This window comes from Pseudomonas sp. TH31 (genome assembly GCF_016650815.1).
Taxonomy (GTDB): domain Bacteria; phylum Pseudomonadota; class Gammaproteobacteria; order Pseudomonadales; family Pseudomonadaceae; genus Aquipseudomonas.
The window spans coordinates 115,343-173,013 of the sequence record NZ_JAEKEZ010000013.1 but is presented as its reverse complement, the minus strand read 5'-3'; the positions used below and the strand labels follow the sequence as shown (position 1 = coordinate 173,013).

At 57.8% G+C, this 57,671-nt stretch carries 43 protein-coding genes and 8 pseudogenes (2 of these 51 running past the window's edge); 20 read left to right on the top strand and 31 right to left on the bottom strand.

Annotated elements, in window-relative coordinates; genetic code table 11:
- The 4 genes in view from JFV26_RS10325 to JFV26_RS34430 are tightly spaced (at most 26 nt apart) and all read right to left on the bottom strand, a layout consistent with a single transcriptional unit that may run on beyond the window.
- Positions 1-908, bottom strand: the 5' portion of a protein-coding gene (locus JFV26_RS10325) for an integrase (RefSeq protein WP_201191986.1). The gene continues 694 nt to the left of window position 1, outside the view; the window shows 908 of its 1,602 coding nt (coding positions 1-908); it begins with the start codon at positions 906-908; its stop codon lies off the left edge, out of view.
- Positions 909-934: 26 nt separating this feature from the next.
- Entirely contained in the window at positions 935-1,399 is a 465-nt protein-coding gene (locus JFV26_RS10320; RefSeq protein ID WP_201191984.1) for a hypothetical protein, read from the bottom strand.
- The gene (locus tag JFV26_RS10315) at positions 1,389-2,930 is read right to left on the bottom strand and encodes a site-specific integrase (protein ID WP_201191982.1); all 1,542 of its coding nucleotides are present in this window, start codon (positions 2,928-2,930) and stop codon (positions 1,389-1,391) included. The genes JFV26_RS10320 and JFV26_RS10315 overlap by 11 nt, the downstream gene beginning before the upstream one ends.
- On the bottom strand, positions 2,923-4,092 hold the full coding sequence (locus tag JFV26_RS34430) for a tyrosine-type recombinase/integrase (RefSeq protein WP_201191980.1): 1,170 nt from the start codon (positions 4,090-4,092) through the stop codon (positions 2,923-2,925). Before JFV26_RS34430 ends, JFV26_RS10315 begins: the two co-directional genes overlap by 8 nt.
- A 218-nt stretch (positions 4,093-4,310) precedes the next feature.
- Between JFV26_RS34430 and JFV26_RS10305 the strand changes: the two are divergent.
- Both JFV26_RS10305 and JFV26_RS10300 read left to right on the top strand, forming a co-directional pair.
- A pseudogene (locus tag JFV26_RS10305) lies at positions 4,311-4,841 on the top strand (histone deacetylase family protein); the annotation flags it as partial.
- Between the two features lie 281 nt (positions 4,842-5,122).
- A pseudogene (locus tag JFV26_RS10300) lies at positions 5,123-6,363 on the top strand (TIGR03862 family flavoprotein).
- Between the two features lie 117 nt (positions 6,364-6,480).
- On the opposite strand, the gene JFV26_RS10295 reads toward JFV26_RS10300, so the two are convergent.
- Positions 6,481-7,815: a DEAD/DEAH box helicase gene (locus JFV26_RS10295; RefSeq protein WP_201191978.1), complete on the bottom strand. Its 1,335-nt coding sequence runs from the start codon at positions 7,813-7,815 to the stop codon at positions 6,481-6,483.
- A 65-nt stretch (positions 7,816-7,880) separates the two neighbouring features.
- Positions 7,881-8,807, bottom strand: coding sequence for a drug/metabolite exporter YedA (gene yedA / locus JFV26_RS10290; RefSeq protein ID WP_201191976.1), 927 nt, complete (start codon positions 8,805-8,807; stop codon positions 7,881-7,883).
- A gap of 165 nt (positions 8,808-8,972) precedes the next feature.
- Here yedA and JFV26_RS10285 point away from each other — a divergent pair, with 165 nt between their 5' ends.
- On the top strand, positions 8,973-9,425 hold the full coding sequence (locus tag JFV26_RS10285; RefSeq protein ID WP_201191974.1) for an Lrp/AsnC family transcriptional regulator: 453 nt from the start codon (positions 8,973-8,975) through the stop codon (positions 9,423-9,425).
- A 154-nt stretch (positions 9,426-9,579) separates the two neighbouring features.
- Here the strand turns inward: JFV26_RS10285 and JFV26_RS10280 are convergent, their stop codons facing one another.
- The 4 genes from JFV26_RS10280 to JFV26_RS10265 all read right to left on the bottom strand — a co-directional run bounded on the left by JFV26_RS10280 (position 9,580) and on the right by JFV26_RS10265 (position 12,739).
- Positions 9,580-10,128 (bottom strand): BRO-N domain-containing protein, encoded by a 549-nt coding sequence (locus JFV26_RS10280; protein ID WP_201191972.1) that lies wholly within the window; start codon positions 10,126-10,128, stop codon positions 9,580-9,582.
- Between the two features lie 577 nt (positions 10,129-10,705).
- A complete protein-coding gene (locus tag JFV26_RS10275; protein WP_017340916.1) occupies positions 10,706-11,317 on the bottom strand; it encodes a 3'-5' exonuclease in 612 nt (203 codons plus the stop codon).
- A 22-nt stretch (positions 11,318-11,339) separates the two neighbouring features.
- A complete protein-coding gene (locus JFV26_RS10270) occupies positions 11,340-11,819 on the bottom strand; it encodes a LabA-like NYN domain-containing protein (protein WP_054052625.1) in 480 nt (159 codons plus the stop codon).
- Positions 11,820-11,956: 137 nt separating this feature from the next.
- A complete protein-coding gene (locus JFV26_RS10265; protein ID WP_201191970.1) occupies positions 11,957-12,739 on the bottom strand; it encodes a DUF2076 domain-containing protein in 783 nt (260 codons plus the stop codon).
- Between the two features lie 177 nt (positions 12,740-12,916).
- On the opposite strand from JFV26_RS10265, the gene JFV26_RS10260 reads away from it, so the two are divergent.
- Together JFV26_RS10260 and JFV26_RS10255 are read left to right on the top strand one after the other, a co-directional pair.
- Positions 12,917-13,591: a YciC family protein gene (locus JFV26_RS10260; RefSeq protein ID WP_201191968.1), complete on the top strand. Its 675-nt coding sequence runs from the start codon at positions 12,917-12,919 to the stop codon at positions 13,589-13,591.
- 73 nt (positions 13,592-13,664) lie between these two features.
- Entirely contained in the window at positions 13,665-14,744 is a 1,080-nt protein-coding gene (locus tag JFV26_RS10255) for an endonuclease/exonuclease/phosphatase family protein (protein WP_201191966.1), read from the top strand.
- A gap of 74 nt (positions 14,745-14,818) precedes the next feature.
- On the opposite strand, the gene JFV26_RS10250 is transcribed toward JFV26_RS10255, so the two are convergent.
- The 5 genes and pseudogenes from JFV26_RS10250 to JFV26_RS10230 all read right to left on the bottom strand — a co-directional run bounded on the left by JFV26_RS10250 (position 14,819) and on the right by JFV26_RS10230 (position 20,691).
- A complete protein-coding gene (locus tag JFV26_RS10250; RefSeq protein WP_201191964.1) occupies positions 14,819-15,652 on the bottom strand; it encodes an ABC transporter ATP-binding protein in 834 nt (277 codons plus the stop codon).
- Positions 15,640-16,443, bottom strand: a complete 804-nt coding sequence (locus JFV26_RS10245) for an ABC transporter permease (RefSeq protein ID WP_201191962.1) — start codon at positions 16,441-16,443, stop codon at positions 15,640-15,642. Before JFV26_RS10245 ends, JFV26_RS10250 begins: the two co-directional genes overlap by 13 nt.
- A 9-nt stretch (positions 16,444-16,452) precedes the next feature.
- A pseudogene (locus JFV26_RS10240) lies at positions 16,453-17,438 on the bottom strand (ABC transporter substrate-binding protein).
- Between the two features lie 359 nt (positions 17,439-17,797).
- Positions 17,798-19,167: pseudogene (locus tag JFV26_RS10235) on the bottom strand (aspartate aminotransferase family protein).
- Between the two features lie 32 nt (positions 19,168-19,199).
- A pseudogene (locus JFV26_RS10230) lies at positions 19,200-20,691 on the bottom strand (aldehyde dehydrogenase).
- A 228-nt stretch (positions 20,692-20,919) separates the two neighbouring features.
- On the opposite strand from JFV26_RS10230, the gene JFV26_RS10225 reads away from it, so the two are divergent.
- Positions 20,920-21,849 carry a LysR substrate-binding domain-containing protein gene (locus tag JFV26_RS10225; RefSeq protein ID WP_201191960.1) on the top strand — a complete coding sequence of 310 codons (930 nt, stop codon included), beginning with the start codon at positions 20,920-20,922 and terminating at the stop codon, positions 21,847-21,849.
- Between the two features lie 503 nt (positions 21,850-22,352).
- Here the strand turns inward: JFV26_RS10225 and JFV26_RS10220 are convergent.
- The 8 genes from JFV26_RS10220 to hrpB all read right to left on the bottom strand — a co-directional run bounded on the left by JFV26_RS10220 (position 22,353) and on the right by hrpB (position 33,563).
- Entirely contained in the window at positions 22,353-23,153 is an 801-nt protein-coding gene (locus JFV26_RS10220; protein WP_124303683.1) for a hypothetical protein, read from the bottom strand.
- Entirely contained in the window at positions 23,150-23,737 is a 588-nt protein-coding gene (locus tag JFV26_RS10215; protein ID WP_124303685.1) for a hypothetical protein, read from the bottom strand. Before JFV26_RS10215 ends, JFV26_RS10220 begins: the two co-directional genes overlap by 4 nt.
- Positions 23,738-23,839: 102 nt before the next feature.
- A complete protein-coding gene (locus JFV26_RS10210; RefSeq protein WP_124303687.1) occupies positions 23,840-24,688 on the bottom strand; it encodes an exonuclease domain-containing protein in 849 nt (282 codons plus the stop codon).
- A gap of 429 nt (positions 24,689-25,117) precedes the next feature.
- Complete coding sequence (locus JFV26_RS33395; RefSeq protein WP_241190678.1) at positions 25,118-25,285, bottom strand: hypothetical protein; 168 nt, start codon at positions 25,283-25,285, stop codon at positions 25,118-25,120.
- A gap of 263 nt (positions 25,286-25,548) precedes the next feature.
- Complete coding sequence (locus JFV26_RS10205) at positions 25,549-27,600, bottom strand: integrase (protein WP_201191958.1); 2,052 nt, start codon at positions 27,598-27,600, stop codon at positions 25,549-25,551.
- Positions 27,597-29,438, bottom strand: a complete 1,842-nt coding sequence (locus JFV26_RS10200) for a hypothetical protein (RefSeq protein WP_242487789.1) — start codon at positions 29,436-29,438, stop codon at positions 27,597-27,599. Before JFV26_RS10200 ends, JFV26_RS10205 begins: the two co-directional genes overlap by 4 nt.
- An 82-nt stretch (positions 29,439-29,520) precedes the next feature.
- Positions 29,521-30,993, bottom strand: a complete 1,473-nt coding sequence (locus JFV26_RS10195) for a site-specific integrase (protein WP_201191956.1) — start codon at positions 30,991-30,993, stop codon at positions 29,521-29,523.
- Positions 30,994-31,061: 68 nt separating this feature from the next.
- A complete protein-coding gene (gene hrpB / locus JFV26_RS10190; protein WP_201191954.1) occupies positions 31,062-33,563 on the bottom strand; it encodes an ATP-dependent helicase HrpB in 2,502 nt (833 codons plus the stop codon).
- 359 nt (positions 33,564-33,922) lie between these two features.
- On the opposite strand from hrpB, the gene JFV26_RS10185 reads away from it, so the two are divergent.
- Together JFV26_RS10185 and JFV26_RS10180 are read left to right on the top strand one after the other, a co-directional pair.
- Positions 33,923-34,342: a polyribonucleotide nucleotidyltransferase gene (locus tag JFV26_RS10185; RefSeq protein ID WP_201191952.1), complete on the top strand. Its 420-nt coding sequence runs from the start codon at positions 33,923-33,925 to the stop codon at positions 34,340-34,342.
- A 29-nt stretch (positions 34,343-34,371) separates the two neighbouring features.
- Positions 34,372-35,265 carry a cation diffusion facilitator family transporter gene (locus JFV26_RS10180; protein ID WP_201191950.1) on the top strand — a complete coding sequence of 298 codons (894 nt, stop codon included), beginning with the start codon at positions 34,372-34,374 and terminating at the stop codon, positions 35,263-35,265.
- Here the strand turns inward: JFV26_RS10180 and JFV26_RS10175 are convergent.
- Positions 35,262-36,335: a DUF6515 family protein gene (locus JFV26_RS10175; RefSeq protein WP_201191948.1), complete on the bottom strand. Its 1,074-nt coding sequence runs from the start codon at positions 36,333-36,335 to the stop codon at positions 35,262-35,264. The genes JFV26_RS10180 and JFV26_RS10175 overlap by 4 nt on opposite strands.
- Before the next feature lie 415 nt (positions 36,336-36,750).
- Between JFV26_RS10175 and JFV26_RS10170 the strand changes: the two genes are divergently transcribed.
- Positions 36,751-37,230, top strand: a complete 480-nt coding sequence (locus JFV26_RS10170) for an Lrp/AsnC family transcriptional regulator (protein WP_007937367.1) — start codon at positions 36,751-36,753, stop codon at positions 37,228-37,230.
- 226 nt (positions 37,231-37,456) lie between these two features.
- Complete coding sequence (locus JFV26_RS10165) at positions 37,457-37,663, top strand: DUF2788 domain-containing protein (RefSeq protein WP_201191946.1); 207 nt, start codon at positions 37,457-37,459, stop codon at positions 37,661-37,663.
- Here JFV26_RS10165 and JFV26_RS10160 read toward each other — a convergent pair.
- From JFV26_RS10160 to JFV26_RS10145, 4 genes and pseudogenes are all read right to left on the bottom strand, one after another.
- Positions 37,658-38,299, bottom strand: coding sequence for a pseudouridine synthase (locus tag JFV26_RS10160; RefSeq protein WP_242487788.1), 642 nt, complete (start codon positions 38,297-38,299; stop codon positions 37,658-37,660). The genes JFV26_RS10165 and JFV26_RS10160 overlap by 6 nt on opposite strands.
- A 68-nt stretch (positions 38,300-38,367) precedes the next feature.
- Positions 38,368-39,867: an AMP nucleosidase gene (gene amn, locus JFV26_RS10155; RefSeq protein ID WP_201191944.1), complete on the bottom strand. Its 1,500-nt coding sequence runs from the start codon at positions 39,865-39,867 to the stop codon at positions 38,368-38,370.
- A gap of 117 nt (positions 39,868-39,984) precedes the next feature.
- Positions 39,985-41,633: pseudogene (locus JFV26_RS10150) on the bottom strand (acyl-CoA dehydrogenase family protein).
- 71 nt (positions 41,634-41,704) lie between these two features.
- Positions 41,705-44,088 (bottom strand): annotated as a pseudogene (locus tag JFV26_RS10145) (7TM diverse intracellular signaling domain-containing protein).
- A gap of 348 nt (positions 44,089-44,436) precedes the next feature.
- Between JFV26_RS10145 and JFV26_RS10140 the strand changes: the two are divergent.
- The 4 genes from JFV26_RS10140 to JFV26_RS10125 all read left to right on the top strand — a co-directional run bounded on the left by JFV26_RS10140 (position 44,437) and on the right by JFV26_RS10125 (position 47,970).
- Positions 44,437-45,234, top strand: a complete 798-nt coding sequence (locus JFV26_RS10140) for a hydroxymethylpyrimidine/phosphomethylpyrimidine kinase (RefSeq protein WP_201191942.1) — start codon at positions 44,437-44,439, stop codon at positions 45,232-45,234.
- 32 nt (positions 45,235-45,266) lie between these two features.
- Positions 45,267-45,890 (top strand): thiamine phosphate synthase, encoded by a 624-nt coding sequence (thiE, locus tag JFV26_RS10135; protein WP_201191940.1) that lies wholly within the window; start codon positions 45,267-45,269, stop codon positions 45,888-45,890.
- Positions 45,891-45,907: 17 nt separating this feature from the next.
- Positions 45,908-47,191, top strand: a complete 1,284-nt coding sequence (hemL, locus tag JFV26_RS10130; RefSeq protein ID WP_201191938.1) for a glutamate-1-semialdehyde 2,1-aminomutase — start codon at positions 45,908-45,910, stop codon at positions 47,189-47,191.
- Positions 47,192-47,415: 224 nt separating this feature from the next.
- Positions 47,416-47,970 carry a tetratricopeptide repeat protein gene (locus JFV26_RS10125; RefSeq protein WP_201191937.1) on the top strand — a complete coding sequence of 185 codons (555 nt, stop codon included), beginning with the start codon at positions 47,416-47,418 and terminating at the stop codon, positions 47,968-47,970.
- Between the two features lie 131 nt (positions 47,971-48,101).
- On the opposite strand, the gene JFV26_RS10120 is transcribed toward JFV26_RS10125, so the two are convergent.
- Positions 48,102-48,431: a DUF1820 family protein gene (locus JFV26_RS10120; RefSeq protein ID WP_007894425.1), complete on the bottom strand. Its 330-nt coding sequence runs from the start codon at positions 48,429-48,431 to the stop codon at positions 48,102-48,104.
- A 135-nt stretch (positions 48,432-48,566) separates the two neighbouring features.
- Between JFV26_RS10120 and miaB the strand changes: the two genes are divergently transcribed.
- The 5 genes from miaB to lnt all read left to right on the top strand — a co-directional run bounded on the left by miaB (position 48,567) and on the right by lnt (position 53,975).
- Complete coding sequence (gene miaB, locus JFV26_RS10115) at positions 48,567-49,895, top strand: tRNA (N6-isopentenyl adenosine(37)-C2)-methylthiotransferase MiaB (RefSeq protein WP_201191935.1); 1,329 nt, start codon at positions 48,567-48,569, stop codon at positions 49,893-49,895.
- A 205-nt stretch (positions 49,896-50,100) separates the two neighbouring features.
- The gene (locus tag JFV26_RS10110; protein WP_201191933.1) at positions 50,101-51,105 is read left to right on the top strand and encodes a PhoH family protein; all 1,005 of its coding nucleotides are present in this window, start codon (positions 50,101-50,103) and stop codon (positions 51,103-51,105) included.
- Positions 51,098-51,592, top strand: coding sequence for an rRNA maturation RNase YbeY (gene ybeY, locus JFV26_RS10105; protein WP_201191931.1), 495 nt, complete (start codon positions 51,098-51,100; stop codon positions 51,590-51,592). Before JFV26_RS10110 ends, ybeY begins: the two co-directional genes overlap by 8 nt.
- Positions 51,593-51,597: 5 nt before the next feature.
- Positions 51,598-52,437 carry an HlyC/CorC family transporter gene (locus JFV26_RS10100; protein WP_027924283.1) on the top strand — a complete coding sequence of 280 codons (840 nt, stop codon included), beginning with the start codon at positions 51,598-51,600 and terminating at the stop codon, positions 52,435-52,437.
- Positions 52,438-52,451: 14 nt separating this feature from the next.
- Complete coding sequence (lnt, locus tag JFV26_RS10095) at positions 52,452-53,975, top strand: apolipoprotein N-acyltransferase (RefSeq protein ID WP_201191929.1); 1,524 nt, start codon at positions 52,452-52,454, stop codon at positions 53,973-53,975.
- 96 nt (positions 53,976-54,071) lie between these two features.
- Here the strand turns inward: lnt and JFV26_RS10090 are convergent.
- Both JFV26_RS10090 and JFV26_RS10085 read right to left on the bottom strand, forming a co-directional pair.
- Positions 54,072-54,832: pseudogene (locus JFV26_RS10090) on the bottom strand (YdcF family protein).
- A gap of 106 nt (positions 54,833-54,938) precedes the next feature.
- Entirely contained in the window at positions 54,939-55,259 is a 321-nt protein-coding gene (locus JFV26_RS10085) for a hypothetical protein (RefSeq protein WP_123509878.1), read from the bottom strand.
- 281 nt (positions 55,260-55,540) lie between these two features.
- Here JFV26_RS10085 and leuS point away from each other — a divergent pair, with 281 nt between their 5' ends.
- On the top strand, positions 55,541-57,671 hold the 5' portion of the coding sequence (gene leuS / locus JFV26_RS10080; RefSeq protein WP_201191927.1) for a leucine--tRNA ligase. Its footprint extends 476 nt past the window's final position; only the first 2,131 of its 2,607 coding nucleotides appear in the window; it begins with the start codon at positions 55,541-55,543; its stop codon lies off the right edge, out of view.

The following is a 57,671-nucleotide window of genomic DNA, read 5'->3' as shown; positions in this document are numbered from 1 at the left end:
TGCATTGGACTGCCATCTAATTCACAATAACCGAAGCGATCAAAAATATTGAGGGCCCTTCGCGAACTGGACAATTGCTTCTGAATATAACCGGTGTCTGGCAAGACGATTACGCCACGGTACGTTCCCCACGACTCGGTTAACTCATTCAGGCGCGTCAAGCACAGCGCTTCACTGTACTTCAGGTTGTTCTTCTGGTCCGCCAATGGAAAGTTTTCTGGCAGCATAGAAATGATCACTCGTTCAATGTCCGCGAACAGAAATCTCGGGGCATGTTTCTGCTGAGGGTCATAAGGAATGTGTTCAACGACCCCCTGTTTCCTGCACCATTCGGTCCCACGCGCGGCTTGATTGCCGTTGGGTGGCGGGGTGAGAAAAACGATGGCGCTCACCTGTTCTGAACTAATTAATGATCGCCCCCGTAGCGCCTCCAGCTCCATTGGTAAATACATCGCATCAGGATGCCGTTCATACCACCGTGCCACCTCCCGCGCTGGTGTGGAAATGGACCTGAGCTTGCTCACGGCCTCGCGGGCGACACTGGCCATGGATTGCACCACCCATTTGACTTGGGCCTTTCCTCCCTTTGAAGGCAACCAGCGAATTCCGTACAGCTGTTGATTTGTTTTTGAATCGAACTCCTCCACTTCGCACTGTATCGAGATGGACAGTACCTCATTAATGCGACTGGGCGCCGACGCCAGCAATGCACACACACTGGAGGTGAAGACATCGCCTGATTTCTCGGCGGCTCCGAAAATTTCAGCAATCGCTTCTAACGAGGCCGACGAGGGCAGGCGGGCCTGGCGCGATGCATCAAACTCCGGGCCAACACGGCGCTCAAAGGTCGTTGGCGCCCGAAGCGGATTTTGCCATTGAAGAGGCACCGTACAGAGTTGATGCTCCACTAGAAACTGCGAAATGCGTCTGAGTTCTACCCCGGCAAAAAAGCGGCGGAGGCTTGGTAACGCTCATTAAGTATCGCGCACGCTCGATTAAAATGCCCCAGCCCTGCTTTGATAGGCGTGACACAACTCTCCGTTTCTTCCAGAGCTACAGCCAGGGAACGGAGCGCGGCCAATCGTGAGCTGACGGTTGTATACGCGCACAACGCATAATCATAACGGCAGTAGGCTTTGGCAAAGTCTTTGTAAGGCTGAGGAAAACAACAGGAGTCCTTCTGCCCTCGACCACTGGGGAATCCATGAAACCGGATGCTAGAACAAGAATTACGCCGCTTCAAACGAACAAAATTGGTGACATCCCAACTGTCCGCATCAAAGACCAACTCACTGCCAAAGGTAGTCAGCGCCTCTCTGGCGAGGGTAATGAAGTCCCGCAGATTGTCTTCAGCTGTTTGTTCCGCTCGGGGCTTGAACACGACAACCCTATCGTCCATGAGCCTGGTCCTTTCTGCTGCGACATAATTGGACCACTTCTGCCACCGCGAGCAGCGTTCGATCATTGATCGCCGCAATACGACCGTCCGGATAGCGTTTAGCAGCCTCTAGCAAGAAATCCAGGACCGCCTCATGCGGTCCGTCCAACCAAGGTTGAAAACATTGGCAGGTGTAACAGGCCACCGGGGCAATTAGTCCACAGAAACTAAAGCTTCCACATGACCCCATTGGCCGTGCGCTTTGATCGATACGCAGGTCGATAATTCGGCTGGAACGATCTGCGCCGCGAATCGCACTGCCCTCGTGATCAATCAACTGACCTTTAAAAGCTTGAGCCAGTGGCGCCATGTATAGGGCTGTTGCCTTTTCAATCCGCATCGCAAGCTCTGGTGTAGCGGCAACATAGACGCCCGCTGAGTCGGTTCGCGAATGATCAAGTAAGTCCGCAATGACCAACACCCCATGACCTTCACGCGCAATATTCGTCCCTAACGTGCGCCGAAAGCGCAGGGCACAGATGTTAATCACGGCCCCCGTGCGTTCGGAGCGGACGGACAACTTGTCCAACGCGGACACCAACAATCTCCGTAAGCTTTCGCTGGTGCGGTGGTACCTGCCCCATCCTTGCCCGGACACCAAATACCGTGACTGCGGGGGGAAAGGAAACAAGGGCGCCTGCTGGGTGTCTGGAAACTCTCCAATAAAGCGCTCACTGACTCGTTGAGCATAATGAAACAGCGGTCGGCCAATTTGATTCACGAGCGCTCGGGGCTTGAGTTCCTGACGGAGCAATGGGTTTTGTTGCTTGGCCCGTGGAACTAATAAGATATAAGACTCTGCTCCATCCGCAGCCACAGTGCGCACAACATCACACACTTTCAAGGCTGCCAATTGAACAGGGCGGGAACCCAACGCAATAAATAACCACGCCAGCAGGTAAATTTCTTCACTCAAACGCCCTGCACCGTAAGCTTCATTCAAGGCATCTTGAATACCCACTTGCTCAATTGGCGTGAAAGGGCCCAACTCGGGATCCCACGTCAACACGGCAATGCCAGTTTCTCGTTTCCGGAGTTTTTTCCTGTCCAGGACATACACCACGTCATCCTGAATACCCGGCAGCGCCAATGCATGCCATCGGCGCAAAAACGCGAAGAGATTGCGTGTTCGAAAGTCATTAGTATCGCTATGTATCAATACGTCATTTCCGCCGATAGACTCCAACGGTTCAACGCGAGCCTTTTGCAATCGCAAGGCAAATACTTTCAATCCACTAAAGTGCCCCATCAAGGTACTTGGCGCTCTATTTTCGGCAAACCAAATCAACGTAAGACGGACCGAAGCCATGAGCGTGGGGGTAAAATGCAGCCCAGAAAAATCCATGTAAACCGAATCCACACCGTCCCGGTACGACCAAGCAAGCCGGTTAGGGTCAAACGCAATCCCGCTTTTGCTCCGAACTATCGATGGAAGTGAAGGACAGATATCACTTCCAGCCATTACGAATTCTTTCTCTAGATTTTTACTCATCGGGATGAGCCTCCACACGCAATCGTTCTTGCATTTTCAAGGACACTGCGGTGGCTTTCCTCTTGATGTGGCGCTGGTTATACACATTCGCCATTCCGGATGTTTCGGACCACCCCATCAGCCGCGACCGCAGTTTTTGCTCCACGGTCGCCGACACGTTGTTTCTATCAACTGCTTCAGAAAAAAGATCGTTCCAGGTATGGCGCAGAAGATGAGGGCAGAGATTTTCCGGCAATTCCGGGCAGTGTTGCCGTAAAGTGACGAATATTTTATTCAGCCCCGCTAGACTCAGTGGCTTTCCGGACCCACCGGCCACCCAAAGGTATTCATGTTTACGCGCGCCTGTAATATTACGACGAATAGTCATTACATACGTTCGTGTGAGCTCTGCCAACTCTGCGTCGAGCGCTAATAGTCGACCGTTCGTTTTGGCATTGGGTTGTCTCAACCGCGGATCCGCAGGATCATCTGCTCTCCTAGCAATTAAAACTTCATTGTTCTGAAAGTTGATATCCGAGATCTTCACACCAAGCAATTCACCCCGTCGCACTCCCAACGACAATAACCATCGGATCATTAAATAGTTTCGCTGACGGGCATAGTCATGAGACCACGGGTTGTGCTCAAACTCTGGAGCAACCACCTGTTGCAGCACCGATAACATTTGTTCAGTGAGGCCCTCGCGAGGCGCAACACTGGAAAAGCGATGTACTGAAGGCATGCGAGCCTTGATGGTATTAGATACAAGCTCCCGGATTTTTTCCAGCCCAGTGAAATGTGGGTTTCCGACCCCTGTTTTTAGTAAATGATCGGTCGCAACCCAGTCAAGGTATCGGGCAATGTATAAAAGCCGTATGGCAATAGTGGCGGGATGAATTATTTGCGAATTAGAGCCACTGGTAGAAGATGACCATATGAATATTCCATCTCCAGATCGTTTTCTGTCGCCCGCTGCAATTGGCAGTTTACACGCCCCAACGATAGCCTCTATCTCTCCTACCGTTAAAAACTGGCCGCCACGCAAACGGGTGGACAAATCTATTTCTAGTTCATCAAGAACAATGAACAGCACCATAAGCGACCGAAGTGCTTGATGGAGTGTGTTCGTTGACAAATTAGCCGTTCGTAACTCTGTCAGCGCCCAAAGGGTCGCGCTGTGCACGGGCATACCGCCTTGCCGAGAACAAAGCACGGGAAAACGTTCACCACTATCGAACCGCACGAGCTTGATTTTATAAGGGTTCATTGTTTACACACTCATTAGGTAAACAATAATAAACCCTAGGCTACAATTCACCTTTACGCAAAAGCAATTATAAAGTATTGTTTTTATTAACTTATTTCTAAATAAATTTACATTTAAGAGAAAGTCATGCTGACTGCATCTTCAATGACCTGGCGGTGATCAGCCATTACCTGCTGGAAAGCGGTCGGGTGAATCGGGTGTTGATCTTCGATTGCGACGTACACCAGGGCGACGGGACTGCACGGATTCTGCACAACACCCCGGACGCGGTAACCGTTTCCCTGCACTGCGAAAAGAATTTTCCCGCACGCAAGGCTGAAAGTGATTGGGACATTCCACTGCCCAAGGGCATGGGCGACGCCGATTACCTGAAGGTGGTAGACGACGCGCTCAACTACTTGCTGCCGCTCTACCAACCGGACCTGGTGCTGTATGACGCAGGCGTCGATGTGCATAAGGATGACGCGCTGGGTTACCTGAAGCTGACGGACGAAGGCGTCGCCGCCCGCGATGAAAGCGTGATGCGCCACTGCCTGGGCCGGGACATCCCGGTGGTCGGGGTGATCGGCGGCGGCTACAGCAAGGACCGCCAGGCCCTGGCCCGGCGTCACGGCATCCTTCATCACAGCGCGCAACGGGTCTGGCAGTCATCAGGTTGTCACTGAGTTGTGGATGCTTTACCCACAATGCCTGTGGAACTGCCTGTGGATAACCTGAGTGAAAGCGCCTGCAGGCGTTGCTGCACATAGCCTACAAAAGACTGGTTGTTTTTTAACCACCTATTTATGAACACCACAGAACCAATGTGGGAGCGGGCTTGCTCGCGAAAGCGATGTATCAGGCAACATTGATGTCGACTGACACTTCCTCTTCGCGAGCAAGCCCGCTCCCCCTGATTTGTGCTGGTAGAATGCGCGGCTTATCCAGCCATACCGCAGCGCATTCCATGACCCAATCCTCCCCAGCCCTCCCCCGCACGTCGCCATCATCGGCGGCGGCCCCGCCGGCCTGATGGCCGCTGAGGTGTTGAGCCAGGCCGGGATCAAGGTCGATCTGTACGACGGCATGCCGTCCGTGGGGCGAAAATTCCTGCTGGCCGGCGTCGGCGGCATGAACATTACCCACTCCGAAGCCTACCCGGCGTTCCTCTCGCGCTACGCCGAACGAGCGCCGCAGATTGCACCGCTGCTGCGCTCCTTCGGCGCGGATGCCCTGTGCCAGTGGATTCATGATCTGGGCATCGAAACCTTTGTCGGCAGCTCCGGCCGGGTATTTCCTACGGACATGAAAGCCGCGCCCCTGCTCCGTGCGTGGCTTAAACGCCTGCGCGATGCTGGCGTAGTTATCCACACCCGCCATCGCTGGGTCGGTTGGAATGCCGATGGCAGCCTGAAAGTATCCAGTCCCGAAGGTGAAAAAACCTTAACGCCCGACGCAACCCTGCTTGCCCTCGGCGGCGGCAGTTGGTCGCGCCTCGGTTCGGACGGTGCCTGGATGCTGCCACTGGAACAGCACGGTGTAGGACTGGCGCCGCTGCAACCGAGCAATTGCGGCTTCGAGGTGCAGGCCTGGAGCGAATTGATGGTCAGTAAATTCGCTGGCACACCGCTGAAAAACATCGCCATCGGCCTCAATGACGACATCCCGCGCCTCGGCGAATGCGTGATGACTGCCACCGGCATTGAAGGCAGCTTGATCTACGCCCTGTCGGCGCCGATCCGCGAGGCCATCAACTTGCACGGTTCGGCGACCATTCATATCGACCTGTTGCCCGGCCGGCCTGTGGATAAAGTTGAGGCTGCACTGGGCAAACCGCGCGGTTCACGCTCGATGTCCAAACACTTGCACAGTCAGCTTGGCCTTGATGGCGTCAAAGCAGCGTTGTTGCGAGAGCTGACCGCCGCCGAGTGCTTTGCCGATCCGGTATTGCTGGCCAAGGCGATCAAGGCATTACCACTGACGCTGGTGAAAACCCGCCCACTGGACGAAGCCATCAGCAGTGCGGGTGGAGTGAAGTTCGAGTCGATGGATGAGCGCTTGATGCTCAAGCAACTGCCTGGCGTGTTCTGCGCGGGGGAAATGCTGGATTGGGAAGCGCCGACGGGCGGCTATTTGCTGACGGGGTGTTTTGCCAGTGGGCAGGCGGCTGGGCTGGGGATGGTGGCGTGGTTGAAGCGTAAGGCTTGAAGTCTGCGGCGCGCCCTTCGCGAGCAGACTCGCTCCCACACTGGATCGTCATACGACACAGATCAAATGTGGGAGCGAGCCTGCTCGCGATGGCGGCCTAACAGACGCCGCGTGTAATCAAGGCTTCTTCTTACGCGGCCCAGTGTTAAACACCGGCACTTTGCGCACAGGCTTGATCGAAGGTTCCACCGCCGAAGCGTCCCCGCTCTCGACCCATTTACCCAAATTGCGCTTGCCGCCACCGGAGGTCTTTGGCTTCTTCGGTTTTTTCGGCTTCTTCACCACCTGACCGCTGGAATCCGTATCCGGCACCCGATGCTCAGGTTCGAAATCCTGCTCCATCTGGCGCGTCAGGGTCTGGCGGGTCAGCATCTCAATGGCGGACAGCTGATTCACTTCATCCGCGCACACCAGGGAAATGGCCTCACCGGTGGCACCCGCGCGACCGGTACGACCGATGCGGTGGATGTAGTCCTCAGCCACGATCGGCAGGTCGAAGTTGACCACCATCGGCAGGTCTTCGATATCCAGACCTCGGGCCGCAACGTCGGTCGCGACCAAAATCTGAATTTCGCTGGCCTTGAAACGATCCAGCGCGCGCTGGCGGGTCGCCTGGGGTTTGTCGCCGTGGATGCCGTCGGCATTGATGCCCAGGCCCTGAAGTTTTTCCACCAGCGCGTCCACGCCATTGCGGGTCTTGGCGAACACCAGCACCTGCTTCCACTTGCCCTTGCGCAGCAAGTGAATGAACAGCTCCGGCTTGCGCTTCTTGTCCACCACCACAACCCATTGCTTGACGGTATTGGCCGCCACGTTGCGCGGGCTGACTTCGATGCTCAGCGGATCGTTGAGCATTTGCCCGGCCAGCAAACGGATCGCGTCGGAGAAGGTCGCGGAGAACAACAGCGTTTGACGTTGCTTGGGCAGTACGCGGTAAATGTTCCCCAGCTCTTCGGAAAAGCCCAGGTCGAGCATGCGATCGGCTTCGTCCAGGATCAGCGTTTGCAGCTGATTGAACTTGAGGGCCTTCTGGCGATACAGGTCGAGCAAACGACCCGGTGTCGCCACCAGCACGTCGACACCTTTGCGCAGCTTCATCATCTGCGGGTTGATGCTGACGCCGCCGTACACCGCGTACGTGCTCAACGGCAGGTTTTCGGCGTACTGGCGCACGGCTTCGTGAACCTGTTCGGCCAGCTCGCGGGTCGGCACCAGGATCAGTGCGCGCACCGAGTTGGAGGCCACTTTCGGCCCTTCCATGGCCAGCAACTGCAGCAGCGGCAACGCGAAACCGGCGGTCTTGCCGGTGCCGGTCTGGGCCGCAGCCATCAGGTCGCGACCGGCCAGCACCGCCGGAATGGCTTGCGCCTGGACCGGCGTAGGTGTCTGGTAGCCGAGCGTCTCGAGAGAGCGCAGCAAGGGTTCGATCAGGCCAAGGGAGGCGAAAGTCATGGGATTACCGTAGGAAAATTCAGCGCAGTTGTGCAAAACGAGTGTGCAATGGCGCGCAGTTTACCCTAATTCACACGGGATTCTGTCGGCGCCACCACCGCAGGTCGTTCCGGGCGCCGACGCCACTGCGGCAAGCCGATCAAGACCACGGCGCTGATGATCACCGCCATGGCGATCGCCTCCTCGATCCCGATGGTCTCGCCGACAAACACAATCCCCAGTAACACCGCCACCGCCGGGTTGACGTAGGCATAACTGGTGGCCGCCGCCGGACGTACATGCTTCAACAGATACATGTAGGCGTTGAAGGCGATGATCGAACCGAAGCCGATCAAATAAGCCAACGCCATCCAGCCTTCGACCGGCGGCACACTCTCCAGATCCTCGCCACTCAGCGCACTGGCGATCAACAACACCACGCCACCGACCAGCATTTCTGCCGCGCTGGCCATCGCGCCTTGAGGCAATGGCAAGTGTTTGCTCCACACCGAGCCGAAAGCCCAGGCTGCGGCGGCAAACACCAGCAACGCCGCGCCCAATGGGCTCGATTGCAAGTTGGAACCCAGGTTAAGCATGGCGATGCCGATCAGCCCGAGCACAATCCCGGCCCATTCGAGACGGGTATTTCGCGCGCCCCAGAAATAGCCGCAGAGCAGAGTAAACAAAGGCACCGTCGCCACCGCCAGCGCGGCAACACCGGAAGCCACCCCGCTATGCTCGGCCATGCTCACCGCACCGTTACCGAAACTGAGCAGCAAAATCCCGATCATGCCGGCCGCTTTCCATTGCGCCCAAGTCGGTGCCGGCGCCCCGCGCCAGCGCAGGAACGCATACATCAAGGATCCGGCAATCACAAAGCGAATACCGCCAAGCATCAATGGCGGCCAGTACTGCACACCAATGCGAATAACCAGATAGGTCGAGCCCCAAATCACGTACAACGCGAAAAAAGCAGCGATCAACGGTAAGGGGAAGCGACGTAAGCCAGGCATTGGGCAGCTCTCAGGCAAGACAAGGAGAGCAGATATTCTAGAAAGGCCAACGGCTAAAAATAAGCTACAAAACCTGTTTATCGCGCCGGTACACTTTTCAAAACACGGTGTTCACCGCTATAAACCGTGTATTCGAAAGTCATGTCATTTTCAGGAATTCCCACGATGGACAAGTACGACCGCATGCTCCTCAGCGCCCTGCTGGAAAACGCTCGGGCGTCCTACGCCGAACTGGCGCGCAAGGTGAATCTGTCGGCCCCGGCCGTAGCCGAGCGCGTGGCCAAACTCGAGGCCTGCGGCGTGATCACCGGTTACCAGGCGAAGGTCGACCTGTCGAAAATCGGCCTGCCGATCCAGTGCGTCATCGAATTGCGCCTGAACCAGCACGGCAACCAGAAAACCTACGACGAACTGATCAAAATCCCGCAACTGACCGAGTGCCACCGGGTGACGGGCGATCCGTGCGTGATCATGCAAGCGGCGGTGGGGTCGATGCCGGAGTTGGAGGCGTTGATCAATCGGGTGGCCAAGTTTGGCTTCAGCAAGACCTCGATTGTGTTGTCGAGCGCGATAGAGCGGCGGGTGCCGTTGGGGCAACTGGAAGGAAATGGCAAATAGCGATCCCGTAGGAGCCCGTAGGAGCCCGTAGGAGCCCGTAGGAGCTGTCGAGTGAAACGAGGCTGCGATCTTTTGATTTTGCTCTTCAAAAACAAGATCAAAAGATCGCAGCCTCGTTTCACTCGACAGCTCCTACAGAGGTTTAGCGGTGTTGTCAGAATCCGCGAACGCCGCTATCTCCAGCGCCCAACAAACACGGCATATCCTTTAAACGAACCCAAGGCTCTGTCCGCCAATGTAGCAGGCTTAACGTTCCTCCCGCCCACTCCATCAAGCGCAAACTTGGCGTTTGATTCGAAGCGGCCCCGGCACCATCGCGCAGCATCGGCACCACATGGTGGGTCAGCCAACGTCGCAAATGCCGGTTCTCCGGGCAGTAGTGATAGACCAGCATCGCGTACACGCCGGATTCACTCAGCATCAACATTTCCCGGGGCTCATCGCGTCTAGACAAACACATCATCTGGCGCTGGTCGGCATCAAGCTTGAGCGCGTAACGCCCGTTGATATCTACGCCCATTAACCGGCCGATATCTCGGGCGCAGAACCACGCCTCGGCATGCAGTAACAGTGCTTTTAGTTGGATGTGATGACGAATGAATTTTTGGGGTACGAAGTGAGCTTCTCTTGAAGCTGGTTGTGCTATTTCGGACTGATGTGTGTCAGCACCGTTATCAGGGATATTGCGGGTAGCTTTGACCATGGGCGAATCTCCGAACCAAATATGCCCCTAACAATTCGGGCTTGCAGTCCCGGTTACTGCATTGGCAGCGACAGTCAAAAGGTTATCGATGCCGCAGGTGAGGGGCAAGACAGACATGCCCTAAAATTCGGTAGGACCGATCATCAAGCCGGAGGCGTTGTTAAACACATCACGCGATGTACCAGTGCCTTCGAGAATCGGGATTGCGTAGGAGCTGTCGAGTGAAACGAGGCTGCGATCTTTTGATTTTGCTCTTCAAAAACAAGATCAAAAGATCGCAGCCTCGTTTCACTCGACAGCTCCTACAGAAATTCAGAAATTCAGAGATTCAGAGATTCAGAGATTCAGAGATTCAGAGATTCAGAGATTCAGAGATTCAGAGATTCAGAGATTCAGAGATTCAGAGATTCAGAGGTTCAGAGGTTCAGAGGTTCAGAGGTTCAGATCCTACGGATTCATGTTGTTCCCGACATTCGGGATCGCCTCGAACCTGTGGAGCGGAGCTTGCTCGCGAAGAGGCCCGCCCGGCCTAACGCAAAAGATCGGGCCGCGTTCGGACGATCTTTTGATCTTGCCCTTAAAACCCGCGATGGCGCTTGAGATGCTCATTGATCTTCGCCGCCGGCACTTTCTGCAAGCTGACCAGCAGATCATGGGACAACTCGCGCAACCCATGCTTTTGCCGTAACTCTTGCGCCAAATGCGCTGTCAGGTTCGCTGCCATCTCGGCATCCGCCATCGCCCGGTGAGCCTTGCCGGTGTTGGGCAGGCTGGCGAAGGTGGTGAGCGTCCCTAGTTTGTGATTCGGCGCCGCCGGCATCAAACGGCGGGCCAGCAGCAGCGAGCAGGCAAAATTCTGCAAGCGTGTGCGTTTGATCCGGCCCAACTCGAAATCCCAGAACTTCTGGTCGAACGCCGCGTTGTGCGCCAGCAGCGGCGTAATACCGACGAACTCGTTCACCTCGTTCATCACCTGCTCGGCCGACGGGGCGGTGCGCAGCATGGCGTTGCTGATGCCGGTGAGTTGTTCGATGAAGGCCGGTACGCGTACGCCGGCGTTCATCAGGCTCTGGTAACGCTCGACGATGCGCCCCTGTTCAAGGATCACCACGGCGATTTCCGTGGCCCGGCAGCTGCTGCTTGGGGAGATCCCGGTGGTTTCAAAGTCGATGACTGCTATGCGTTCCAAACCTGTTTCAACTCCGTAAAAATCAATTCTTGAGCAGCAACGCGCCTTCGATCGGCACATAGCGGCTGGCGGCGCGGATCAGCGAGTTCGCGGTCAGGCCCGGCACGCCGTAAGCCACGGCTTGTACGCCATGCTTGCTGATGATGCGCTCCAGCAGCATGTCGAAATCACCGTCGCCGGAGGCCAGCACCACTTCGTCAACGTGATCGGCGGCATCCATGATGTCGAGGGTGATGCCCACGTCCCAGTCGCCCTTGGCCGAGCCGTCGCTGCGCTGGATGTAGGGCTTGAGCTTCACGATGAAGCCCAGGTTGCGCAGGATCTGCTGAAATTGCTGCTGCTTGCTGTCACCGCGATCGATGGCGTAGGCATATGCCTCGACAATCTCGCCCTGTTTACTGATATCTGCCCACAGCGCGGCATAGTTGAAGTGGCAACCATAAGCCTGACGCACGGTGTAATAGAGGTTTTGGACATCGGCAAACACTGCAATTTTTTTCACCGTGCATCCTCATGAGCGCACAAGCGCGCGGGCAGGATCAGGCCCCAGGCCCGAAAAGTAGCCCAGTATGCCAGCCTGAAGGATTGTTCCGCGAATAATCGGCCCGGGGCGTTTGCGCGCCCCGGACGAATGGTGGGTCAGACGAAGGAGTCGTCGTCATCGCCGCCGAAGAACGATGAGTCGTCATCGTTGTTGTAGTCGCTGTCGCTAAGGCCACCCTGATCGTTGGAGTCGTTGCCGGCCATGCGCTGGTCATTGCCCCGGTCACTACCGCTTTGATCGTTGACCTGAGCCGGTTCTTCCTTGATGACTTCGACGACTTGCTGCGGCTGCTGATTGCCGTGGAACAAACTGCTGATGCCTTCTGCCAGCATCACACCGCCGGCCACGCCGGCTGCGGTTTTCAGCGCACCGCCGAGGAAGCCGCTACCGACCGGGGCCTGCTGTTGCGGTGCGTAGTTTTGCTGCGGGGCGCCGTAGTTCTGTTGCGGTGCACCGAAGTTCTGCTGTGGCGGCTGCGAATTGAACGATGGCCGCGCCGGTTCACGCCAGCCGCCGGTCGATGAAGGGGCGCTTTGGGTTGGCGCAGGCTGCGGATCGCGGGAGCCACCGCCGAAAATACTCGACAAGAAGCCACCACTGGCCGGTGCCGGAGCGCTCGCCAGGGCCTTGGCCTGTTGCAGTTCGTCCTGCAATTGCTGGATTTGCTGGACTTGTTGCTTGTTCTGTTCGTCAAGGCTCTTGATGGCAGCCTCTTGCACCAGAATCGCCTGGGTCATGAAATAGCCCGCAGCGGGCTGGCGAGTCAGGTGTTCCTTGATCCGCGCCTCGGCTTGAGCGTCGCGCGGGGCTGAATCCGTTTCGGCCTGTTGCAGCCGGGAAAACAGTCCATCGATCAGGGTTTGTTCTTCGCTGTTCATGGCGACCTCGTAGATTGCCGGGAATATCGTCGTCCTCATCCACGATGGACGAGGTGCTTACCAGTTATGGGGCTGATACAGGATGTTTCAATAGCCTTTACCTAACGTTTACGTTTGCGCCCCCCGGCGCTTCATCGGTTAAAGTGTGGGACTGCTTTTAACCTGCGATACCGACTGATGAATCCGTTCGATGTGCTGCGTGACTCCTTGTACTTCTTCAAGCGCAATCTGGGCCAGATCGTGCAGCTGTGCCTGCCGCTGGTGATTCTGGAGGCGTTCTTGCAACAGCTTGTGGATAACAACGTCGGCCCGGACGGTTTCCCCGGTTACAGCGTGGTGGTCGGTTTACTGGTGTATCCGCTGTACACCGCCGCGCTGATCCTGTTTCTCGACGCCCGCAGCCGTGGCGAATCGCCGCGCATCCGCGACCTGCTGGCGATGTCGGCCACGTTGTGGCCACGCTTCGCCCTGCTCACCGCGCTCAACACCTTGCTGATCCTGATCGGCCTGTCGCTGTATTTCCTGCCGGGCCTGTGGCTGATGGTGACGCTGGCCTTCGCCGAATACTTGCTGGTGCTGCGCGGCATGGCGCCGCTGGCGGCGATGAAAGAAAGCCTGCGCCTGACCCGCGGCCATTTCCTGCGCATTCTGGTGTGCATCCTCTGTGTAATGGCGCCGTTGTGGCTGCTCAAGGGCGCCAGCTACGCGGTCTATCCCGAACCGCAGAACCCGGCCATCGCCCTGCTGATCGACAGCGCCCACAGCTTCCTGCAACTGTTCACCAGCGTGGTGCTGTTCCGCCTGTTTATGCTGATTGGCGAAGTGCCTGACAAAAACGACAGGCCTGCCTGACCGCTCTACCCTTAGGCGCGGCCCTCGCTCTCGGGTATGCTCGGGTCATCTTTGTAACGCTATAAGCCGAGCCATGACCCGTCTACTGCGCTACACCCTGCTGGGCCTGTTTGCTTTCATTGGCCTGATTGGCCTGCTGATCTACAGCGTGACCTGGCGACCCGACGCCAAGGAAGTGCTGCCGGTCAGTTGCAACGCCAAGGCGCCGACCCTGGTGCCTGGTCAAGCCTTGAAGGTGATGACCTGGAACGTTCAGTACCTGGCGGGTAAACGCTACGTGTTCTGGAATGACCTGGCCCAGGGTGATGACAAAAGCCCGACACTCGAAGACATGGCCTTCAGCCTTGATGAAGTGGCGCGAGTGATTCGTGACGAGCAACCGGACATCGTCCTGCTGCAAGAACTCGATGACGGCGCCAAGGCCAGCGACTATCAAAATCAGTTCAAACTCTTGCAGGAACGGGTCGCCGACCTTTATCCCTGCAGCGCCCATGCCTTCGGCTGGAAGGCCGACTTCGTGCCTGACCCGCATATCTTCGGCAGTGTCGGCCGGCAGTTGGCCACCCTGAGCCGCTACCAGATCGAACATGCCGAGCGCCTGCAATTGCCGGTGGCGCCCGCCAACTTCATCAGCCGTCAGTTCAAACCGAAAAACGCTTTGCTGGTGGCGTATCTGCCGTTGAGCGATGGCGGGCAGATCGCGGTGCTCAACACCCACCTGGACCGCGTCCGCCAGCCCGACGACACCTTGCAAGCCCAAGTGACAGCGGTGGCCAAGGTCCTCGACAAGTACGAAAGCCGCGGCACACCGTGGTTGATTGGCGGCGATTTCAATCTGTTGCCGCTGGGCCAATACCGACGCCTGTCCGCCGAGCAACGTACGCCCTACTCCGCCGACAGCGCATTGCATGTGCTGTGGGACAAATACCCGATGATCCCGACCAACAACGAAGCCAGCGGTGTCGATCGGGCGCAATGGCTGACCCATTACCCGAACGATCCCGGCTTGAACGGCCCGGACCGGACGGTCGACTACCTGTTTTACAGCCCGCGGATCAAACGGGTCGAGGCAACGGTGCGCCAGGACGATACGTTGCGGATCTCCGACCATTTGCCGGTGATCGCCAGGTTCCTGTTGCCGGCCGCCCCGTAGCAGCCGAGCGTGCTTGTGATGGAGGCCTGCCCGGCAACATTCATGTCGACTGGGCAAGCTCGGTGCCTACAGACTCAATGCTCCTCCAACTCGTCATGCAGCAATCCAAAGATCCTGCGTTTCATGTCGATGAACGAGCGTTCCATGACCATGTCCAGGGTCCGTGGCCGCTCGATCGGCACGTCCAGAATCTGCTTGATCCGCCCGGGCCTCGCGCCCATGACATAGACCCGGTCGCCGAGCAGGATCGCCTCGTCGATATCATGGGTCACGAACAATACCGTCTTCTTGCTGTTGCCCCACACTCGCAGCAACAGTTGCTGCATTTGCAGGCGTGTCTGGCTGTCGAGGGCCCCAAAAGGTTCGTCCATCAGCAGGATTTGCGGATCGTTGGCCAAGGCCCGGGCAATCGCCACTCGCTGCATCATGCCGCCGGAGAGTTGCTTGGCGTAGTTGTCGGCGAACCCGGCGAGCCCGACTTCATTGACGTAGTAGTCGACGATTTCCTTGCGCTGGGCCGCCGCCATGCCGCGACGCTTGAGGCCGAACTCGACGTTCTGGCGCACGGTCAGCCACGGAAACAACGTATAGCTCTGGAACACCATGCCGCGATCGGCGCCCGGCCCCTCGACTTGCTGGCCACCCACGTAGATTTCGCCCGAGGTCGGCTCGGCGAGGCCGGCGGTGAGGTACAAAAGGCTCGACTTGCCGCAGCCCGACGGCCCCACCAGCACGGCAAATTGTTGGTCCGGAACTTCGAATGACACCTGCTCCAACGCGGTAAAGACACCGCCATCGGGCTTTTTATAGCGCAGGCTGACCTTGTCCACCTGCAGCCGTGGGGCGCCTTGCGCCGGGGCGGCCTGGGGCGCGACAAAACGTGGGTTGACGGCGGTTACTGAGCCCATGCGGCGATCCTCAGACGTAGGAAACGGAACAATTGATCGGTGACCAGGCCCAGCAGGCCGATGATCGCGATGGCCAGAAAGATCACATCCACCTGGAAGCCGCGCATGGCCTTGAGGCTCAGATAGCCCAGGCCACTGGAAGCGGCAACCAGTTCGGCGACCACCAGGTAAGTCCAGGCCCAGCCCATGGTGACGCGCAAGGTGTCGAGTACACCCGGCAGCGAAGCCGGGGCGATCACATGCAGCACCGCGTCGCGCCGATTTGAACCCAGTGTGTAGGACGCGTTGATCAGGTCCTTGGAGATGCCTTTGGACACGTCCGCAATCATCACCAGTTGCTGGAAGAACACACCGAAGATAATCACCGAGACCCGCTGCTCCAGACCGATGCCGATCCACAGGATGAAGAGCGGCACAAACGAGGTCACCGGCAGGTAGCGAATGAAATTGACCATCGGTTCGAGGAACGCCTGGACGATGCGAAAGCTGCCCATCAACAACCCCAACGGCACGGCCACCAGCGATGACACGATAAAACCGACCATCACCACCTCGACACTGGCCCATACGTGCACCCCGAGGGTACCGTCGCGGCCCAGGCGCACGGCGGCCTCGACCACCGCGCCTGGTGTCGGCAGAAACATGCCCGGCACTACGCCGCCGTAGGACAACCCGGCCCACAGGCCGACCAACAACACCCAGGCCAGGCCGCTGGCGCTCCAGACCAACTGCACCGGCAGGCTGGTCTTGGGCGTGATGCAGCGGCTCAGCCATGAATTGCGCTTGAACATGCGGACCTCCTAGAGCGGGCTGACGAAGCGGTTGTCGATCAGGTCGTCATTGTGACGTTGTAGGGCTTGCCCTGCAATTCGCTGGCGGTTTCATTGGCCAGTTTGATCAACGGTGCGCTGTCCCCCGGCTTGCCCGGCGCGCCGAACAGTTTTTCGCTCATGGCCTGATCGTAGAAGCGCACGCCTTGAGCGGCCGCTGCCAATTCCTTCGGATCGGCCAGGTAGCCACCGACGCCCTTGGCCATGATTTTGTAGGCTTCTTCCGGATGCTCACGGGTGTACTTGACCGCTTTGTACAGACCGGCCACCAGCGCTTTCACGTCTTCTGGCTGCTTTTCGATGACCGAACAGTTAAGCGCCACCACATCGACAATCACCCCTGGCGTACTGCTGCTGTCGATCAGCACCTTGCCCTGCTGCTTGCTGCGGACCATCGACAGATGCGGCTCCCACGTCACGGCGGCCGGCACGCGACCGGCGATAAACGCAGTGGCGGCGTCATCGGCGGTCATGTTCTGCACGGTGATGTCGCTCATTTTCATGCCGTTCTTTTTCAGCAAGTAGGACAGCCAGAACTGCGAAGTCGAACCTTCGTTCACGGCCACGGCCTGGCCCTTCAACTCCTGAAGACTCTTGACGTCCTTGCCGACCAGTACACCGTCACCACCATGGCTATCATCCAGCGCGGCGACGGCCTTGAAGCAGAACTGCGGACGGTACTTGAGCACTTCGTCGATGGTCGATGCCGAACCTGACAATTCCCCCGAGGCCTGGGCGGCCATGTACATCGAGGCCTCCTCGACGACGGGCAACTCGACGCTCAGACCGTTTTCCTTGAAGTAGCCCAGGTCCTGGGCGAGGTAGAGGGTGCCGTAGCCGACCCACGTGGTATGGCCGATGGAAAGGGTACCGGCCTGGGCGCTGGTGGCGACCGTCGCGGCGATGGCGGTGACCGCCAGTGGGTGAGCGAAGCGGGTAAGCAAGGACTTGATCATGGAGCACTCCCAAAGCTGTTGATTTAGTTTTGTAATGGGCAGTACGGCCAGTGGCCTCGAAGCGGATGCAACTGAGGGGCTCTATTCGGCCCCTTGGGTGGTCAGCGTCTGGCTGACTGGCAAGGTCGATGTTGGCCCATGCCCGGGATTAGGAAAATTAGGAAATATGTGGCTGCGAATGATGAAAAAGCTGTGTAGCACGCACTGCAATCGGGCGCCGTGGGCAGGGATGCCCGGGGTGGGTGCAAGACGCCAGAAAAAGCAAAAGATCGCAGCCTGCGGCAGCTCCTACAGGGGAATAAGATCCTCTGTAGGAGCTGCCGCAGGCTGCGATCTTTTCGGACTACAACCGTTTCAGATCAGAGCCGGCCGTATTCCTGCGCCGTACGATCCAGCGCACGCAAGGTTTTGCCGACCAACTCATCAACCTCTTCGCGACTGGCAATCAATGCCGGCGCCATGATCATCCGCCCCAGTGTCGAGCGAATAATCACCCCCTCCTCGAAGCCTATCGTGCGGCAGCGCCAGGCCATGTCGTTTTCATTGGCGAAACGCTTGCGACTGCCCTTGTCCTCGGCCAATTGCAGCGCCGCGACCATGCCCACGCCCTGGATATCGCCCACCAGCGGATGGTTGCCGAACACCTCGCGCAGGCACTGTTGCAGATAAGGTCCGATGTCATCCTTGACCCTTGCGACCACGCCTTCATCGCGCAGCGCCTTGAGGTTGGCAATCGCCACCGCCGCCGCCACCGGGTGCCCGGAATAGGTCAGGCCGTGGGCAAACACCCCGCCCTGCTCCACCAATACCGAGGCTATTTTCTTCGACAGGATCAACCCGCCCATCGGGATATAACCGGAGGTCAGCCCCTTGGCGATCGACAAGGTGTCCGGCTCGAAACCAAAGTGCTCATGGGCGAACCATTCTCCGGTGCGGCCAAAGCCTCCGATCACTTCGTCGGCACACAACAGCACATCGTACTTGCGACAAATGCGCTGGATCTGCGGCCAGTAGCTTTCTGGTGGAAAGATCATGCCGCCGGCGCCCTGGAACGGTTCGGCAATGAACCCTGCGACCTTGTCCGCGCCCAGTTCGAGAATCTTCGTTTCCAGTTGCTGCGCCGCCCGCAGGCCAAATTCGGCCGGGGTCAGGTCGCCCTCGTGAGCGAAGTAGTACGGCTCATCGATGTGCTCGATGTCCGGAATCATGCCGCCCATTTCGTGCATGAATTTCATCCCGCCCAGCGCCGTCGCGGCCAGGGTCGAGCCGTGGTAACCGTTCCAGCGACCAATCATGATTTTCTTTTCGGGCTTGCCGAGCACCTGCCAGTAGCGGCGCACGGTACGGATCAACACCTCGTTGGCTTCAGAGCCGGAGTTGGTGTAGATCGCATGGCTGTAGTGCCCTGGCAACAGGCTGAACAGCAGCTCCGACAGCTCGATCACCTGCGGGTGGGTGGTGTGGAAAAACATGTTGTAGTACGGCAACTGCTCCAACTGCCGGGTCGCGGCAGCGGCCAGGTCCTTGCGGCCGTAACCGAGATTGGTGCACCACAGCCCGGACATGCCGTCGAGGTAACGTCGACCGTCGTTGTCCCACAGGTGCAGGCGCTCGCCACGGACCATCACCGGGGCCCTTCGTCATTGAGTGCCTTCTGATCGACGAATGCGTGGATGTGGTGCGCAGCGTCGGCGGCCTGGTAGTCACGGGTTTCACGTGGTGTGGTCATCGCCAGTTCTCCATTTTTATTATGAGCGGCTGTTATGAGCGCAGCTGAAACCAGGTGGTCTTCAACTGGGTGTATTTATCGAATGAATGCAGCGACAAGTCACGGCCGAAACCGGACTGTTTGCCCCCCGAAAGGCACCGTCACATCCAGCGCATCGACGCTGTTGACCGACACCGTGCCAGCACGCAGTTGTCGCGCCACACGGTGGGCGCGATTGAGGTCGTCGGTCCACAGCGACGCGGCCAGGGCATAGACGCTGTCGTTCGCCAGTTGCAAGGCGTGGGCCTCGTCATCGAACGCGGTGACGGCCAAGACCGGACCGAATACTTCATCGCGAAATAACGGCATGTCCGGGCGCACGCCGGTAAAAATGGTCGGCTGGATGAAGTTGTCACTGCCGTTGAAGGTCGACTGCCGGCCACCGCAGACGTTGGTCGCGCCCAGGTGTTCGGCGTCCTGGATGAACCGCATGATCCGTGCGGTCTGACGGCTATCGACAATGGCCCCGGCGCAGCTCGCCGGGTCCAGCGGATCGCCCGGTTGCCAGCGCTCGGCCTGCACCTTGAGGCGTTCGATGAATTCATCGTGAATCGAACGTTCCACCAGCAGTCGCGAGTTGGCCGAGCAGACTTCGCCCTGATTGAAAAAGATACCGAACGCGGCTTTTTGCGCGGCCAGGTCCAGATCCTGGCAATCGGCGAACACCAGGTTGGCACTCTTGCCGCCGCACTCCAGCCATACCTGTTTCAGGTTCGATTGCGCCGAGTACTGCATGAAGTACTTGCCGACTTCGGTGGATCCGGTGAACACCAGGCAATCAACGTCCGGGTGCAAACCGAGCGCTTTGCCGGTCTGCTCGCCAAGCCCCGGCAGCACGTTCAGCACCCCCGGTGGCAGGCCGGCTTCCAGCGCCAGCGCGGCCAGGCGCAGGGCGGAAAACGGTGATTGTTCGGCGGGTTTGAGAATCACCGAATTGCCGGCGGCGAGGGCCGGCGCGAGTTTCCAGGCGGCCATGTCCAGCGGAAAGTTCCACGGCACCACTGCGGCGACCACGCCCAAGGGTTCGCGAGTGATGGTCGCCAGCACATTGCGTGCACTGGGGGCGATCTGGTCGTAGAGTTTGTCGAGGCTTTCGGCGTACCAGCGAAACACCCCGGCGGCGCCCGGCACGTCGATGTTATAGGCGTCCATCACCGGCTTGCCCATGTTCAGCGAGTCGAGCAGCGCCAGTTCTTCGCGGTGGGTCATGATCAGGTCCGCCAGGCGCAGCAGCACTTGCTTGCGCTCGGCCGGCGAACGCGCCGACCAACTGCCGGCCTCGAACACTTGTCGCGCATTGCGCACGGCTGCGTCCACCTCTTCACCGCCGCAAGCGGCCACGTTGGCCAGGCACTGGTCGGTCGCCGGGTTGATCACCCTGAAAGTCTGTCCCGACCGCGCCCAACGAGGTTTGCCGTCGATCACGGCCTGGTCGGGAAACTGCAGCGCAGCGGCTTTATTTTGCCAATATGCAAGCTCGAACACGTTCAGATGCTCCATGGGCTTTTCTTGTGTCTGGATGGTGGCCCAGGACTGTGTCCAGTAAAAATAGTAAAAATGTCATCGCAGACGATGAAAAAACTAGGCAGCCAATCTCCCCCAGTCGAACCGCATGTGGTTATTGTTCAAGCATAAAAACACCGTCGTCAGAACGGATGCGGGCGGCGCGCAAATTGCCTGGATGTCGAGTTCATCCAACCCCTGAGGTTTGCCGTGGCTGCCTACAACCTGCGTCAATTGAAGTATTTCATCACCACCGTCGAGTGCGGCAGCGTCGCCGAGGCCTCTCGTAAGCTGTATATCGCCCAGCCGGCGATCTCCACGGCGATCAAGGGCCTGGAAGACAGCTTCGGCGTGCAACTGCTGATCCGTCATCACGCCCAGGGCGTATCCTTGACCCCCAGTGGCGCGCGTTTCTACCGCAAGGCCCAGGAATTGCTGCGCATGGCCAAGGAGTTCGAACAGAACGCCTTGGCCGACAACGACGTGGTGGCCGGGCAAATCGATATCGGCTGCTTTGAAACCGTCGCACCGCTGTACCTGCCACAGTTGATTGCCGGGTTCTCGGCGCTGTATCCGGGGGTGGGCATCCGCATCCGCGACGGGGAGCAACAAGAGTTGGTGCAAGGCCTGACCTCCGGCACCTTTGACCTGGCGATTCTGTATGAACACGACCTCGATGCGACGATCCAGACCGAACCCTTGATGCCGGCGCAGCGGCCTTATGCATTGCTACCGGCCGACCATCGCTTTGCTCAGCTCAAGCAAGTATCGCTGCGCGATCTATGTCTGGAGCCGATGATTCTGCTGGACGTGCAACCGAGCCGGACCTACTTCGTGAGCCTGTTCGAAGAGTTGGGCCTGACGCCACGAATCGCCTTCAGTTCACCGTCGATCGAGATGGTCCGGGGGATGGTCGGGCAAGGGTTCGGCTTCTCGATCCTGGTCACGCGGCCGCATTCGGAGTGCACCTATGACGGCCAGAAAGTGGTCTGCGTGGACATCGTCGAAGACGTCACCGGATCAGGGCTGGTGGCAGCGTGGTTGAAGCGTGGGCAGTTGACCAAACCTGCGCAGTTGTTTGCCGACTATTGTCGGGAGCAATTGACTGCCAAGGCTGAAGGGTCTGCTTCGGTCTCGTGATTTTTAAGATCAAAAGATCGCAGCCTTCGGCAGCTCCTACAGGGATCGCATTGCAATGTAGGAGCTGCCGAAGGCTGCGATCCTTTGATCTTCAGCTTTTACGCGGCTTGATCCGAGCAGTCGCCTCGGCCACCAACGGATCATCCGGCCAGTAATGCGCTATATCAAGTACCCGGCGTACCTTTGACACCTGTGAAAGCCCGTATTTGCAGGGTTTTTAGCCGATTCCCCGAAAACGCATTGACAGTCAATCCTGATGAATAGTTTGACTAGAAAATGGCGCGTAATGGTTCTGTGTTTGACTGGGTAATTGCACTCCACCTGACCACCCATTTGCATTCGACTTGACCAGTCGTTTGCATCGGATTTGACCAGCACACTGGGTGGCCCTGACTGGCAGAAGTCGACCCATTGCAGTCATTTGCTAATGTTCTGGTTAGGGCTGCGGAACGCAGTCTCGAGTGACCGCAACTAACAACTTGAACCCGTTATTAGCCGACCTGTTAATAGTTGCTAGGTAGTGCCGCTTGTTCGCCCCATGCATAGAGGTCTTTGCCCTGAATGCACTCAAGAAAACGAATCGTCGCGTGGTACTTGATGGCTTCGGGACTGGTGAAGTCGTTTTTAGCTGCGTACGACGCGGCTTTCTCCCGCAGAAACTTAAAACCAAGAATATCGTTGGGAAATTCCGGTGCATCCCATTGTGAGTATGGCTTATCGACTTCGCCAATCAATGCGGATGAGTACCAAGAGCGGAGCTTGATGAATGGATTCAGAAGCAGGACTCCATCCGCCCTCTTTGACCATACTTTTTCACGAGCGAATGCATCGATAACTCCTGGATTTTCAGCTTCATAGGGCCTCCAGGCCGAAGGCATAATCGTGATCCCGATCCACTTCTCCTGCTGCTCTGCTTTGTAGGCTTCTATCAGTGCCTTGCCGAAATAGACTTGATGGCGGCCTGTGGAGTCAAGATCGACCTCAAACTCACCAAATGAGATTGCTCCCCTTGCAGGAATACCTGCCGCCAGCAGTGCGGATAGGACCATGCCGCCGATGGCATAGATGTCCAGGAATGCCCAACTGCCATAACCTTTGGGCCCTTGATAGAAGAGGAAGGTATCTGAGAAGTAAATGGTCTTGAAGAGCCCATTCAGTTCTTCCCATCGCCCAAAGGCTTTAAGTGCGTTATCAATGGTCGCGTAGATTTCTTGGGTACTCTTCGTTTCCACCAGTTTGCTGAAACCAAGAATGTCTAGGAACAGCAGATAGCGCCCTTGATTCCAATCGGTATCTGTTTTCATGATGGCTGCCCTTTGGCTAGAGGGAGAGCATTGCGATCACGACACAGCTCCCTTTCCACCCGGTAAAGAAAAGAAATCTGCCAGAAGCCAAACGCAGCAACGCTAAGTGAAACGAGCAATACCCAGCATCGTAGGTCGATAATAACGGAATTGCTTTGTCCACTGAGTGCCGCGACGAGCCCCGCCAGTCCGGAAACAAGGGCGAAATGTGCGACAGACCAGCGGTAGGTTAGATAGCCGCTAAGCGACTGAGGCAGGTCTTCTGAGTGCCTCCAGCGAAGAAACTTAGCGTATGGCTTGGCATAGCTAACACCTTCCACAAAAAACTCTGCCGGCGCCGAAGCGTTCAATTTCCAAGCTATAAAATCGAAAACAACCCACAGAACGAGTCGGTAGATTGAGAAAGCTGTAAATCCGATAAGGGCCACACACAATGCAGTGGGAACTTGATTGGACAGAGCCCATTGAAAGATGGTCCGAGGATCATTCAGGCTCATCACCAATATGGTCGCAATCACAGCGCCACTCAGAAGGTAGCGAATTGCTGCTTCCAGGCTTGAAACCAGTGATATGAGTTTGTCCATGCAATCCTCTTGATTCTATCTTTGGAATTAAGGGCACGTATTGGCGCATTCCAAAACGTCGATCCTTGAATGACTTGTTATGCGCCACAGGGCTCATGACGACTACACACCAATGAGGTGGCCAAAGTCGCTTTCTCCGAGTATGCGAATTTTCTGGCCTTTCGCCATGAGTTCTTCGGCCTTCCTATGCTTAGCGCTCTTTTCTGCGCCAGCCAGCATGCGAATGTCTTGGTCGCCGACAACAAGCAGAGTGGTATGTTTCGTGACGCCAGTTGTAACATCGCAGCCTGCTAACGATGCAACATTGGCAGCTTCTTGGCGTGGTATTGAAAGTGCCCCGGTGAACACAACCACATTACCAAATAGTGGGCCGTCTGGATTGGCGGTGCGAACCTCGGAGGATGATAATGAAGCAGTTGGTCGCAATGCCAAAGAGCACCAATCGGCAGCACTTGAACCAGTTTCCTGAATTGCTCTAAGTAATATTTCACCCGCAGCACGCGCATCCTCTTCTGCATCGTGATGCTTGAAGCTTATGCCGAAGTGAGCGGCAACATTTGCAAGCCCATAACCAGACTGTGAAAAAATAGGCCAAGTGCGCCTAACAACTCGCGCCGTATCAAGCCACCGGCAATCAAGTGAGATTGTTGAAGACTTTTCACAGGCCCTGCGAATTGCAGTTCTGTCGAATGGCGTATGGCTAGCCAATATTTGATTAGAGAAATTGGCTCTCAGGCGATCATGTACTTCTATCCAATGCGGTGCCGATGCAACCATTTCCTCATTTATGCCGTGAACTGAAACGTTGTGAGAATCAAAGTAGTCATTTGGATTAACGAGCGTGCTCCATGACTCTGAGAATTGTCCGTTTGAGAAAACGGCGATGCCAACTTGGCAGATGCTTGCAAGGTCTGGATTGGCGGTTTCAACGTCAATGACTACGAAATCCATGGTGCCTCCTTAGGCGACATGCCATGTCGCGTTTCTTGTCGCGATGGCTTGTCGTATAACGTTCCTTGTCGTCCTGTAAGTCCTTGTCTAACTTAGAGGTGGTCGCGGCATACGCGACATTGCTCAGGGAGAAACGCGACATGGATGACGGCAAGCCCTGCTACCCTCTAGAGTCGAAAGCAGCGCCAATGACCCTACCCATTTGCCATCACGGTGTCCACCGTCCCTTTTGGCCGTTTTTTGCCGGTCAAGGCCACCCAGCGTGCTGGTCAAATCCGATGCAAACGACTGGTCAAGTCGAAAGCAAATGGGTGGTCAAGTCCATGCAATTAAGCATTTGACTAAGGATTGTAGCCGGGACCGTCTAGTGGACACCGTCTCTGGAATCAGAAAGGCCCTCCTCCTCGTGGTCCAGGTTTGGACAATTGATCAATGCGGACGTCTGAACTGCTTGACGTTAGCAGTGCCCGTATTTGTCAACGAATACTCCAACTCACGTACCCGATCCCATAACTTCATATTTTGAGCCAAAACCTTATCGCGCTGAATTTGGGCCGTTAACAGCTCTTTTTCTAGCAAAGCCAACTGACTTTCCATCTGTCGGATTCGTCGACCGTTGGGTGAAGTCCCTTTGCCGGCCCCTGTCCGAACAGACTCAATCTTTGCGAGTAGCGGTAAGTGCGACTTACGAGATTTCTTTAAGTACCCACGGTCAAACCCCGCTTCGAGACTGACAATGCTCGCAGTGAGCTTCCAAAGGTCTAGGCCTACATGCTCAGTGACCACGGGCTTCCCATCTAGGAGACGCTGAAAAGCGTTCTCACATGCACTCAGGCCACTACTATCAACCAGGCCACTCTTCATAGTGATAACTCCACGGTATCAATCAACCGAGCTTTGTAGGCCGTCAAACGCTCAATATCACCCTTCACAATTTGATATTCGCCAGAGTTTTCCGGGTAATTGCACAATTCGTTCGTTGCGTCCTCGATAGCCGCATCCAAGTTCGAGCGTTTTATAATGGCTCCCTCACAAGTCAAGCACTCGGTGTAATCACCCAACAGAAACGAATCGCAACGACCTGCCTTGGTACAACCACCAAGAAGCGTTGGCCTGTAACTGATTGCACCATTTTTAACCCGCTGTTCAGTGTCAGCACGGACATCTTCAATTCGGACCTCACCCGCCCGGAGCCGTGTTTTCTGCTTTTCCATATATGAGCCAGTGCCGCCAAATAACGGCTCCTCACTGAATAGAAGATCAGCAATCAGCTGATTGGCTACAGCCATGGGCATAGCCATCTGGTATTCGAAGGCAAAGTGATTGCGAGGCAGCAAAAAATCATTTTTGTTCTCATCGTAATAGCCAAATATCGTGCGCAAATTCTCATAGTTATTAGCGTAATATCGAGCCATCTGGATGGTCATGTGTTTAAACTGAGTTCGAAGCGTTGGCAGCGAGAGAAAGCCGCTGCTGCTACCATAAAATGCCAGCGAACGTCGGAACTGATGCGTAGTCAGCGGCCAGGGCTGGCCAACTGCGAATTCCGGGTCGTTGTGAAAATCCCGAGAGGGGTCGCTTTGACATAGTTCTTGTACATCCTCGGCCTTAATCAACATCGATCGTAAGGTTGACTCCTGAGTAGACCTTAAAGAAAAGCTCGTAACACCAACCTCTGCTTTACCTCTCGTAAAACTCAATATTGATGGATTGAGAAAAAGCGGACAGCGATCATCTAGCTCAACTCTATATAGCTTAGCGAGACCGCGGCAAATCGCTTTAGCAATCTCGATAGCCTTGACGACTTCATCTGGGGCGAACCATGTACTTTCCTTCTTGTAACCCGAAAATTTTGTGGTGGTCGATAGAATATTTACCGACTGTGACTTATCCCGCAGTATGCCTTCATCATCAAGAACTGCTTCCTGGGCGATTTTATCGGATAAACAGATATAGGACATTCGCATGACCTCTTGATCGCGCATGCCGGTGTAAAGGTGGACTACGGTTGCCAGCGCATACTGCATCTGCAGCAAGACGGTCTGTAAATGTCTCTTATGAGCGCACGCAAACTGTCCGGAGAACACCGCGCTCAGATCGTGGTCCTCGAGTGCCTGAGTCATGTCAGGGTGAAAGCTAGCGTTGTAGCCCAGATCTTTTTTTTGCCTTATGCGCGTACGGCCATAGTGCTCATTGGCAAAACATTCTATAAATGACTCGAACTTGTTTAGACCGGGGTGTAGCTGATCGATGAGGTCACCAGTAACATTGATCAGGGTCAAATAGATACGCGTAGGAATAACGGGATGTTGTTTTGAATCCGGAGCTTTAAGATCAAATGCACTTGGGTTGAGCACGGCGTACCCCAATCGATTACCGCCTACGCTAACCAACGCCCGCAATATTCCGGTCAGAACTTTACCAACAGGTTTTTGCTCACTAATAAACGCCGCAAGATATACCGGCACTGTGAACAACTGTTCCAAAGAAAGCACGCCGACCAAGCGCTTCTGCTTCTGCTCATAACAAAATTTCATGGCCATGCGCAAAACCATCCAGTACTGACTCAACGTGGATACACTGAGCGTACCGCGCCGTCCACCGCCTGCAAAATAGATCAGGCAGTACAGCAAATACTTGGCATCATCGATCAATACTGTTTGCTCTTCCCCTTCGCCATCAAAAACTGTATCGAAAGATATTCGATTAACTTTTTTTGCACTCAACCTGTATGGATTGAAGTCCCAAGAAGTCCCGTTATATATCGCCGTTGCTGTGCCATTCTCATCGCGACATAGCACAAAGTCTGGACTGGGCTTCCCATATAAGTGAAAGGCATTATCTGGCTCAGAGGTATCAGCAAACTGACCGCTAGCAAAGAGACTGCCTATGGACTGAACAACATCACTCAAAATGTCACCCCCAACCTTTCATAACGGCTCAAACGGCTTTCCCAAAACGCAGTAATTTCACCATACTCAAACACTTTTATTTTGACCGCTTCGACCGTCTGCCTCGTTGAATCAGAGCGTTTGCAAAGCGCTTCGATGATAAACTCAATTCGGATAGACAGATCTTTGTATAGTGCCTCAGCGTGAGCCACGTCAGGAACCGTTTTGCGCACAGAATTAATTACGTACTGCAAGCTCAACAACTTATGTAGATCCTCTTCGTCGCTGTGGCAGATATAATGCTCGCAATATAAACACCCGTACTGTGTGCGGCAGTTCAGCTCGACAAATTCCCCCACACCCGCTACGGGCGTCGGATGGTTGAAGCCATCGCAATGACCCGCTGCGGTTCCGATCGCGCCATCGCTGTGATCCTGGCTGCGCTCACGTATGACATGGGCTGCATGGCGCATGGATTGCCAAAATTGGCCGAATTCGGCGTCTTGCTGCTCAGGTGTCGCATCAGCGTAAGTCGATAGGTTCACTACCTCAGTGTGGTTCAGCGATACCGCTATCGTAGAGGGCGAAATGCGAGCAGAGTGCATCCCATTGCTCTTATGTTTTCGCATTTTACGTGCCGAAATTATAGGTACATTCGGATCGAGGAAGACGCCTTTAATCGAATGGTAAAATTTGGTAACGGCTTGAGTTACGGAGACCTCAGCGAAGCCAGTAGGAAAGTTTTTACGTTGAGTGACATCGGGACAGGTAAAGAACAACCTTTCATGCGTTGTGCCATTTAAAATCCATTCACGAAGCTTTAGGTATTCTTTCAAAAGTGGCAAGCCAGTGTTCCGCCCAATATTATAGGTCGTCGATTTCCCTCCAGCGCGAAACTTCACGGCAGACAACTCTTTCTTCAGAGGGGATTTCTCCACTTCCTGCGCATCTTCGTAGCTGAATTGGGCAAGCTCGGTTGGCGTGGCACCCGTGATCAACAAAAAGAGGCACGTGTAAGCCCTTGCAGCAAGATACGCCACATGCAGACGGTGCCAATGGCGGTTATCTTCATTGGAAGAGTCTAAGTAAGTTCGCGCCCTTGCCAAATCAAAGGCGACGCTACTTCTAACCCCGGCCTTGCTGCCACGCTTAACACCGGCAGAAATATACTCCTCCACCGTTGCAATTCGACGCTCAGCCGCATTATAAGAAAGCGGAGATACCTTGAAGGGTCCAACCGCACCATGAAACGAAGGAAATACTACAACTTCATAATCCCTGATGCTGACCACACATGGGTACGGCTTGTTGGCCAAAACAAAATCCCCGCACTGTAGGGCAATAGCCAAACAAACGTCCCTATACAACTCAACATGTATATTACTGGCTGACGCCGACCCCCTGTCTGGAATTATTTTAACCGCGCCCGAAAGAATATGATGATAGCTATCAGGAAAACATAACTCGATCAGTCTCACGGCTCCGCCTTGAAACTGCGAGGCTGTCGTGGGTTTCCAAATGCTATGTGCTATCTGGTGATTAAGATACGCGGTATAATCCCGATATGCTTGTTGTGCATACATCTCACTGAAAAAAGCTTCTTTGTAGCCGTTCGTATCTGCCCAGTCGATAAACCGTTCGGCGTTGCTGAAAAATTGCAATACCGATGCGTCACGCAATCCTATAAATGACTCTAGAAGCCTTACAACAAGCTCACGGCGATTTTCAACAAACGAACTAATTACAACCGGCGTTCCGCGATTGTCCTTCGCGTTTTCATTTTTCCTTCTAAGTGAATAGACGAAACTGCCAACATCCAACGGTTTCTTTTTCACCTTCGCGGACAATTGAAGACGCAAGCGCTCCGGCTCGGAAAACTGCTGAGCCAACTCAGTTGGTGTAATAATCAGCGTATCGGGCCGATGCCCGTAACAGCGTAAATTATCGATCTTCCGCCTCCAAATTCAGCACTTCGTAGCTACCATTAAATAGATTTTTCTCCCACAGCTCTTGGGCCACTACTTTTTCCTGAGTCATTTTAAATAGCTTTAGATAATTCTCGGTAGTTTGCCTAGATTCATGATGCATTCGCTTTTGGATGAAGTCGATATCTTCACCCGGCTTCAGCAGTCCTTTTTGAACAAGTACCTGCAGGCGTTGATAGAATTGATAAGCAAATGTCGCTCGCAACCAGTGATATGAGAAATCCTTCGGAAAGACGCTGGAAGCTTTGTTAATTAATTTGCGTTTGATAGTATCGGTAACCTGCCCCGCCTGTGGTGACCTTACAATAGGATAGCGCGGGTCATTGACTGCCATGTAATAGCAGTTCCCTTGATCAGAGAGAAATAGATACATATCATCTTCATCCATGGTTACGCCTGGATGACTTGCCTCCAGTTCGGCCTTGAATTTTCCCCGCCGTTTCTTCATTAAGGGGCTTTCAGCAAGGGCGACCAGTTCGTCGGCGAGTTGCTTAGGGAAGTGTAGAATTTGCGCTTTGTCGAATTTTGTATCTATACCTGTCCGGGGGCCAGCATGCAATTTATACGCTCCGTCCCTGCCGAGCCGGTCTTCTGTAAATCCTTTAAGATGTTTTATGCGAATGGTCAACACGCTCTGCTTGCGGGCGCCCGTCATAAGTGCGGTAAGTAGGATCAACCGCTCAACTGAAGACCATTCATTTTCAGTATTTATAGTTTCCAGAAATACAGCCAACTCTAGATTGGAAAGCGGCCGAAGATCCTCGCCGTCTTCTCGCACGAAGCCTAATGGCACCGAACTAACAGGAGGGGTACGCCGCGTTTGGCTTCTCTTATCAGCTTCAACAACTTTTACCCCCTTACGAGTCTGCACTAAGATTCGGACCTGTTTGATCGTATCGACTCGTTTCATGTCAAGGGGATGCCAATTCTCGGACACGTACCGATAAAAATGGTAGACCGCAGCGGTATACTGATTAATTACTTGGTTGCTACGCGCGCCTTCATCAATCAGATGATAAAAATATTTATAGGTTGGTCGAAGTGGAGGCCTTGCACCTGAAAAATCCAGCCAGTCTAAATCGTTCTCCTCACAATATAAGAGATAATCAAGTAATTTACTGGCACGGCGTCGAACGTCATCCGTTCGTATATTTACCGAGGAGTTGTCCCGCATGAGACTCAGCAAATAATCATTTGACTCGTGCCAGGGGTCTCCGCTCGCATGAAATAAAAATGGAAAATTGAACAGATCACGAACACTTCCACTACCTGCTTCATCGAGTTGGAAAACGACTAGAGAATTGTCCCCTTCGATCTCCATTGCAGTCGCCCCAGGAGGTGCTTCGTTGACGTGTAGGCTGGCGAACGCGTCACGCAGGTGCGGGATGATAATCAGACGGCTTTCGTGACGTGGATTGGTGTAGGACATGGCTTCCCCTTAACGAAGGAGTCAGATCCTAGAGATTTCGAGATGTACTCACAACGTGAGCAGTCAAACTATTTTTTGTTAAGGGATTCAACCCAAGGATCAAGCTTATGGAATAGCTTCGGATAACGCCCCTTCAAGTCCTTCTTCACCTCGGCGTAGGTGCTGCGCCAGAAGTTCGCCAGATCCTGGGTCACCTGCACCGGCCGCCGCGCCGGGGACAGCAGGTGCAACTTGACCACTTGCCGGCCGCCAGCGATGCGCGGGGTCTCGGCCAGACCGAACAGTTCCTGCAAGCGCACCGCCAGAATCGGCGGCTGCTCGCTGTAATCCAGCCGGATCGATGAACCGGACGGCACGCTCAAATGATGCGGTGCCAGTTCATCCAGTCGTTGCGGCAACGGCCACGGCAACTGGTTATGGACGATGCTCGACAGGTCCAGATTGCCAAAATGACTGAGCCGCGAGACTTTGCCCAGGTACGGCATCAACCAGTGCTCAAGATTCTTGAGCAGCGCGGCGTCGCTGACATCCGGCCATTCACTTTCACCCTTGGCGCCAAGGTCCAGCTCGCGCAACAACGCCACCCGCGCCTGCCACTGACGCAGTTCCGGGGTCCACGGCAACAGTTCCAGACCTTTACGTCGCACCAGGTTGACCAACGCCTGGCTGCGGGCGGTTTCGTCGAGACCGGTCAAGGGCTCGCGACTGAGGATCAACTCGCCGACCTTGCGCTGACGCTCGGCCCGCAACACGCCTTCGCGTTCGTCCCAATCCAGTTGATCGACGCAGCGCACCTGCTCGGCCAGGACTGAATCGAACAACGCCGGATCGAAATCCGCCGCCAGATAAATCCGTTCTTCGCGCTGGCCCTGACGGCTACCCAGGTCGGCGATCACCAGCCAAGGCTGTTTCATCAAACTGTCGGCCTCGGCAAACAACGCCGCCCGGCCATTGGCCAGACGATACTCCGCGCCACCGGCCCGTCGCTGTTGCGCGACTCGATCCGGATAAGCCAGCGCCAACAGCGCACCGAGCCAACGCGGGTGATCGGGATCGCTGACCGGCTCCGAGGCTTTACCACGCAAGTAGCCGCGATACTGCCGTGCGAGTTGCCGGGCTCGTTGCACGCCACCCTGTGCACCGCGTGCGGCTCGTTCTTCGCCGGACAACAGCACCAGTCGGCTGTGCAGGTCCGCCCCGGCGCCGCGCAGGATATCCCGCTCGCCGAGCAGGGCCGCGACATCGCAGGCCATCTCGGCCAGGCCGAGCGCCTGTCCGCGCAACAGCAAATGCCCGATCCGCGGATGCGCCGGCAGTTCGGCCATGGCCTGGCCGTGTCGGGTCAGCGCTTCGCCGTCGAGTGCACCGAGGCGCTCCAGCAGATCCTGAGCCTGTGCATAAGCCGCTGCCGGCGGCACGTCGAGCCACACCAGTTGCCCAGGCTTTACGCCCCAACGCCCCAGTTGCAAGGCCAGCCCGGCAAGGTCCGCCGAGAGTATTTCCGCACTGGCGTAGGCCGCCAGTTGTTCATGCTGATCCTGCGACCACAGGCGATAACACACACCTGGCTCCAGCCGCCCGGCTCGGCCGGCGCGCTGGGTGGCGCTGGCGCGGGAGATGCGCTGGGTGTCGAGGCGAGTCATACCGCTGCCGGGGTCGAAACGCGGGACCCGCGCCAACCCGGCATCGATGACCACGCGCACGCCGTCGATGGTCAGGCTGGTCTCGGCGATGTTGGTGGCCAGCACCACTTTGCGAAAACCTGCAGGTGCCGGATCAATCGCGGCGCGTTGCGCGGCCAGGTCGAGTTCACCGTGCAACGGACAAAGCAAAACCTGCGCGCTCTCGCCCAAGGCATCCGCCAACTGTTGATGCACCCGACGGATTTCCGCCTGTCCCGGCAGGAACACCAGCACGCTGCCGGTTTCGTCGTTCAAGGCTTCGAGGATGGTTTGCACCAGGCGCGGCTCGATGAATTCACCGGGCTGGAACGGTCGGCCCCAGCGCATAGCCACCGGGTACATCCGCCCTTCGCTGCGCAGGATCGGCGCGTCATCGAGCAATCCGGCCAGACGCTCGCCTTCCAGAGTCGCGGACATCAAGAGGATTTTCAGCGGCTGGTCTTCGCGAAACAGCTCCCGGCCATTGAGGCTCAGGGCCAGCGCGAGATCGGCATCGAGACTACGCTCGTGGAACTCATCGAAGATCAGCAGACCGACGCCATCCAGCGCCGGGTCATCCTGCAAGCGCCGGGTGAGAATGCCTTCGGTGACCACTTCGATCCGGGTATTGGGGCCGACTTTGCTGTCCAGTCGAATGCGATAGCCAACGGTTTCACCGACCTTTTCGCCCAATTCACTGGCCAGGCGCTCTGCTGCCGCCCGCGCCGCCAACCGACGCGGTTCGAGCATCAGGATGGTCTGCCCGGCCAGCCACGGCTCGTGGAGCAAGGCCAACGGCACGCGGGTGGTTTTACCGGCGCCGGGCGGTGCTTCGAGCACGGCTTCGTGGCGTGTCGCCAAGGCTTCACGCAGGGCGGGTAAAACTTCATCAATCGGCAAAGAAATCATGCTGGCTCCCGGGCGTGCCCACAGTAAATTGCGAGTCACGTTGAAGCTGTGGGCGTGCCAGGCAAGGCTCGGGACGCGGGTAAGGGTCGTTTCCTTGCCAAGTCTCGCAACGCAGCATGGCGCGTCCACAGTTTCAGCCCGCAGGGCCGAACCCCGATAACATCCATCAGCCGTTACACGTTGTCGATCTGGAAAAAACAACATCAATCCTCAACTATCCCAATTGGGGTGAGACGCGGCCGCAATTTACTGTGGGCACGCCCTGCCGGCGCGAGTATAACGGCGAACTGCCAGGCGTTTGTCAGGGTCTTAATTCATACCGGCTACGCTTCGTTAAATGATGACTCAGGAGATTTCCCATGCGTGTTCCCTTTCGCCTGATTGGCGGTGTATTGGTCGCCACCCTGCTGACCCAGTTGACCGCCTGCGGTTCGATTTTCTACCCGGACCGTCGTGGGCAGATCGACGGCAAGGTCGACCCGGCCATCGCCGTCCTCGATGCCGTAGGTTTGCTGTTCTACATCATCCCCGGCCTGGTCGCATTTGCCGTGGACTTCGCCACTGGCGCGATTTACTTCGAGCCGGGCAAGACTGCTCAAGTGGCGCCGGAAAAACTCAAGGAAGCGATTGGTGCTGACGGCAAGGTCGATAACCACAAGCTGCAGACCATTCTCGAAACTGAACTGGGCCGCAGCTTCCCGCTGGACGATCCGCGCCTGATCCAGCACAAGGGCAGCACCCAGCAACTGGCCATGTTCGGCCTGCAACCCGCCGCGTAATTCGTGTACCTAAAGGAAAAGCCGTTCCCATGACCACCAGCCTTGAACACGCTCGCCTGCTGCGGTTGGCGACCCGCGCCTCCGTGGCTGTCGCCTGTACGCTGATTGTTGCCAAAGGCATTGCCTGGTGGCTGAGCGGTTCGGTGAGCATGCTCGCCGGGCTGACCGACTCGGCACTCGACGGCATCACCTCGCTGCTCAACTTGCTGGCGGTGCATTACGCCCTGCGCCCGGCCGATGACGACCATCGTTACGGCCACGGCAAGGCCGAATCACTCTCGGGCATGGCCCAGGCGCTGTTTATTGGTGGCAGTGCAGTGTTGATTGCGTTGCAGGCGATTGATCGGCTCAAACATCCGGAACCGGTCGGCGCACCGTGGCTCAGTATCGGGGTGATCGTCTTTTCCCTCGCGCTGACCCTGGCGTTGCTGATGCTGCAACATCGGGTGATCAAGGAAACCGGCTCCAACGCGGTGCGCGCTGATTCCCTGCATTACCGTTCGGACATGATGCTCAACGGCAGCATTCTGGTGGCGCTGGTGCTGGCCGGGTTCGGCTGGAATCAGCTCGATGCCTGGTTTGGCCTGGGGATTGCCGCGTACATCCTCTGGAGTGCGGTGCAGATCGCCCGGGAAAGTTTTGCGGTGCTGATGGATGAAGAGCTGCCGACGGATGTCAGCCAGCACATGCTTGAACTGGCTTGCGGGGTACCGGGCGTTCTGGGGGCGCACGACTTGCGCACGCGGATTTCCGGCAATCACTGGTTTGTGCAACTGCACCTGGAACTGCCGGGAGAGCTGACCCTGTCAGTCGCCCACGGCATCAGCGATCAAGCCGCCGATGCGATTCACGCCGCTTACCCGCGAGCCGAAGTGCTGGTGCACGCCGACCCGCAGGAAGTGGTCATGGCTGCCAAGGCTTAGAAGGACACCTGATAGCCGCGACTGCTCAGACAGTTACCCTCAGCCTGGCGGTAGGCTTGCACCACCGCCGGGTCGGGTTGGTAGGTCGCGGTCTGAGGGTTGAAACGACTCTGCTGCACGGCGTATTGAGCGCACTCGTAACCGTCCTGAGCGACCTGCTGCGGCGACTGGCCGTTGGCAGGATAAGCCGTCACGTCGATGCCATTGCTGGCCGGTTGCGGTTGCGGCGCGCCAACGGGCGGTTCGACCACGACATAATCCTGGGTGCTTTCTTCGTAGGCGTAGTAAGAACCCGCCGCGAGGAACAGCAGCGCCCCACCGATCCAGACTTCACGGGCGTAATCCGGCATGTAGTGCACACGAATCCCGCGAGGAGGCTGCACCACCACATAACGCGGACCTTGCGGGCGATACCAGTAGCCGCCGGAGAAGAAGTAATCCTGGCCGCGGTAAGGCACGCGGAAATTGCGATCAGGGAAGCGATCGATCATATGACCGGGACGATACTGCGGTCCCGGGCCCCAGCCATTACCATGCCCATCCGGGCGACCTTCCCAACGATGATCATTGGGATGCGAGCCCTGATTGCCGGCCTGCCAGTGCTGGTTGTTATCGTTGCGCCGCGGGATGTCCTGATGGTAACCACGCTGGGGTTCCTGGGTCTGGCGCACGGTGTCGGGCCGGCCCTGGATCGGCAGATTATTGGCCGGTGCTTGCGGTGGTCGGCCCTGCACGTTTTGAGGCTGGCGGTTTTGCCATTGGCCGCCGTTCTGGTTCTGCCCGTTGTGTTCGAACTGTCGGTTGTTCTCGCCCCGAATGACTTCGTTGTTCTGCGGCCGCGGCTGATTCTGCTGCGGAACGTTTTGCGGATGCGGCTGATTATTCTGTTGCGGGGTGTTCTGCGGGCGTGGCGGATTGTTGCCGCCATGGCCCTGGTCATTTCGCTCATGGTCCCGCCCGTGCGGTACGTTATCGGAACCATGATTTTGCGGCTCATCGGCGAGCGATTGCGCAGTGACACTGACACACAGCAAACCAACACCGGCCAAACGCCAGATGTGCGACTTCATGCTTTTCCTCACTGCGGGTTAGGGCCTGTACGTAAGACTGAAAAACCACAAGCCGGTTCTGCGACAGGTTATCAGTCGCGCAACTTATTTCGCAGGCAATAAAAAAGGGAGACCCGTCGGCCTCCCTTTGAGAACTTCGTCCGTGCTCAACGCTTATGACGTTGGCTCACCTCACGCCGTCTTCTGGACAGTGTGTAGCTCGGGGGCCGGCACATCCCCGGTGGGGGTGGCGGCCGCGGCTGGCCTGATTGGGCGAGCCGCTGTGGACTGTTTGTCCGAGCAGTGATTCTGTTAATAAGAATAGGCTTGGGCCGCCGGCAGAGGATTGCGAATATTGCTCAAATAAACATTACTTGCGCAATTTTTAACCCTGGATAGATAATCTTCCGCAATAGTTATGACAAAGGCCTGATTGATGAGCAAACTCGACCGATACGACCTGAGCATTTTGGCGGAATTGCAGCGTGACGCGCGCATCTCCAACCAGGAACTGGCCGAACGCATCGGCCTGTCGCCTTCACCGTGCTCGCGCCGGGTCAAACAGCTGGAAGACGACGGCTATATCTCCCGCCAGGTCGCCCTGTTGGACCGCAAGATGCTCGGCCTGAGCCTCACGGCCTATGTGTTGATTGGTATGGACCGGCACACGCCAGAGCGTTTTGAAAATTTCGAAGCGGCGATTCGGACACTGCCGCAGGTGCTGGAATGCAGCCTGGTGACGGGGATGGATGCCGACTATCAGCTCAAGGTGGTGGTGCCGGACATGGACCACTATCAGAAACTGTTGCTGGGGCATTTGACCCGGATTGAAGGCGTGACCAGTGTGCGGTCGAGTTTTGTGTTGAACCAGGTGTTGAACAGTACCGAGTTGCCGTTGACTCATTTGCGTAGCTGAGGACCGCATTTGTAGGAGCTGTCGAGTGAAACGAGGCTGCGATCTTTTGATCTGGCTCTTTAGAAGCAAAATCAAAAGATCGCAGCCTCGTTTTACTCGACAGCTCCACAGGAGTGAGCCGACAGACAAATGACTGTGGCACACCGACGCAGGTCAATGCCCAGCCATTCCTCATGGGCGTATACTTGCCCGGCCCTTTTTGGCCCGCCCGCGCTGGAGATGTTCGATGGATCCTGCAGTATTCGAAGAGTGGATGATGACCGGACTGGTCACCATCCTGATCATTTTCATGGGTTTCATCGTCTGGGATCTGGCGAAAAAATCCAAGGCCGGCAAGTTCGGCACCTTCATTCTGTTTTTCGTGCTGGGTCTGGGGATTCTCGCGTTCATCATCAAAAGCGTGGTCATCGCCTACATCGAAAGCTCGTCATAAACGCGCCGGCACTTCCTTCCACTGGCCTTGATCGAGCCCTTCGATCGTCCAGTCGCCAATTTTGACTCGCACCAGACGCAATGTCGGCAAGCCGACCGCCGCGGTCATGCGCCGCACCTGACGGTTGCGTCCTTCACGAATCACCAATTCGAGCCAACGGGTCGGCACGCTTTTGCGAAAACGCACTGGCGGATTGCGCGGCCACAGTTGCGGCTCTTCAAGCTGCCGCGCCTCAGCCGGCAAGGTCATGCCGTCGTTCAGTTCGACGCCATCGCGCAGACGCTGCAATTGCTCGTCGCTCGGCTCGCCCTCCACTTGTACCCAATAGGTCTTGGCCAGTTTATGTTTCGGGTCGGCGATCCGCGCCTGAAGCTGGCCGTCGTTGGTCAGCAGCAGCAAACCTTCGCTGTCGCGGTCCAGCCGTCCGGCCGGGTAGATCCCGGGAATCTCGATGAAATCCTTGAGCGTTGCCCGACCTTCGCCGTCGCTGAATTGCGTCAGCACATCGAACGGTTTATTGAACAGAATCAGTTTCGGCTCGGCCGGTGGCGCTTTGGCGACTCGGCGCGGGGCTGAAGGGGTTGGCGCAGGCTTCGCACCAGGACGGCGGGAAACGGGACGTTGAGGACGGGACATGGGGAAAGGAGCATCTAACGGTCAGGGCTCACTATGCTAGTGGCCTGACCGCTAAATGACCATGACTGTTAGCGGAACGGTGGCTCGTCGAAGCTGCGCAGTTTGCGCGAGTGCAACGAGTTGAGTTCGGTGCGCAACAGGTCTACCGCCTCGATGCCGATTTTCAGGTGCTGGCTGACCGCGCGCTCATAGAAGGCGTTCGCCGAACCCGGCAGCTTGATTTCGCTGTGCAAAGGTTTGTCCGAGACACAGAGCAACGTGCCATACGGCACCCGCAAACGATAACCTTGCGCGGCGATGGTGCCGCTTTCCATGTCCACCGCCACGGCACGGGACAGATTGATCAACGGACGTTCCTGAGCCCAGCGCAGCTCCCAGTTTCGGTCGTCGTAGGTCAGCACCGTGCCGGTGCGCAGGCGTTTTTTCAGCTCGTCGCCCTTCTCGCCAGTGATGTTGGCCGCTGCTTGCTGCAACGCCATCTGCACTTCAGCCAGGGCCGGGATCGGGATGTTCGGCGGCACAACCCGGTCGAGAATCCCGTCACGGCGCATGTAGGCGTGGGCCAGCACATAGTCGCCAATGGTCTGCGACTGACGCAGACCGCCGCAGTGGCCGATCATCAGCCAGCAATGTGGACGCAGCACCGCCAGGTGGTCGGTTATGTTCTTGGCGTTGGACGGGCCGACGCCAATGTTCACCAGGGTCACGCCGTGGCCATCGCTGGCGATCAGGTGATAAGCCGGCATCTGATAACGATGCCAGACCACGCCCGCCGCAATCGCGGACGCTTCGCCGTGGTCCATGCTCTTTTCAATGATCACGTTGCCCGGCAAGACCATGCGCACAAAACGCGGGTCGCTGCGCAACTGTTCCAGACCATGGACGATGAACTGGTCGACGTAACGGTGGTAGTTGGTCAGCAGGATCCACGGCTGCACATGCCGCCAGTCGCTGCCGGTGTAATGCACCAGTCGGCGCAGGGAGAAGTCCACCCGCGCCGCATCGAACAGCGCCAGCGGTAGCGGATCGGTGTTTTCCCAGTCGTACAAGCCATCGGCGATGCCATCGGTGGCGGCAGACAGGTCAGTACTCGGGAACACCCGAGCCAGCGTGGCGGCGGTAACGCCGGAGCCGGCCAGCTCGTCGCCCTGCTCGACCACGTACGGATATGGAATGTTCTGCTGGCTGACGCCGACTTCTACCGTGACGGTGAAGTCGTGCATCAACGGCACCAGCTGTTCCAGCAGGTATTTACGGAACGCCGCCGGATGGGTGACGGTGACGCTGTAGGTCCCCGGCAACTGAACCTTGGCATAGGCGCGAGTGGTCTGTGGGACTTCGCCCTGGCAGAGGTAGGTCAGGCGCAGTTCGGGATAACGAAACATCGCACGCTGTTCGGCGTCCGGTTCGACACGATCCTTGAGGTAACGCTTGAGTGCCTGGCTCAGCGCAGAAGTCGCCTGCTCATGCAGGGCGGCGAGCCGGTCAACGGCTTGTTCGGCGGTTTGAACAACAATAAACGCTTCGGTCACGATCAGCTTCCTGTGTTCTGACTTGCAGACCTTCATCTTGCCTGCATCGTCGTCTGACGGGAACCGCAAAAAAAGATCGCAGCCTTCGCCAGCTCCTACAGGAGAACGGCGAACCCATGTAGGAGCTGCCGAAGGCTGCGATCTTTTCGCCCCTCAAAAACCTTGAGGGGTCGACCGGGCGACTATTGCTTCAACATCCAGCCCCCGCGGCAACGCGCCATATACCCGCCCGGCCGAACCCAGCCGGCTGGCAATAAACCCATCGCTGACCGCCGCATTCCCCGCCTCCAGCAACAACTTGGCCTGAAGCCCCAGCGCGATATCCTCGGTCAACTGCCGGGCCCGGTATTGGATGTCGCTGGCGTCCTTGAACGCCGCCTGCAACTGGCTTATGTGCGCAGCCAGACGTTTGTCGCCGTGACCATCGCCCAATTCGCTGAACAGCACGTCCAGCACCCCCGGCTCTTTCGACAAGGCCCGCAGCACATCGAGGCACTGCACGTTGCCGGAGCCTTCCCATGTCGAGTTGACCGGCGCCTCACGGTACAGGCGCGGCAGGATGCTTTCCTCGACATAACCGGCGCCGCCCATGCATTCGGCGGCTTCGTTGATCATCCCGGCGCACGCTTGCAGATCCAGTACTTGCCCACCGCTGTCACCAGCCGGGCAAATTTTGCTTCATGGCTGTCATCCAGATGATCCAGCGCCTTGCCCATGCGCAGGCTGAGCGCGAGGGCGGCTTCGCTTTCCAGCGCCAGGTCGGCCAGGACATTTTGCATCAACGGTTGTTCGCTGAGCAGCTTGCCGCCGACCGTACGGTGGGCGCAGTGATGGCTGGCCTGGGTCAGCGCCTGGCGCATCAGCGCGCTGGAGCCGACCATGCAATCGAAGCGGGTCATGGCGACCATTTCGATGATGGTCGGCACCCCCCGGCCTTCTTCGCCGACCATCCATGCCAGCGCGCCACGAAACTCCACCTCGCTGGAGGCGTTGGAGCAATTGCCGAGTTTGTTTTTCAGGCGCTGGATGTAGAACTGATTGCGTGTGTCGTCCGGGCGATGGCGTGGCAACAGGAAACAGGTCAAGCCCTTGTCGGTCTGGGCCAGGGTCAGGAACGCATCGCACATCGGCGCCGAACAGAACCACTTGTGGCCCACCAGCTCATACGCCTGGCCCGGACCGCTGGCACCCACCGGATAGGCCTTGGTGGTGTTGGCCCGCACATCGGTACCGCCCTGTTTCTCGGTCATGGCCATGCCGATGGTGACGCCGGCCTTGTGGGCCACGCCAACATTGCTCGGGTCATATTCGGTGGCGAGGATTTTCGGCAGCCACTGCCTGGCCAAATCTGGTTGCAGGCGCATCGCCGGCACACTGGCGAACGTCATGGTCAGCGGACAACCACTGCCGGCCTCGGCCTGGCTGTGCAGGTAACTCATGGCAGCGCGGGCAACGTGCGCACCGGATTGCGGATCGGTCCAGGGCGACGAGGTCAAACCGTGCTCGACCGCCGTGCGCATCAGTTCGTGATAGGCCGGGTGAAACTCCACCAGGTCAATGCGATGACCATATCGGTCATGGCTGACAAACACCGGTTTGTTCTGATTGGCCAGGAACCCCGCTTCCATCAGCGGCCCGCCGGCCAGTGCGCCGTAAGCGTCGATCCGCGACTCGGCCCAGCCGGCCCCAAAACGCCGCGACCACTCCTGCAACGGCAGGTCGATGCGGTACAGGTTGGTGCCGTCCAGCGACGGCGGCTGGTTGGTGACTTCGTGGGTTTCGGCGAACTGATGCAGGTTCATGACGGGGCTCCTTTGGTCAGCCAGGATTTCAGTTAAGCACCGCCCCCGGCTGAACAAAGTGTCATACCCGCCTAAATGTCGGCGCTTTCACCTTGTTTCGGACAAAGCACCCGACGGTAAAGCGCTGCCTGCAAGTCCTCGAATTTCACCGGTTTGCTCAGGTAATCAATCACAGCGCCGTTCGGGCAGCGTTCCCGATCAACGCTCAAGGCCACCATGAACACCGGCAATTCGTCGCAGCCCGGCAAGGCACGGATCTGGCAGCAAAGCGATGCGCCGTCCTGAGCCGGCAACTGACAATCGAGCACCACGGCATCAAAGGTTTCACGCTGCAAATGGTCGAGTGCAGCCACGCTGCTGTCGGCGGATCGCACCCGGAACCCAAGCTTGAGCAACATGCCGCGCATCACCAATTGATTGATGCTGTTGTCATCGACCAGCAGCACCGTGCAATCCTGAGGCAGGCGCAAACGCGGGAAGTCCCGCGGCATCAAAGGCACAGGCGTGCGTTCCACCACGGGCAACTCGACTTCGACGTCCAACTGGAAGCGACTGCCGCGCCTCGGCTCGGAACGGTGGGTCAGGCGCCCACCGAGCAATTCGACCAGTTGCCGACAGATCGCCAGGCCAACACCCAGGCCACCGTATTCGCGGGTCATGGAGCCGTCGAGCTGGAAGAAACGCTGATACAGCGTCGCCTCCCCAGATCGGTAAAGCCAATCCCGGTGTCGATCACCGCAAAGGACAGGGCCAGCCGCCCCTGATCCGTCGTCTTGCCCGTCACCCGCAGCGCCACCCCGCCGACCCGAGTGAACTTGATCGCGTTGTCCAGCAGGCACTCCAGGCATTGCGCCAGTTTGCTACTGTCGCCGAGCAGGCGGTCAGGCAGCCCCGGCGTCACCTCGACTTTAAAGTCCAGCGATTTGCTCGACGCATTGCCCTCGAACTGGGTGCGCAAGGTCTCGATCACGCCGCGCAAGCTGAAGGTATCCGGGTAAACCTTGAGTTTGCCGGCCTGCAACTCGGTCAGGGTGAGGATGCCGTTGACCATGCGCATCATGTCCCGCGCCGAACCGGCGGCGGTTTGCTGGTATTGCTCCAGCTCCGGGTCCATCTCGACGGTTTGCATCAACTCCAGCGAACCGATCACCCCGTTCATGGGCGTGCGCAATTCGTGGGTCAGGGTCGCGAGAAACTCGTCCTTGAGCTTGTTACTGCGGGCCAGTTGCTGGTTGAGCACTTCAAGCTTCTGCCCGGCATCGACCAGGGTTTGCGCTTGCTGTTCGCGCATGGCGTTGATCCGATCGGCCAGCGCCAGGGACAGCAGCGCCACTTCGATGGCCGAACCGATCTGGCTGGCGTACATGGTCAGGAATGTATTTGGCAGGTAACCCAGCACCATCAGCGTATTGATGACGCCGCCGAGCAAAAACGCCGACCAGGCAATGATGAAGTAGCGCGCTACACGCAGGCCACGCACCCAAGCGAAGATCCCTGCGGCAAAAATCACCACGGTAAACAGCAGCGCCAGGGTCGTCGCCAGGCGCAGGGCCAGGGCGTAACTGGTCATCAGCGACAACCCGACCACCACCGCCCCAAACACAATCAACCCCAACAGCAGGCGGTCCAGCCAGCGACTGTGTTTGGCGGTTTGCAGGAAGCTGCGGGCGAACTGGCTGCCGAACAGCCCCGCGCAACCGATGAAAAACGGCGTCGCTGCGTTGGCCCACCAGGGATTGTTCGGCCAGAAATATTCCACCGCCGCGCCATTCACTGACAGCTGGTAAAAACCAAACGAAGCTATATAGAAGATGTAATAGAGGTAACTGGTGTCGCGCACGCTGAGAAAGATGAACAGGTTGTAGACCACCATCCCCAGCAACACACCGTAGATCAGGCCCAACACATACAGGCGCAAGGGCTGCTCTTCGAGGTACGCGGTGCTCGACCACAACGTCACGGGCGCCTGGATCGAGCCTTCGCTTTGCAGGCGCAGATACGCCGTTTGCGCTTGCTCGGGTTTGAAATCCAGACTGAACAGATAGTTGTTTTGACGGATCTCGCGACTGTCGAACGGAAGTTGATCCCCGGTGCGTCGAATCAACTGATACACGCCCGAGGCATCCGGCAGGTACAAATCAAGGTGATCAAGGGGCGGATAAGCCAGTTCCAGCAGCCAGGTGCGTTGCGCGTCCCGGTTGGTCGGGCGGTACTGCAGGTCGATTTTCAGCCAGAACACCGAGCGCGAGTACCCGGCGTTGAGGGTGGCCTTATCGTGGGTTTTGAAGTTTCCGGCGGCGGCTTGTGCACGGACGTCGGCAATGGTCGCCTGACCGCCCGCGTCTTCGTACACCTGCATGGTTCGACCCAGGGGAAGGCTCTGGGTGAATTCGTCAAATTCAACAGCGCTCGCCAGGAGGGGCAAGCACAACAGCAACATCAGCAAATAGCGCATTTAAGCCCCAGCGTGGCCTGTCCGGTTGTGTCAGGAAGCCCCCATTCCTTTTGAGTAGACGTAAAACCGGTATTACCTGTTATTGGTTTGGATCCACTCTAGCATAGCCGTTGGTGGCCATTGAGCACCATTGAAATTTTTCCTGCAGAGGCTCTAGAACGGGCGTTTCAGCGCTATGCATTGAGCTAGAGCTGTTTGCCTGGTCAGAGTGTTACAAAAAGATCGCAGCCTTCGGCAGCTCCTACGGTTTTGGATCTGCTCACGGTCTCTGTAGGAGCTGGCGAAGCCTGCGATCTTTTGATCTTCCCGAGATCGAAAAAAACCTCTTTGGTGGTAAGCTCGCGCACCATGAATATCTACAGCTCTCGCCCCGTTGTCCTCTGTCTCTCCGGCCACGACCCAAGTGGTGGCGCCGGCTTGCAGGCAGATATTGAAGCCCTGCTCGCTCAGGGTTGTCATGCGGCCCCGGCCGTCACCGCCCTGACCGTGCAAGACACGGTTAACGTCACTGACTTTCGCGTCCTCGACCGTGAGTGGGTGTTGGCCCAGGCCAACGCCGTGCTCAACGACTCCGAAGTCGCGGCCGTGAAACTGGGCATGCTCGGCTCCCTGGAAATGGTCGACACCGTGGTCGAACTGCTCTCGGCGCACCCGCACTTGCCGGTGGTCTGTGACCCGGTGCTGCGCGCCGGTGGCGGCGGACGCCTGGGCAAGGACGAAGTCGGCTACGCCATGCGCGAACGGCTGCTGCCGCTCTCGATCATCGCCACCCCTAACCTTCCCGAAGCCCGCATCCTCGCCGAACTGCCCGAAGGCACCGCGGACGAGTGCGCTGAAAAGCTCCTGCCCTTCGTCAAACACCTGCTGATCACCGGCGGTCATGGCGACGAACACGAAATCCACAATCGCCTGTACAGCCGCGACGGTCGCCGCGAAACCTTCACCTGCCAGCGTTTGCCCGGCAATTATCACGGTTCCGGCTGCACCCTGGCCAGCGCCTTGGCCGGCCGTCTGGCCCAGGGCGAAAACCTCGTCAGCGCCGTACAGACCGCGCTTAACTACACATGGCGCACCCTGCGTGATGCCGAACAACTGGGCAAGGGCCAGTTCGTGCCGCGCCGCCTGCCGCTGGATTTCTGTTCGTAACTTTCAATGCGTAAAGCGCAGAGGCTTGTCCGATGAAACTACGTGGCCTGTACGCCATTACCGACAGCCAGTTGCTGGCCGGTAAATTTCTCGAGTACGTGGAGGCGGCGCTGGAAGGCGGCGTCACCCTGCTGCAGTATCGCGACAAGAGCAGCGACGAGGCCCGCCGTCTGCGCGAAGCCGAAGCCCTGCGCGACTTGTGTGACCGCTACAAAACCCAGCTGATCATCAACGACGACGCCGAGCTGGCCGCACGCCTGAACGTCGGCGTGCACCTGGGCCAGACCGATGGCCCGCTGACCCCGGCCCGCGCGTTGCTCGGTCGCCAGGCCATCATCGGTTCGACCTGCCACGCGCAACTCGAACTCGCCGAGCAAGCAGCAAAGGAAGGCGCCAGTTACGTTGCCTTCGGCCGCTTCTTCAACTCCAACACCAAACCCGGTGCACCGACCTGCAGCCTCGACCTGCTCGACCAGGCCCGCAGCAAACTGCACCTGCCGATTTGCGCGATTGGCGGCATTACCCTGGAAAACGCTGCGCCGCTGGTGGCCCACGGGGTCGATCTGCTGGCGGTGGTCCATGGCCTGTTCGGCGCCGAGAGCACGGTTGACGTGACCCGCCGCGCCCGCGCCTTTAACGAATTGTTCAAATCCTGATGTTTGAGAGCCCGATCATGTCTCGTTCCGAAACCCTGTTTGCCAATGCCCAGAAACACATTCCCGGTGGCGTGAACTCGCCAGTCCGCGCGTTCAAGAGCGTTGGCGGTACGCCGTTGTTCTTCAAACACGCAGAAGGCGCCTACGTCACCGACGAAGACGACAAGCGTTATGTGGATTACGTCGGTTCCTGGGGGCCGATGATTCTCGGCCACAGCCACCCGGACGTGCTGGACGCAGTGCGTAAACAGCTGGAACACGGTCTGTCCTACGGCGCCCCGACCGCGATGGAAACCGAGATGGCTGACCTGGTCTGCTCGATCGTGCCGTCGATGGAAATGGTGCGCATGGTCAGCTCCGGCACCGAAGCGACCATGAGTGCGATTCGCCTGGCCCGTGGTTTCACCGGCCGCGACGACATCATCAAGTTCGAAGGCTGCTACCACGGTCACTCCGACAGCCTGCTGGTCAAGGCCGGTTCCGGCCTGCTGACCCAAGGCGTACCGAGCTCCGCCGGTGTGCCGGCAGACTTTGCCAAACACACCCTGACCCTGCCGTTCAACGACATCGACGCCGTGGAAACCATGCTCGCCGAAGTCGGCCAGAACGTGGCCTGCATCATCGTCGAGCCAGTGGCCGGCAACATGAACTGCGTGCCACCGGCGCCGGGTTTCCTCGAAGGCCTGCGTACGTTGTGCGACAAGCACGGCGTGGTGCTGATCTTCGATGAAGTGATGACCGGTTTTCGTGTTGCCCTCGGCGGTGCCCAGGCGCACTTCGGCGTGACGCCGGACCTGAGCACCTTCGGCAAGATCATCGGTGGCGGCATGCCGGTTGGCTGCTTCGGCGGCAGGCGCGAAATCATGTCGCACATCGCTCCACTGGGCCCGGTGTATCAGGCAGGCACCTTGTCGGGTAACCCGCTGGCCATGGCTGCCGGCCTGACCACCCTGCGCCTGATCAGCCGTCCGGGTTTCCACGCCGAGCTGAGCGACTACACCAGCCGCCTGCTCGATGGCCTGCAACAGCGTGCCGATGCTGCAGGCATTCCATTCGTAACCACTCAGGCTGGCGGCATGTTCGGCCTGTACTTCAGCGGCGCTGACGACATCGTCACTTTCGATGACGTGATGTCCAGCGACGCCAATCTGTTCAAACGCTTCTTCCACCTGATGCTGGAAGGTGGCGTGTACCTGGCGCCGAGTGCCTTCGAAGCCGGTTTCACCTCGATCGCTCACGGTGAAACCGAGTTGAAACTGACGCTGGATGCCGCCGAGCGTGCTTTCGCCGCACTGAAATAACGCTGTGCCGCTGACGTTGGCGATTGCCAGCGTCAGCTTTTACCTACATTCCTGCCTCTTTTCCTGCTCTTGTGCCAATAATCTCCCGCAAAGTGGGCGATATATTCCCCGCGCAGCAGAAAAACGAGTAAAGACTTTGTAAGGTTGGCCCTGCTTATTTCATAATGCGCGCTTATTGGATCCCTCAACGGGTCCGCGCGCCCTTCAGAGGTAAGTCGATTCTCATGAACCGCACCGGCCGCACCCTTGCATTGGGCTGCCTGTTGCTCCTTCAGCCCCTGCTCGCGCTCGCACAAGCAGGCGGCAACTCGTTGTTGATCCCAGCAATGGGTCGCTGCACCCTCAATACTCAGTCGCAAGACCTGACGCAAGCGCTCGCCGCCTGCCAGAAAGCGTCGGATGAAGGGGATGCTCAAGCGCAATACGAGTTGGGTGAGTTCTACTACGACGGCAAAAGCGCCCCGCGCGACCTCAATAAAGCCTTGGCCTTTTTCGAAAAAGCTTCGCTGCAAGGCCATGCCCAGGCGCAATTCAAACTCGGTACCATGTTTTTCCACGGCGAAGGCGTGCCGGCCAATAACGTTCAGGCGTATATCGTGCTGAAAATGGCCGCGGTCAATGGCGCAGAAGATGCGCTGGACACCGCCGACGAAGTCGCCGAGAAGATGCCGCGCGAAGATCTGGAAGTTGCGACCCAGGTGCTGGGGCAAATCTTCCGTAAATACCTGATGGAATTGCAGAGCGCCGATGGGCGTACGCCGTTTTCGCCACTGCCTTAGTTTCTTTATCGACCTTGATGACGCAATCGCGGGCAAGCCTTGCTCCTACAGGGTTCGTGTTGCCCGCATTCGAGGTCACACAATCTGTAGGAGCAAGGCTTGCCCGCGATTGGGGCGACTCGGTTTAAGGCCTACTTCTCAGGCATCGGCATCGGAAACGGCATCACATTGCCGACCGCGCCGCGGGCTTCGCTGATTTTCGGCGTGCCGAGGCGCTCGACTTCGTCGATGCGCACGATCGAATGCATCGGCACAAAACTGCGCACCACGCCTTCGAACTGAGCCTTGAGTTTCTCTTCGCTCGGATCGACGACCACTTGCGTGCGCTCGCCAAAGACGAACTCTTCCACTTCCAGGAAGCCCCACAGATCACTTTGATAGATCTGCTTGGCATACATTTCGTACACCTGGCCCTGGTTGAGGAAAATCACCTTGTAGATTGGGGCTTCACGTTTGGTCATGGTGGGCGGGCAACACATTGGGGGATAAAAATGAGGGCGCGAACTATAGCATAGCCACCGGACGCACAGCGGTAGGAACCTTGGGACATGTTCCCTATAATGCGCGGTTCTTTGAATCACGTGATGACTCTTTCCATGGCCAAGAAGCTTTACATCGAAACCCACGGTTGTCAGATGAACGAGTACGACAGCTCGCGCATGGTCGATCTGCTGGGCGAACATCAGGCCCTGGAAGTCACCGCGCGCGCTGAAGACGCCGACGTCATCCTGCTCAACACCTGCTCGATCCGCGAACGCGCCCAGGACCGGGTGTACTCCCAACTGGGTCGCTGGCGCGAACTGAAACTGGCCAACCCGGACATGGTAATCGCTGTCGGCGGTTGCGTGGCCAGCCAGGAAGGCGCTGCGATCCGTGATCGCGCGCCGTACGTTGACGTGGTGTTCGGCCCGCAAACCCTGCATCGCCTGCCGGAAATGATCGACGCCGCCCGCGCCACCAAGCTGCCGCAAGTGGACATCTCGTTCCCGGAAATCGAAAAATTCGACCACTTGCCCGAGCCGCGCATCGATGGCCCGAGCGCTTATGTGTCGGTCATGGAAGGCTGCAGCAAGTACTGCACGTTCTGCGTGGTGCCTTACACCCGCGGTGAAGAAGTCAGCCGCCCGTTCGACGACGTGATCGCCGAGATCATTCACCTGGCCGAAAACGGCGTACGTGAAGTGACTCTGCTGGGGCAAAACGTCAACGGCTATCGCGGCACCACTCACGACGGTCGCCTGGCGGATCTCGCCGAACTGATCCGCGTAGTGGCCGCCGTCGATGGCATCGACCGCATTCGCTACACCACTTCGCACCCGCTGGAATTCTCCGACAGCCTGATCCAGGCCCACGCCGACGTACCGGAACTGGTCAAACACCTGCACTTGCCGGTGCAGTCGGGTTCGGACCGGATTCTGTCGGCGATGAAGCGCAACCACACCGCGCTGGAATACAAATCCAAACTGCGCAAGCTGCGGGCTGCAGTACCGGGCATCTGCATCAGCTCGGACTTCATCGTCGGTTTCCCGGGCGAGACCGAGAAAGACTTCGAACAGACCATGAAGCTGATCGAGGACGTCGGTTTCGACTTCTCCTATTCGTTCGTTTATAGCCAGCGCCCGGGCACCCCGGCGGCAGACTTGGCCGACGACACGCCGGAAGCGTTGAAAAAAGAACGTTTGAACGCGTTGCAACATCGCCTGAACCAGCAGGGTTTCGAGATCAGCCGACAAATGGTTGGCTCGACCCAGCGCATTTTGGTCACCGATTATTCGAAAAAAGACCCTGGTGAGCTGCAAGGCCGGACGGAGAATAACCGTATCGTCAACTTCCGCTGCGACAATCCAACCCTGATTGGCCAGTTCGCCGACGTGCACATTGATGCTGCGCAGCCGCATTCGTTGCGGGGGTCGTTGATCCAATAATCGCCACAAAACCCGTAGGAGCATGGCTTGCCCGCGATGGCCACGCCGCGGTCTGTCTGATAGACCGCGTTATCGTTCATCGCGAGCAAGCTTTGCTCCTACAGGTATGGTGTTTGGCCCTGGGTTATTTAAGAGCTTTCGTACCCAGCCCGCTGGCGTTATCCTTGATTTCATCTTAATTGCCCCAGGGCGGCTAAATACGACCTTGAACGCACCCATCGAACCACATCGCTTTATCCTCGAGCCCTTTGAGGCTCGCCGCTTCGCCAATCTGTGCGGGCAATTCGACGAGCATCTGCGCTTGATCGAACAACGCCTGACCATCGAGATCCGCAATCGCGGAAACCAGTTCGAACTGATCGGCGAACCCCAGCACACCACCTCCGCGGAAAACCTCCTGCGCCGTCTGTACCGGGAAACCAAGGGTACCGAGCTGTCGCCGGACATGGTTCACCTGTTCCTGCAGGAATCGGCCGTCGAGGAAATGGACAACGTCTCCCCCGCCGAACCCTCCGTCGCCCTGCGCACCAAAAAAGGCATGATTCGCCCTCGCGGCTTGAATCAGTTGCGCTACGTGAAGGAAATTCTCGGTAACGACATCAATTTCGGCATCGGCCCCGCCGGTACCGGCAAGACCTATCTGGCCGTTGCCTGCGCGGTAGACGCGCTGGAACGCGAGCAGATTCGTCGCATCCTGCTGGTGCGCCCGGCGGTTGAAGCGGGCGAAAAGCTCGGCTTCCTGCCCGGTGACCTGTCCCAGAAGATCGACCCGTACCTGCGTCCGCTGTACGACGCGCTCTACGAAATGCTCGGCTTTGAACACGTGGCCAAGCTGATCGAGCGCCAGGTGATCGAAGTCGCGCCGCTGGCCTACATGCGCGGCCGCACGCTGAACAACAGCTTCATCATCCTCGACGAAAGCCAGAACACCACCGTCGAACAGATGAAGATGTTCCTGACCCGGATCGGCTTCGGCTCCACTGCAGTCATCACCGGTGACATCACCCAGGTCGACCTGCCGAAAGGCACCAAATCCGGGCTGCACCATGTGATCGAAGTGCTTAAAGACGTGCCGGGCATCAGCTTCACCCACTTCAAGCCCAAGGACGTCGTGCGCCATCCGCTGGTGCAACGCATCGTCGAAGCCTACGAGCGCTTCGAGAATCGGGTAGCCGATGAAGCCCCAAAGGACAAACGCCACGATGCTTGAACTTGATCTGCAGCTTGAAAGCCGGAAAGCCGCCCCAAGCGAAGCCGAGTTCCGCCAATGGTGCGAACTGGCCCTGCGCCAACGCACCGCCGATTCTGAAATGACCATTCGTTTGGTCGACGAAGAAGAAGCCCGCGAACTGAACTTCACCTGGCGGCAGAAAGACTACGCCACCAACGTTTTGTCGTTCCCGGCCGATGTTCCCGACGAGTTTCTCGATATTCCACTGCTCGGCGATCTGGTGATCTGCGTGGCGGTGGTCGAGCGCGAAGCCGCGGAGCAAGGCAAGGAACTAAAGGCCCACTGGGCGCATCTGGTCATTCACGGTTGCTTGCATCTGCTTGGTTACGACCATATAGATGATGACGAAGCCGAAGAAATGGAAGCACTGGAACGAACGTTGCTTGCAGAGTTGGGCTATCCCGACCCTTATGCGGACGACGAAACCGAAACATCCCCTATCGTTACAACAAAGGATTCAGAGTAATCGCTATGAGCGAAGATCGATCGAGCAACGGGCAGAAGTCATGGCTGGGTAAGCTCACCCAGGCTTTTGCCCACGAGCCGAAGAACCGCCAGGAGCTGCTGGAGCTGCTGCGCGACGCACACCAAAACAAATTGCTGGACAGCGAAGCGCTGGCCATCGTCGAGGGCGCCATCCAGGTAGCTGACCTGCAAGTACGGGACATCATGGTCCCGCGCTCGCAAATGGTCAGCATCAAGGCGACCCAGACACCCCGCGAGTTCCTGCCCGCCGTGGTCGACTCGGCCCACTCCCGCTACCCGGTGATCGGCGAAAGCCACGATGACGTGATGGGCGTGTTGCTGGCCAAGGACTTGCTGCCGTTGATCCTCAAGGAGAACGGCGACAGCTTCAACATCAAGGATCTGCTGCGCCCGGCCACTTTCGTGCCGGAGTCCAAGCGCCTGAATGTGCTGCTGCGTGAATTCCGCGCCAACCACAACCACATGGCCATCGTCATTGACGAATACGGCGGCGTGGCGGGCCTGGTGACCATCGAAGACGTGCTGGAACAAATCGTCGGCGACATCGAAGACGAGCATGACGTCGAAGAAGACAGCTACATCAAGCCGTTGCCAAGTGGTGACTTCCTGATCAAGGCGCTGACGCCGATCGAGAACTTCAACGAGTTCTTCGACAGCGAGTTCTCCGATGACGAGTTCGACACCGTTGGCGGCCTGGTGATGAGCGCGTTCGGGCACTTGCCAAAACGCAACGAAATCACTGAAATCGGCCCGTATCGCTTTCGCATCCTGAACGCTGACAGCCGTCGGATTCATTTGCTGCGCCTGACACCTATCGCTCGGTAATTCTAAGGATTGAAATGCGCTGGATAACCCGCCCCGGCTGGCCCGGTAACCTGCTGGCCGTGGCGGCCGGTGCAATCACCACTCTGGCGTTAGCGCCGTACGATATCTGGCCGCTGGCATTGCTGGCAGTCGGGCTCTTCTATGCCGGTTTACGTGAACTGAGCCCGCGTCAGGCCTTGGGTCGTGGCTGGTGTTTCGGTTTCGGCTTGTTTGGCGCCGGCACTAGCTGGATCTACTACAGCATCCACCACTTCGGCGGCGCTTCGGTGTTGCTGGCCGGGTTCCTGATGCTGATCTTCACCGCGGCGATTGCCTGGTTCTTCGCCCTGCCCGCCTGGCTTTGGGCGCGCTGGTTGCGCCGTAACGAAGCACCGCTGGCGGATGCCTTGGCGTTTGCCGCGTTGTGGGTCGGCCAGGAAGCGTTTCGTGGCTGGTTTCTCACCGGCTTCCCGTGGCTCTATTCCGGTTACAGCCAGCTCAACGGCCCACTGGCCGGGCTCGCACCGCTGGGCGGAATGTGGCTGGTGTCCTTCGTTCTGGCGCTGACTGCTGCGCTGATCTGGAACGCTCCACGCCTGACTCGCACGGGTCGCAAGGGTTTCATCGCCGCTGGCGTTGTACTGCTGGCGGGTCCATGGGTGGCGGGTATCACGCTCAAGGAGCATGCCTGGACCAGTCCGGCCGGACCGGCGCTGAGTGTCGCGGCGATCCAGGGCAACATCGAACAAAGCATGAAGTGGGACCCGGCGCAGGTTAATTCGCAATTGGCGCTGTACCGCGACATGAGCTTCAGCTCCAAGCGCGTCGACCTGCTGATCTGGCCGGAAACGGCGGTACCGGTGCTCAAGGAGTCTGCCGAGGGCTACTTGAACATGATGGGGAATTTCGCCGCCGAACGTAAAACCGCGCTGATTACCGGCGTACCGATCCGCCAGGAAGTCCGTCATGAGAAGCGCTTCTTCAACGGCATCACCGTGGTTGGCGAAGGCGATGGCACTTACCTCAAGCAGAAGCTGGTGCCGTTTGGCGAGTACGTTCCGCTGCAGGACTTGCTGCGCGGGCTGATCGCGTTCTTCGACCTGCCGATGTCGGACTTTGCCCGTGGCCCGGCCGACCAGCCGCTGCTGCAAGCCAAGGGTTATCAGATCGCGCCGTTCATTTGCTATGAAGTGGTCTATCCGGAATTCGCCGCCAGCCTCGCCGCTCGCAGCGATTTGCTGCTGACCATCAGCAACGATACCTGGTTCGGCACCTCCATCGGCCCACTGCAACACTTGCAGATGGCGCAGATGCGCGCGCTTGAGGCTGGCCGCTGGATGATCCGGGCCACCAACAACGGCGTGACCGGTTTGATCAACCCGTACGGGCAGATCACCGCGCAGATTCCGCAGTTTGAACGCGGCATTCTGTATGGCGAAGTGGTGCCGATGCACAACCTGACGCCGTACCTGGAATGGCGTTCGTGGCCGTTGATTATTCTGTGTGTGTTGTTATTTGGCTGGGCGCTGTTGGCTAGCCGGATTGCGAAAACCGTTTAAGTTTCGCAGCCCCTGTAAAAAGATCGCAGCCTTTGGCAGCTCCTACATGGGATTGAGCTCACCCTGTAGGAGCTGCCGAAGGCTGCGATCTTTGCTTTAACGGTAGAAAATCGAATACCCGATCTGCCCCACCGCCTCATTCAACAACTGCCCGGATTGCCAGATCGACTTGAACTCCGGCATCCAGCCGCCCAACGGCCGGGCATTGTCCACGCCCAAAAACCCACCGGTGCTGGCACCACTTCAAATCCTGCCTGCTTGAAACTCCAGGCCGCCCGCGGCATGTGCCAGGCCTGAGTCACCACGACCACGCGCTTGATGCCTTGCGGCAACAGCACCTGGGCACTGAACTGCGCATTTTCCCAAGTTGTGCGGCTGCGCCCTTCCTGCCAACGCACTGTCACGCCGAAATCATCGAGCAACGAATCGGCCATCAATTTGGCTTCCGTCGGTGGTGTGCCGTAATGCAGTCCGCCGCTGGTGAGGATCGGCAGGCCCGAGGCCTTGGCCAATCGTGCGGCATACCGCTGGCGCTCCAGGCCGACGCCGGTCGGCTGGTCGGCGCCCCAGGCCAAATCGCCCCGTTCACGCCCCGATCCCAACACCACAATCGCATCAGCGCGCTGACTTAAGGTCGCCCACTCGTCGAGCCCCAGCGCCGGCTCCCGCTCCAACGCCTTGGCGCTCCACTGCACCACCACCGGCAAACTCATCAGCCAGAACCCGCCGAGCCCCAGCGCAAAGCAAAACCCGGCCAGCCGTGGCCTTGAGCGGCGCAACCACCAGGCAAGCGCCAGCAACAGCAGAAGAATGCCGGGCGGCAATAAAAGTTGTTTTACGAAATAACGAAAAGGCATCGAGCATCTCCAGAGATGCCCGAAGCCTAAGTGGGTTGACGCAATGCGACAACTAATGCGCAAGGGCTATGCTTCAAAAAACCATAGGTCATGGCTTCAAGCGCCCTTACTTGAACTGCAGAGACCGGACCTTTACCGCGTCCCTGCCGGGTGCTTTGTCCTTGAGCCAGATGATCTTGGCCGAACGTGGTGCGTCGAGCTGCTTCACTGCTTCTGACAAGCATCCGTGTGTCTCACGCTCACTGCGATCCAGGTACGCCTTGACCAGTGCAAACTCTGCGGGGCTCAGGCCACGCAACTCCAGCTCCAGGGGACGTTCATCACGTAACCGACCGGCGGTTTTCGCCGCGTCCAGGGCCATCCCCAGACGATCGATCAATCGTTCATACAACTCCGGCTTTGTAACTTTACGTTGTGACTCAACCATCCCTCACCTCATTGAAGATAAGACTCACTCCCCAATTAGGAGCTTAGCTTCCATGAACAAACCGGCTGAACCCTGCGACCAACGGCCCTCGCAGCAGGTTTGGAGCGACCTTATGCCTGTAATCAGGGTTTCCCTCGATAGAGTGCGGTCATGTATGCTACGGCGCTTCCTGTAACTCCACTTCCAGCTCGTCTGGACAGCGAACCGCCGATTTGACGGGATCATCGTCCAGCGTTGCATTGAAGAGGATTAGGCCACCCCTATTCAGTTCAAAAGTAGCCATGCACGAACAATATCAGCCCCGTGAAATCGAAGCCGCCGCCCAGTCGTTCTGGGACGAGCAAAAGTCCTTTGAAGTCAGTGAACAGCCAGGCAAGGAGACTTTCTACTGCCTGTCGATGTTCCCTTACCCCAGCGGCAAGCTACACATGGGGCACGTGCGCAACTACACCATCGGCGACGTGATCTCCCGCTACCAGCGCATGCAAGGCAAGAACGTCCTGCAACCCATGGGTTGGGACGCCTTCGGCATGCCGGCAGAAAACGCCGCAATGAAGAACAACGTAGCACCCGCCAAGTGGACCTACGAAAACATCGCCTACATGAAAACCCAGCTGCGCAGCCTGGGCCTGGCGGTGGACTGGTCCCGCGAGGTGACCACCTGCAAGCCTGATTACTACCGCTGGGAACAATGGCTGTTCACTCGCCTGTTCGAAAAAGGCGTGATCTACCGCAAAAACGGCACCGTGAACTGGGACCCGGTCGATCAGACCGTCCTGGCTAACGAACAGGTGATCGACGGCCGCGGCTGGCGTTCCGGCGCGCTGATCGAAAAGCGCGAAATCCCGATGTACTACTTCAAGATCACCGCTTACGCGGACGAGCTGTTGTCGAGCCTCGACGATCTGCCGGGCTGGCCTGAACAGGTCAAGACCATGCAGCGCAACTGGATCGGCAAATCCCGCGGTATGGAAGTGCAGTTCCCGTACAACGTCGATTCCATCGGCGAAAGCGGCGTATTGAAAGTCTTCACCACCCGTCCGGACACCCTGATGGGCGCGACCTACGTTGCCGTGGCCGCCGAACATCATTTGGCTGCCCTGGCGGCACAGAACAACCCCGAGCTGCAAGCGTTCATCGCTGAATGCAAGGGCGGCAGCGTCGCCGAAGCCGACGTCGCCACTCAAGAGAAAAAGGGCCTGCCGACCTCGCTGTTCGTCGAGCACCCGCTGACCGGTGAGAAGCTCCCGGTGTGGGTCGCCAACTATGTGCTGATGCACTACGGCGATGGCGCGGTAATGGCCGTTCCGGCGCACGATGAGCGCGATTTCGAATTTGCCACCAAGTACAACCTGCCGATCAAATCGGTAGTGCGCACCAGCTCCGGCGACACCAACCCCTCGCCATGGCAAGACGCTTATGGCGAACACGGCACGCTGATCAATTCCGGCGAATTCGACGGCCTGGACTTCGAAGGCGCCTTCGACGCCATGGAAGTCGCGCTGATCAAGAAAAACCTTGGCGCCTCGCGCACCCAGTTCCGCCTGCGCGACTGGGGCATCAGCCGTCAGCGCTATTGGGGCTGCCCGATTCCGATCATCCACTGCGACACCTGTGGTGATGTGCCGGTCCCGGAAGATCAACTGCCCGTCGTACTGCCGGAAGACGTGGTGCCGGATGGCGCCGGTTCGCCACTGGCGCGCATGCCCGAGTTCTACGAGTGCGCTTGCCCGAAATGCGGCCAGCCTGCCAAGCGTGAAACCGACACCATGGACACCTTCGTCGAGTCCTCGTGGTACTACGCCCGTTATGCCTCGCCGCACTATGAAGGCGGCCTGGTGGAAAAATCCGCGGCCGACCACTGGTTGCCGGTTGACCAGTACATCGGTGGTATCGAACACGCGATTCTTCACCTGCTGTACGCGCGCTTCTTCCACAAGCTGATGCGCGACGAAGGCCTGGTGAGCTCCAACGAGCCGTTCAAGAACCTGCTGACCCAAGGCATGGTGATCGCCGAGACTTACTACCGTCGCGAAGCCAATGGTGCCTACACCTGGTTCAACCCGGCTGATGTAGAACTTGAGCGTGACAGCAAGGCCAAGGTCATTAGCGCCAAACTGATCTCCGACGGCTTGCCGGTGGAAATCGGCGGCACCGAGAAGATGGCCAAGTCCAAGAACAACGGCGTCGACCCACAGTCGATGATTGACCAGTTCGGCGCAGACACCTGCCGCCTGTTCATGATGTTCGCCTCGCCACCCGACATGAGCGCGGAATGGTCCGACTCAGGCGTAGAAGGTTCGCACCGCTTCCTCAAGCGCGTCTGGCGCCTGGCTCAAGCGCACGTCACTCAGGGGCTGCCGGGCACACTTGAGGTCGCCAGCCTGAACGACGAACAAAAGGCCGTTCGCC

Coding starts and splice junctions, on each gene's coding strand:
- JFV26_RS10215 (WP_124303685.1), bottom strand. CDS start 23,737: ATGGACAAACTCATATCACTGGTTTCAAGCCTGGAAGCAGCAATTCGC.
- JFV26_RS10100 (WP_027924283.1), top strand. CDS start 51,598: ATGAGCGAAGATCGATCGAGCAACGGGCAGAAGTCATGGCTGGGTAAG.
- JFV26_RS10255 (WP_201191966.1), top strand. CDS start 13,665: ATGACCCGTCTACTGCGCTACACCCTGCTGGGCCTGTTTGCTTTCATT.
- JFV26_RS10250 (WP_201191964.1), bottom strand. CDS start 15,652: ATGGGCTCAGTAACCGCCGTCAACCCACGTTTTGTCGCGCCCCAGGCC.
- JFV26_RS10295 (WP_201191978.1), bottom strand. CDS start 7,815: ATGACTTTCGCCTCCCTTGGCCTGATCGAACCCTTGCTGCGCTCTCTC.
- JFV26_RS10180 (WP_201191950.1), top strand. CDS start 34,372: ATGACCACCAGCCTTGAACACGCTCGCCTGCTGCGGTTGGCGACCCGC.
- JFV26_RS10185 (WP_201191952.1), top strand. CDS start 33,923: ATGCGTGTTCCCTTTCGCCTGATTGGCGGTGTATTGGTCGCCACCCTG.
- JFV26_RS10265 (WP_201191970.1), bottom strand. CDS start 12,739: ATGAACAGCGAAGAACAAACCCTGATCGATGGACTGTTTTCCCGGCTG.
- JFV26_RS10315 (WP_201191982.1), bottom strand. CDS start 2,930: ATGAGTAAAAATCTAGAGAAAGAATTCGTAATGGCTGGAAGTGATATC.
- JFV26_RS10170 (WP_007937367.1), top strand. CDS start 36,751: ATGAGCAAACTCGACCGATACGACCTGAGCATTTTGGCGGAATTGCAG.
- ybeY (WP_201191931.1), top strand. CDS start 51,098: ATGCTTGAACTTGATCTGCAGCTTGAAAGCCGGAAAGCCGCCCCAAGC.
- JFV26_RS10120 (WP_007894425.1), bottom strand. CDS start 48,431: ATGACCAAACGTGAAGCCCCAATCTACAAGGTGATTTTCCTCAACCAG.
- JFV26_RS10140 (WP_201191942.1), top strand. CDS start 44,437: ATGAATATCTACAGCTCTCGCCCCGTTGTCCTCTGTCTCTCCGGCCAC.
- JFV26_RS10175 (WP_201191948.1), bottom strand. CDS start 36,335: ATGAAGTCGCACATCTGGCGTTTGGCCGGTGTTGGTTTGCTGTGTGTC.
- amn (WP_201191944.1), bottom strand. CDS start 39,867: ATGAAGGTCTGCAAGTCAGAACACAGGAAGCTGATCGTGACCGAAGCG.
- JFV26_RS10280 (WP_201191972.1), bottom strand. CDS start 10,128: ATGGTCAAAGCTACCCGCAATATCCCTGATAACGGTGCTGACACACAT.
- JFV26_RS10210 (WP_124303687.1), bottom strand. CDS start 24,688: ATGGATTTCGTAGTCATTGACGTTGAAACCGCCAATCCAGACCTTGCA.
- JFV26_RS10260 (WP_201191968.1), top strand. CDS start 12,917: ATGAATCCGTTCGATGTGCTGCGTGACTCCTTGTACTTCTTCAAGCGC.
- JFV26_RS10320 (WP_201191984.1), bottom strand. CDS start 1,399: ATGGACGATAGGGTTGTCGTGTTCAAGCCCCGAGCGGAACAAACAGCT.
- hemL (WP_201191938.1), top strand. CDS start 45,908: ATGTCTCGTTCCGAAACCCTGTTTGCCAATGCCCAGAAACACATTCCC.
- JFV26_RS10195 (WP_201191956.1), bottom strand. CDS start 30,993: ATGTCCTACACCAATCCACGTCACGAAAGCCGTCTGATTATCATCCCG.
- JFV26_RS10125 (WP_201191937.1), top strand. CDS start 47,416: ATGAACCGCACCGGCCGCACCCTTGCATTGGGCTGCCTGTTGCTCCTT.
- JFV26_RS10245 (WP_201191962.1), bottom strand. CDS start 16,443: ATGTTCAAGCGCAATTCATGGCTGAGCCGCTGCATCACGCCCAAGACC.
- JFV26_RS10160 (WP_242487788.1), bottom strand. CDS start 38,299: ATGTCCCGTCCTCAACGTCCCGTTTCCCGCCGTCCTGGTGCGAAGCCT.
- miaB (WP_201191935.1), top strand. CDS start 48,567: ATGGCCAAGAAGCTTTACATCGAAACCCACGGTTGTCAGATGAACGAG.
- hrpB (WP_201191954.1), bottom strand. CDS start 33,563: ATGATTTCTTTGCCGATTGATGAAGTTTTACCCGCCCTGCGTGAAGCC.
- yedA (WP_201191976.1), bottom strand. CDS start 8,807: ATGCCTGGCTTACGTCGCTTCCCCTTACCGTTGATCGCTGCTTTTTTC.
- JFV26_RS10285 (WP_201191974.1), top strand. CDS start 8,973: ATGGACAAGTACGACCGCATGCTCCTCAGCGCCCTGCTGGAAAACGCT.
- JFV26_RS10085 (WP_123509878.1), bottom strand. CDS start 55,259: ATGGTTGAGTCACAACGTAAAGTTACAAAGCCGGAGTTGTATGAACGA.
- thiE (WP_201191940.1), top strand. CDS start 45,267: ATGAAACTACGTGGCCTGTACGCCATTACCGACAGCCAGTTGCTGGCC.
- JFV26_RS10220 (WP_124303683.1), bottom strand. CDS start 23,153: ATGAAAACAGATACCGATTGGAATCAAGGGCGCTATCTGCTGTTCCTA.
- JFV26_RS33395 (WP_241190678.1), bottom strand. CDS start 25,285: ATGGAAAGTCAGTTGGCTTTGCTAGAAAAAGAGCTGTTAACGGCCCAA.
- lnt (WP_201191929.1), top strand. CDS start 52,452: ATGCGCTGGATAACCCGCCCCGGCTGGCCCGGTAACCTGCTGGCCGTG.
- JFV26_RS10165 (WP_201191946.1), top strand. CDS start 37,457: ATGGATCCTGCAGTATTCGAAGAGTGGATGATGACCGGACTGGTCACC.